This window comes from Marinobacter santoriniensis NKSG1 (assembly GCF_000347775.1).
Lineage (GTDB): Bacteria > Pseudomonadota > Gammaproteobacteria > Pseudomonadales > Oleiphilaceae > Marinobacter > Marinobacter santoriniensis.
Map to the genome: position 1 here is coordinate 1 of NZ_APAT01000016.1, position 56873 is coordinate 56873.

At 59.0% G+C, this 56873-nt stretch carries 57 protein-coding genes and 1 tRNA gene (1 of these 58 running past the window's edge); 41 read left to right on the forward strand and 17 right to left on the reverse strand.

Annotated elements, in window-relative coordinates:
- Positions 1-54: 54 nt before the first annotated feature.
- Positions 55-654: an NAD(P)H:quinone oxidoreductase gene (gene wrbA / locus MSNKSG1_RS11100; RefSeq protein WP_008939365.1), complete on the reverse strand. Its 600-nt coding sequence runs from the start codon at positions 652-654 to the stop codon at positions 55-57.
- A 187-nt stretch (positions 655-841) separates the two neighbouring features.
- On the opposite strand from wrbA, the gene trhA reads away from it, so the two are divergent.
- Positions 842-1507: a PAQR family membrane homeostasis protein TrhA gene (gene trhA, locus MSNKSG1_RS11105; RefSeq protein ID WP_008939366.1), complete on the forward strand. Its 666-nt coding sequence runs from the start codon at positions 842-844 to the stop codon at positions 1505-1507.
- Here the strand turns inward: trhA and MSNKSG1_RS11110 are convergent, their stop codons facing one another.
- Positions 1508-2071 (reverse strand): Yip1 family protein, encoded by a 564-nt coding sequence (locus tag MSNKSG1_RS11110; RefSeq protein WP_040886861.1) that lies wholly within the window; start codon positions 2069-2071, stop codon positions 1508-1510.
- A gap of 74 nt (positions 2072-2145) precedes the next feature.
- Between MSNKSG1_RS11110 and MSNKSG1_RS11115 the strand changes: the two genes are divergently transcribed.
- The 4 genes from MSNKSG1_RS11115 (at position 2146) to MSNKSG1_RS11130 (ending at position 6306) form a co-directional block, all read left to right on the forward strand.
- Positions 2146-2586: a MarR family winged helix-turn-helix transcriptional regulator gene (locus tag MSNKSG1_RS11115; protein WP_008939368.1), complete on the forward strand. Its 441-nt coding sequence runs from the start codon at positions 2146-2148 to the stop codon at positions 2584-2586.
- Between the two features lie 6 nt (positions 2587-2592).
- Positions 2593-3738, forward strand: a complete 1146-nt coding sequence (locus MSNKSG1_RS11120; RefSeq protein ID WP_008939369.1) for an NnrS family protein — start codon at positions 2593-2595, stop codon at positions 3736-3738.
- Positions 3739-3993: 255 nt separating this feature from the next.
- Positions 3994-5625, forward strand: a complete 1632-nt coding sequence (locus MSNKSG1_RS11125; RefSeq protein ID WP_008939370.1) for an MFS transporter — start codon at positions 3994-3996, stop codon at positions 5623-5625.
- Between the two features lie 90 nt (positions 5626-5715).
- The gene (locus MSNKSG1_RS11130) at positions 5716-6306 is read left to right on the forward strand and encodes an SGNH/GDSL hydrolase family protein (protein WP_008939371.1); all 591 of its coding nucleotides are present in this window, start codon (positions 5716-5718) and stop codon (positions 6304-6306) included.
- 77 nt (positions 6307-6383) lie between these two features.
- Here MSNKSG1_RS11130 and MSNKSG1_RS11135 read toward each other — a convergent pair whose 3' ends face one another.
- On the reverse strand, positions 6384-7889 hold the full coding sequence (locus MSNKSG1_RS11135) for an MFS transporter (protein WP_008939372.1): 1506 nt from the start codon (positions 7887-7889) through the stop codon (positions 6384-6386).
- Between the two features lie 41 nt (positions 7890-7930).
- Complete coding sequence (locus MSNKSG1_RS11140) at positions 7931-8392, reverse strand: universal stress protein (protein WP_008939373.1); 462 nt, start codon at positions 8390-8392, stop codon at positions 7931-7933.
- 280 nt (positions 8393-8672) lie between these two features.
- On the opposite strand from MSNKSG1_RS11140, the gene MSNKSG1_RS11145 reads away from it, so the two are divergent.
- The gene (locus MSNKSG1_RS11145) at positions 8673-10055 is read left to right on the forward strand and encodes an MFS transporter (protein ID WP_008939374.1); all 1383 of its coding nucleotides are present in this window, start codon (positions 8673-8675) and stop codon (positions 10053-10055) included.
- Here MSNKSG1_RS11145 and MSNKSG1_RS11150 read toward each other — a convergent pair.
- Positions 10002-10379, reverse strand: coding sequence for a SirB2 family protein (locus MSNKSG1_RS11150; RefSeq protein ID WP_008939375.1), 378 nt, complete (start codon positions 10377-10379; stop codon positions 10002-10004). The genes MSNKSG1_RS11145 and MSNKSG1_RS11150 overlap by 54 nt on opposite strands.
- Positions 10380-10504: 125 nt before the next feature.
- Here MSNKSG1_RS11150 and MSNKSG1_RS11155 point away from each other — a divergent pair, with 125 nt between their 5' ends.
- A complete protein-coding gene (locus tag MSNKSG1_RS11155; protein ID WP_008939376.1) occupies positions 10505-11689 on the forward strand; it encodes an NnrS family protein in 1185 nt (394 codons plus the stop codon).
- A gap of 18 nt (positions 11690-11707) precedes the next feature.
- On the opposite strand, the gene MSNKSG1_RS11160 is transcribed toward MSNKSG1_RS11155, so the two are convergent.
- Entirely contained in the window at positions 11708-12232 is a 525-nt protein-coding gene (locus tag MSNKSG1_RS11160; protein ID WP_008939377.1) for an SRPBCC family protein, read from the reverse strand.
- 251 nt (positions 12233-12483) lie between these two features.
- Between MSNKSG1_RS11160 and fabA the strand changes: the two genes are divergently transcribed.
- Together fabA and fabB are read left to right on the forward strand one after the other, a co-directional pair.
- Positions 12484-12993, forward strand: coding sequence for a bifunctional 3-hydroxydecanoyl-ACP dehydratase/trans-2-decenoyl-ACP isomerase (gene fabA / locus MSNKSG1_RS11165; RefSeq protein WP_008939378.1), 510 nt, complete (start codon positions 12484-12486; stop codon positions 12991-12993).
- Positions 12994-13004: 11 nt separating this feature from the next.
- Positions 13005-14216 (forward strand): beta-ketoacyl-ACP synthase I, encoded by a 1212-nt coding sequence (gene fabB, locus MSNKSG1_RS11170; RefSeq protein ID WP_008939379.1) that lies wholly within the window; start codon positions 13005-13007, stop codon positions 14214-14216.
- Here fabB and MSNKSG1_RS11175 read toward each other — a convergent pair.
- A complete protein-coding gene (locus tag MSNKSG1_RS11175) occupies positions 14203-14559 on the reverse strand; it encodes a helix-turn-helix transcriptional regulator (RefSeq protein ID WP_008939380.1) in 357 nt (118 codons plus the stop codon). The two genes, fabB and MSNKSG1_RS11175, sit on opposite strands and share 14 nt — an antisense overlap.
- Positions 14560-14743: 184 nt before the next feature.
- Between MSNKSG1_RS11175 and trhP the strand changes: the two genes are divergently transcribed.
- From trhP to MSNKSG1_RS11220, 9 genes are all read left to right on the forward strand, one after another.
- Positions 14744-16051 carry a prephenate-dependent tRNA uridine(34) hydroxylase TrhP gene (gene trhP / locus MSNKSG1_RS11180; protein ID WP_008939381.1) on the forward strand — a complete coding sequence of 436 codons (1308 nt, stop codon included), beginning with the start codon at positions 14744-14746 and terminating at the stop codon, positions 16049-16051.
- A 101-nt stretch (positions 16052-16152) separates the two neighbouring features.
- Positions 16153-16608, forward strand: a complete 456-nt coding sequence (locus MSNKSG1_RS11185; RefSeq protein WP_008939382.1) for a hypothetical protein — start codon at positions 16153-16155, stop codon at positions 16606-16608.
- A gap of 318 nt (positions 16609-16926) precedes the next feature.
- Positions 16927-18375 carry a Fe-S cluster assembly protein SufB gene (sufB, locus tag MSNKSG1_RS11190; RefSeq protein WP_008939383.1) on the forward strand — a complete coding sequence of 483 codons (1449 nt, stop codon included), beginning with the start codon at positions 16927-16929 and terminating at the stop codon, positions 18373-18375.
- A gap of 120 nt (positions 18376-18495) precedes the next feature.
- On the forward strand, positions 18496-19269 hold the full coding sequence (gene sufC / locus MSNKSG1_RS11195) for a Fe-S cluster assembly ATPase SufC (RefSeq protein WP_008939384.1): 774 nt from the start codon (positions 18496-18498) through the stop codon (positions 19267-19269).
- A gap of 12 nt (positions 19270-19281) precedes the next feature.
- Positions 19282-20580 carry a Fe-S cluster assembly protein SufD gene (gene sufD / locus MSNKSG1_RS11200; protein ID WP_008939385.1) on the forward strand — a complete coding sequence of 433 codons (1299 nt, stop codon included), beginning with the start codon at positions 19282-19284 and terminating at the stop codon, positions 20578-20580.
- A gap of 6 nt (positions 20581-20586) precedes the next feature.
- On the forward strand, positions 20587-21840 hold the full coding sequence (locus MSNKSG1_RS11205; protein ID WP_008939386.1) for an aminotransferase class V-fold PLP-dependent enzyme: 1254 nt from the start codon (positions 20587-20589) through the stop codon (positions 21838-21840).
- A gap of 13 nt (positions 21841-21853) precedes the next feature.
- A complete protein-coding gene (locus MSNKSG1_RS11210; RefSeq protein ID WP_008939387.1) occupies positions 21854-22213 on the forward strand; it encodes a HesB/IscA family protein in 360 nt (119 codons plus the stop codon).
- A gap of 31 nt (positions 22214-22244) precedes the next feature.
- Entirely contained in the window at positions 22245-22787 is a 543-nt protein-coding gene (sufT, locus tag MSNKSG1_RS11215) for a putative Fe-S cluster assembly protein SufT (RefSeq protein WP_008939388.1), read from the forward strand.
- Complete coding sequence (locus tag MSNKSG1_RS11220; protein WP_008939389.1) at positions 22787-23245, forward strand: SufE family protein; 459 nt, start codon at positions 22787-22789, stop codon at positions 23243-23245. Before sufT ends, MSNKSG1_RS11220 begins: the two co-directional genes overlap by 1 nt.
- Before the next feature lie 3 nt (positions 23246-23248).
- On the opposite strand, the gene MSNKSG1_RS11225 is transcribed toward MSNKSG1_RS11220, so the two are convergent.
- Positions 23249-24499 (reverse strand): flagellar assembly protein T N-terminal domain-containing protein, encoded by a 1251-nt coding sequence (locus tag MSNKSG1_RS11225; protein ID WP_008939390.1) that lies wholly within the window; start codon positions 24497-24499, stop codon positions 23249-23251.
- Positions 24500-24501: 2 nt separating this feature from the next.
- Positions 24502-25047, reverse strand: coding sequence for an LPP20 family lipoprotein (locus MSNKSG1_RS11230; RefSeq protein ID WP_008939391.1), 546 nt, complete (start codon positions 25045-25047; stop codon positions 24502-24504).
- Positions 25048-25301: 254 nt separating this feature from the next.
- On the opposite strand from MSNKSG1_RS11230, the gene traF reads away from it, so the two are divergent.
- The 5 genes from traF to trmL all read left to right on the forward strand — a co-directional run bounded on the left by traF (position 25302) and on the right by trmL (position 30367).
- Entirely contained in the window at positions 25302-26606 is a 1305-nt protein-coding gene (gene traF / locus MSNKSG1_RS11235) for a conjugal transfer protein TraF (RefSeq protein ID WP_008939392.1), read from the forward strand.
- Between the two features lie 124 nt (positions 26607-26730).
- Entirely contained in the window at positions 26731-27855 is a 1125-nt protein-coding gene (locus MSNKSG1_RS11240; protein ID WP_008939393.1) for a polynucleotide adenylyltransferase/metal dependent phosphohydrolase, read from the forward strand.
- Positions 27856-27863: 8 nt separating this feature from the next.
- Positions 27864-28610, forward strand: coding sequence for a pteridine reductase (locus MSNKSG1_RS11245; RefSeq protein WP_008939394.1), 747 nt, complete (start codon positions 27864-27866; stop codon positions 28608-28610).
- A gap of 109 nt (positions 28611-28719) precedes the next feature.
- Positions 28720-29898 carry an acetyl-CoA C-acetyltransferase gene (locus tag MSNKSG1_RS11250; RefSeq protein WP_008939395.1) on the forward strand — a complete coding sequence of 393 codons (1179 nt, stop codon included), beginning with the start codon at positions 28720-28722 and terminating at the stop codon, positions 29896-29898.
- A 4-nt stretch (positions 29899-29902) separates the two neighbouring features.
- Positions 29903-30367 carry a tRNA (uridine(34)/cytosine(34)/5-carboxymethylaminomethyluridine(34)-2'-O)-methyltransferase TrmL gene (gene trmL / locus MSNKSG1_RS11255; RefSeq protein ID WP_008939396.1) on the forward strand — a complete coding sequence of 155 codons (465 nt, stop codon included), beginning with the start codon at positions 29903-29905 and terminating at the stop codon, positions 30365-30367.
- 63 nt (positions 30368-30430) lie between these two features.
- Here the strand turns inward: trmL and secB are convergent, their stop codons facing one another.
- Positions 30431-30931 (reverse strand): protein-export chaperone SecB, encoded by a 501-nt coding sequence (gene secB / locus MSNKSG1_RS11260; RefSeq protein ID WP_008939397.1) that lies wholly within the window; start codon positions 30929-30931, stop codon positions 30431-30433.
- 138 nt (positions 30932-31069) lie between these two features.
- Positions 31070-31486 (reverse strand): rhodanese-like domain-containing protein, encoded by a 417-nt coding sequence (locus MSNKSG1_RS11265; protein WP_008939398.1) that lies wholly within the window; start codon positions 31484-31486, stop codon positions 31070-31072.
- 148 nt (positions 31487-31634) lie between these two features.
- Between MSNKSG1_RS11265 and gpmI the strand changes: the two genes are divergently transcribed.
- The 4 genes from gpmI (at position 31635) to MSNKSG1_RS11285 (ending at position 36662) form a co-directional block, all read left to right on the forward strand.
- A complete protein-coding gene (gene gpmI / locus MSNKSG1_RS11270; protein WP_008939399.1) occupies positions 31635-33182 on the forward strand; it encodes a 2,3-bisphosphoglycerate-independent phosphoglycerate mutase in 1548 nt (515 codons plus the stop codon).
- A 16-nt stretch (positions 33183-33198) separates the two neighbouring features.
- Positions 33199-34338, forward strand: a complete 1140-nt coding sequence (locus MSNKSG1_RS11275; RefSeq protein WP_008939400.1) for a murein hydrolase activator EnvC family protein — start codon at positions 33199-33201, stop codon at positions 34336-34338.
- 102 nt (positions 34339-34440) lie between these two features.
- Complete coding sequence (locus tag MSNKSG1_RS11280) at positions 34441-35850, forward strand: S41 family peptidase (protein WP_040886862.1); 1410 nt, start codon at positions 34441-34443, stop codon at positions 35848-35850.
- Positions 35847-36662 (forward strand): divergent polysaccharide deacetylase family protein, encoded by an 816-nt coding sequence (locus MSNKSG1_RS11285; RefSeq protein WP_008939402.1) that lies wholly within the window; start codon positions 35847-35849, stop codon positions 36660-36662. Before MSNKSG1_RS11280 ends, MSNKSG1_RS11285 begins: the two co-directional genes overlap by 4 nt.
- A 52-nt stretch (positions 36663-36714) precedes the next feature.
- Here MSNKSG1_RS11285 and hisF read toward each other — a convergent pair whose 3' ends face one another.
- The 5 genes from hisF to MSNKSG1_RS11310 all read right to left on the reverse strand — a co-directional run bounded on the left by hisF (position 36715) and on the right by MSNKSG1_RS11310 (position 40105).
- Positions 36715-37488, reverse strand: coding sequence for an imidazole glycerol phosphate synthase subunit HisF (gene hisF, locus MSNKSG1_RS11290; RefSeq protein ID WP_008939403.1), 774 nt, complete (start codon positions 37486-37488; stop codon positions 36715-36717).
- Between the two features lie 10 nt (positions 37489-37498).
- On the reverse strand, positions 37499-38236 hold the full coding sequence (hisA, locus tag MSNKSG1_RS11295; RefSeq protein WP_008939404.1) for a 1-(5-phosphoribosyl)-5-[(5-phosphoribosylamino)methylideneamino]imidazole-4-carboxamide isomerase: 738 nt from the start codon (positions 38234-38236) through the stop codon (positions 37499-37501).
- Between the two features lie 37 nt (positions 38237-38273).
- Positions 38274-38912, reverse strand: coding sequence for an imidazole glycerol phosphate synthase subunit HisH (hisH, locus tag MSNKSG1_RS11300; RefSeq protein WP_008939405.1), 639 nt, complete (start codon positions 38910-38912; stop codon positions 38274-38276).
- A gap of 30 nt (positions 38913-38942) precedes the next feature.
- Positions 38943-39536 carry an imidazoleglycerol-phosphate dehydratase HisB gene (gene hisB / locus MSNKSG1_RS11305; RefSeq protein ID WP_008939406.1) on the reverse strand — a complete coding sequence of 198 codons (594 nt, stop codon included), beginning with the start codon at positions 39534-39536 and terminating at the stop codon, positions 38943-38945.
- 107 nt (positions 39537-39643) lie between these two features.
- Entirely contained in the window at positions 39644-40105 is a 462-nt protein-coding gene (locus MSNKSG1_RS11310) for an SRPBCC family protein (RefSeq protein ID WP_008939407.1), read from the reverse strand.
- Positions 40106-40312: 207 nt separating this feature from the next.
- On the opposite strand from MSNKSG1_RS11310, the gene MSNKSG1_RS11315 reads away from it, so the two are divergent.
- The 9 genes from MSNKSG1_RS11315 to MSNKSG1_RS11355 all read left to right on the forward strand — a co-directional run bounded on the left by MSNKSG1_RS11315 (position 40313) and on the right by MSNKSG1_RS11355 (position 51269).
- Positions 40313-42496 (forward strand): AsmA family protein, encoded by a 2184-nt coding sequence (locus MSNKSG1_RS11315; RefSeq protein WP_008939408.1) that lies wholly within the window; start codon positions 40313-40315, stop codon positions 42494-42496.
- A complete protein-coding gene (mutY, locus tag MSNKSG1_RS11320; protein WP_008939409.1) occupies positions 42496-43560 on the forward strand; it encodes an A/G-specific adenine glycosylase in 1065 nt (354 codons plus the stop codon). The genes MSNKSG1_RS11315 and mutY overlap by 1 nt, the downstream gene beginning before the upstream one ends.
- Before the next feature lie 65 nt (positions 43561-43625).
- Positions 43626-43898, forward strand: a complete 273-nt coding sequence (locus MSNKSG1_RS11325) for an oxidative damage protection protein (protein WP_008939410.1) — start codon at positions 43626-43628, stop codon at positions 43896-43898.
- A gap of 119 nt (positions 43899-44017) precedes the next feature.
- Positions 44018-44093 (forward strand) — tRNA-Phe (locus MSNKSG1_RS11330).
- A gap of 208 nt (positions 44094-44301) precedes the next feature.
- Positions 44302-46734 carry an EcoAI/FtnUII family type I restriction enzme subunit R gene (hsdR, locus tag MSNKSG1_RS11335; RefSeq protein ID WP_008939411.1) on the forward strand — a complete coding sequence of 811 codons (2433 nt, stop codon included), beginning with the start codon at positions 44302-44304 and terminating at the stop codon, positions 46732-46734.
- Between the two features lie 50 nt (positions 46735-46784).
- Positions 46785-48281 (forward strand): type I restriction-modification system subunit M, encoded by a 1497-nt coding sequence (locus MSNKSG1_RS11340; protein WP_008939412.1) that lies wholly within the window; start codon positions 46785-46787, stop codon positions 48279-48281.
- Positions 48278-50044 carry a restriction endonuclease subunit S gene (locus MSNKSG1_RS11345; RefSeq protein ID WP_008939413.1) on the forward strand — a complete coding sequence of 589 codons (1767 nt, stop codon included), beginning with the start codon at positions 48278-48280 and terminating at the stop codon, positions 50042-50044. The genes MSNKSG1_RS11340 and MSNKSG1_RS11345 overlap by 4 nt, the downstream gene beginning before the upstream one ends.
- Positions 50041-50742 carry a DUF3800 domain-containing protein gene (locus tag MSNKSG1_RS11350; RefSeq protein WP_008939414.1) on the forward strand — a complete coding sequence of 234 codons (702 nt, stop codon included), beginning with the start codon at positions 50041-50043 and terminating at the stop codon, positions 50740-50742. The genes MSNKSG1_RS11345 and MSNKSG1_RS11350 overlap by 4 nt, the downstream gene beginning before the upstream one ends.
- Complete coding sequence (locus tag MSNKSG1_RS11355) at positions 50742-51269, forward strand: hypothetical protein (RefSeq protein WP_008939415.1); 528 nt, start codon at positions 50742-50744, stop codon at positions 51267-51269. The genes MSNKSG1_RS11350 and MSNKSG1_RS11355 overlap by 1 nt, the downstream gene beginning before the upstream one ends.
- A gap of 296 nt (positions 51270-51565) precedes the next feature.
- Here MSNKSG1_RS11355 and MSNKSG1_RS11360 read toward each other — a convergent pair whose 3' ends face one another.
- Positions 51566-52258: an SDR family oxidoreductase gene (locus MSNKSG1_RS11360; protein ID WP_008939416.1), complete on the reverse strand. Its 693-nt coding sequence runs from the start codon at positions 52256-52258 to the stop codon at positions 51566-51568.
- A 175-nt stretch (positions 52259-52433) separates the two neighbouring features.
- Here MSNKSG1_RS11360 and MSNKSG1_RS11365 point away from each other — a divergent pair, with 175 nt between their 5' ends.
- The 5 genes from MSNKSG1_RS11365 to MSNKSG1_RS11385 form a co-directional block, all read left to right on the forward strand.
- Positions 52434-53174, forward strand: a complete 741-nt coding sequence (locus MSNKSG1_RS11365; RefSeq protein ID WP_008939417.1) for an NYN domain-containing protein — start codon at positions 52434-52436, stop codon at positions 53172-53174.
- Positions 53175-53295: 121 nt separating this feature from the next.
- Entirely contained in the window at positions 53296-54306 is a 1011-nt protein-coding gene (locus MSNKSG1_RS11370; RefSeq protein WP_008939418.1) for a DctP family TRAP transporter solute-binding subunit, read from the forward strand.
- Positions 54307-54385: 79 nt separating this feature from the next.
- A complete protein-coding gene (locus MSNKSG1_RS11375) occupies positions 54386-54883 on the forward strand; it encodes a TRAP transporter small permease (protein WP_008939419.1) in 498 nt (165 codons plus the stop codon).
- Entirely contained in the window at positions 54873-56177 is a 1305-nt protein-coding gene (locus MSNKSG1_RS11380; protein WP_008939420.1) for a TRAP transporter large permease, read from the forward strand. Before MSNKSG1_RS11375 ends, MSNKSG1_RS11380 begins: the two co-directional genes overlap by 11 nt.
- Positions 56178-56259: 82 nt before the next feature.
- Positions 56260-56873 carry the 5' portion of a methyl-accepting chemotaxis protein gene (locus tag MSNKSG1_RS11385; RefSeq protein ID WP_008939421.1) on the forward strand. It continues 1054 nt past the right edge of the window, so 614 of the gene's 1668 nt are visible here — the first part of the coding sequence; the start codon lies at positions 56260-56262; its stop codon lies beyond the right edge, outside the window.

Below are 56873 nucleotides of genomic sequence, written 5' to 3' on the forward strand. Positions count from 1 at the left end.
GGGGGAGCCATAGACAGCCCCCCCAAAAAATGCTCAACGCTTTCCTGACATCCTTCAGTTGTGCAATTTCGAGGCGATGCTTGCAACGTGTTTGCCCTGGAAGCGCGCTATCGTCAACTCTTTCCCGTTGGGCTGACGCGAGCCGTCGCCGCCAGCAATGGTTGAGGCACCGTACGGCGTGCCCCCGCTGACTTCGGAAATGTCGAAAAACTCCGGAATACCATAGCCGAGCGGAACCAGGACCATGCCGTGGTGTGCCAGCGTGGTCCAGAACGAGCTAATGGTATGTTCCTGGCCACCACCGGTACCGGTGGACGTAAAGACGCTCGCCACCTTGCCGTGCAGCTTTCCTTCGCCCCAGAGTCCGCCGGTCTGATCCAGAAAATTACGCATCTGACCGGACATGTTGCCAAAGCGGGTCGGCGTACCGAAGATGATCGCGTCATAGTCGGCCAGTTCCTGAGGCGACGCTACCGGAGCGGCCTGATCTGTCTTGCCTCCGGCATTGCGGAACGCCTCGTCGGACATGGTTTCGGGCACACGCTTGATCACGACCTCGGTCCCATCGACGCTGGATGCGCCCTCCGCGACCGTTTTTGCCATGGTTTCAATGTGACCGTACATGGAGTGATACAAAACGAGCACTTTCGCCATTGCGACAACCTCCTGTGTTCACGATTTACCAGAAGGGTAACGATCGCCGACGAGCCATGAAACCGGAAGATTTCCGCCGGGTTCATCAGATTTTCTGATCGTCATCACAAGATGTTCATCCTGCGCCATTGCGTACACGTGTACGCTGAAGTACCTTAGACCTATGGATAATATGGAAACCGCTTCAATGACCCGAACCACCCCCACCGTCGAATCGATCCATTACCGCGTCGAGGAATGGCTCAATAGCGCTACCCATGGCATCGGCGCCCTGCTCAGTGTGATCGGTACGGTGGCATTGATTGTCGCAGCCAGCCATTCCGGGGATGTCTGGAAGATTGTCAGTTTCAGCATTTTCGGTGCCTCACTGATTTTGCTTTACCTGGCATCCGCGCTCTACCACGGGGCTCGCCGACCGGAACTCAAGCGCGTTTTCAAGACCCTGGATCACTGCGCCATCTTCCTGCTGATTGCAGGCACCTACACGCCGTTCCTTCTGGTCAACATGCGGGGAACGGTAGGCTGGACCCTGTTCGCCATCATCTGGTCGCTGGCCCTGACCGGGGTGGTTCTGAAAGTGATCTTCAAAAACCGCTACAAGTTGGCCCGGGTAGGCATCTATATCGCCATGGGCTGGCTGATCACCTTTGCCTCCTCCGACCTGGTGGCCAACCTCAGCGAAACCGCCCTCACCCTGACGATTGCCGGAGGCATCGTGTATACCGCCGGCGTCGCCTTTTACCTCGCCGACCGCATTCCTTACATGCACGCGATCTGGCACCTGTTCGTGATCGGAGGAAGTGCCTGCCACTTCAGCGCCATCTACTACGGCGTACTGCCGCACGTGACCTGATCAGAACGCCCAGACCATTGCCATCAGGATGCCCCACGCCAGCAGGGAAGCGGCCATAACCGTGTAAGTCGCCGACATGGCCTCGACATCATGGGCCGATCGCCGGCCCAGAGAGCGAACCCCCTGGTACACCAACGCACACGAAAGAAACATCCCGGCAAAAACCGCGACCACACTGACCGCCAGAACCGGCACCAGCAGGGCCAGGGACGCCAGCCACAGCGGCAACGGAGCAATTGCGGCAAGCGTATAGGCGTCCCGGTATTCCACGGACATCTTGTGTGCTTCGAGGACGGCGTGGATCAACCAGCCCATGACAAAGAACGTCAACAATTCCGCAAGGAACAGAATCGTGGTGATGAAGCGCCATTCCTTGTCGCCAAAGCCCGTCAGGAAGCTGTCGCCGTAGTGCGTCCCCGCGTAATAGAGCAGGACCGGCGGGAGAAAGGACATGGGCACAACCACCACCCAGGCCAGAAAGGGGATGGACAGGTCCATTCGCTGCAATTCGGCCCAGGCACCGTCCCCGGAAAAGGGCAACCGAAGCATCTGCATGATTGTCATAGCTCACCTTTTATATCACGTTATGATATTTTATATTATGTAGCCTCTTAACCACTCACGGTCAAGCTCACGACATGGCACCAGACACACACGACCATCAGGACACCGACCTGACCAAGGCAGACTTCGAACGCCTCTCCCACTTTCGCCACCGGCTTCGCGTTTTTCTGCGCCACAGTGAAAACATCTGCCGAAAACACGGGCTGACGGCACTCCAGTATCAGTTGCTGCTTCATTTAAAGGGATTCGAGCAGCGAGAGTGGGCAACAGTCAGCGAGCTGTCGGACAAGCTACAGGCCAAACACCATGGGACCGTGGCGCTGATCGACCGGTGCGTCGAGGCAGAGCTTGTTGAGCGCCGCCCCTCTGCTACGGACGGCCGGCGCATCGAAGTGCACCTTCTGCCCCGGGGCGCGGAATTGACCGAAACGATTGCCCGTGAACATCAGCCGGAACTGGCCTACCTTCAGGATGAGTTCCGATTGCCCGGATGGCCGACCGGCGAGGATAGCTAGACAGCCATGACAGGATCATCCGCGCGTCGGCCCATCTTTGCCTTCTGGTTTTTCTTCCCCGCTGCCGCGACCTGGGCGGCATTGGCGGTCCCGCTGGCCTTGCTCGGACCTTTAGCCGGACAGGGATGGGCACCTGGCCTGATCGGCGCGGGCCACGGTCACGAAATGATTTTCGGATTCGCGCTCGCGGTGATTGCCGGGTACACCCTCGGCCCACAACCCGCTTCCGTCCTCCTGTTTCTTGGCGGTGTATGGCTGCTTGCCCGATCAGCCTGGCTGATTGCACCGGCAAGTCCTGTTGCCCAGATTCTGAGCCCCGCTTTCGCGCTGTTTCTTGCGCGCTACGCCGTCCCTCGCTTCAGCGCGGCCAAGAAATGGCGCAATCGGATAGCCGGCCCATTGATCCTGTTGCTGTGCCTGCTACCCATCGGTTTCTGGCTCACAGGCAGCAATACCGTGGTCAATCACCGGGGGCCCGATACCCACCAGTTGATGCAGGCCGGTGTCCTGGGGCTGCTCCTGCTGATGACCTTCATGGGAGGCAGGATTATCGCGCCCGCCGTTGCCGGAACCCTGGAGAAAAAAGGGATTGCGTTGACGGCCCGAGTCCAACCACGGATCGAAGGTTCGCTCCTGGTGCTCCTGTCCGTAGCCGTCCTGCTCAGTCTGGGCGATGTTCTTCCAGAACTGGTGGCAGCCTGCCTGATGGCCTCCGCGGCACTGATTATCATTCGGCTGGCCCGATGGCGCTTGTGGCGGTGCCCGGAGCGACCAGACCTGCTGATGCTCGGCCTCGGCTATAGCTGGCTGGCGGTCGGAAGCGGCTGTCTGGGGGCGGCATTGGCGATGGGCAAGGCACCTGTCCCGGCCTTGCACCTGATTACCATTGGCGGCCTGGGCACCCTGTCGACGGGGGTCATGCTTCGCCTGACCTGGCAGAGGGCCCATCGAAGACCGCCCCCACCCTGGCAGGTGCTGGGGATTGCCGGCCTGATCGGTGGTGCGGCGGTTTGCCGTTTTCTCGCTGGTTCCCAGCCGTTCAATGCCCCACCCCTGCTCTGGTCGTCAGCGATGCTCTGGTCGGTCGCCTTCGCAGGTGTTGCCATCCAGACCGTTTGCCTCATCCGACCGGCCCATTTGCGCCGGAAATGAGTGGCTACCTCCACTGCGCCAGCAGCCTCACGGCCTACCACCTTGGAAATATCCCACCTGCATCCTGCTGTTTTAAAAGAACTTTAAAGGCCATTTTTAGTCCTTCTCCGGCGCTGGTCATGGGGGATAAATGCCCGACCTGAATTCCTTGATTTTTCTCAAGTGGGGCCGGCCCCTCCGGTTTGCACAATGTCTGCAACGACCAAAAGCCACGAGCACCGTGGCAGCGGATTCGCAAACCAAGGAGCAGACATCATGGCCAGAACCGCCGCAGACGCCGGTCCCCTGGGCGTCAAAGACAAGACCAACGCAGACATCGAACACTGGGATGTCGAGAACGAGGACTTCTGGGAACGGGAGGGCAAACGGGTTGCCACCCGAAACCTCTGGATTTCCATTCCCAGCCTGCTGATCGGCTTTGCCGTTTGGCTGATGTGGGGAATGATCACCACCCAGATGAAAAACCTGGGCTTTCCCTTCTCGGTGGACCAACTCTTTACCCTGAGTGCCATCGCCGGGCTTTCCGGCGCGACACTCCGGATTCCCGCGTCGTTCATGATCAAGATTGCCGGTGGACGGAATACTGTGTTCCTCACCACGGCGCTGTTGATGATTCCCGCCCTTGGAACCGGCATAGCGCTGATGAATCCGGGAACACCCTTTATTGTTTTCCAGGCACTGGCGCTGCTCTCCGGCATCGGTGGCGGTAACTTCGCCTGCTCCATGAGCAACATCAGTGCCTTCTACCCCAAGAGCAAACAGGGCTATGGGCTGGGCATGAATGCGGGCCTCGGCAATTTCGGCGTCACCACCATGCAGGTGCTGATTCCGCTGGTGATGACCGTCGGCCTGTTCGGTGCACTCGCCGGGGATCCCATGCAATTGCAAAGCCCCAGCGGTACCTTGATCGGCAGGATTGAAGCGGGCACTGACACCTGGATCCAGAATGCTGGCTTCATCTGGCTGGTCTTTCTGATCCCACTGGCCTTCGCCGGCTGGTACGGAATGAACAACCTGAAAGTCGTGACCCCCAATCCCGGCAGCCCGCTTTCCGCGTTCGGCAAGATTCTGGGCCTCTATGGTGTGGGCATGCTTACGTCTGTCGTGGGTGTCTGGGCACTGGGCCTGCTGAACATGTGGGTGGCGCTACCGCTGACCATCGTTCTGACCGTTGTCCTTCTTCGACTCATCCCGGGCGATATCAAACCCAACATCCGGAACCAGTTTGCGATTTTCAACAACAAGCACACCTGGTCCATGACCATCCTCTACATCCTGACATTCGGATCCTTCATCGGTTTCTCGGCAGCGCTGCCGCTGTCCATCAGCGTTATTTTCGGCAACATGATGCAGGCAGGCGCAGACGGGACTCTGGTCCGCGTTGTTAATCCGGATGCGCCCAGCGCCCTCACCTGGGCCTGGATGGGTCCCTTTGTAGGCGCACTGATACGCCCCGTCGGCGGCTGGATTTCTGACCGAATGGGCGGCTCCATCGTGACCCAGATCATCTCCGTGATCATGGTGGTCGCCTCAGTGGCAACCGGCTATGTGATGATGTTGGCCTACAACTCTACCGATCCGAACACCTACTTCCCGCTGTTTCTGATCCTGTTCATTGTGATGTTCGCCGCCAGCGGTATCGGCAACGGCTCCACCTTCCGCAGCATCGGCTTCATCTTCAATCAGCAGCAGAAAGGTCCGGTGCTGGGGTGGACCTCCGCCGTGGCCGCCTATGGTGCCTTTATCGCACCAAGGGTGATGGGCGAGCAGATCCAGGCAGGAACACCGGAACTGGCCATGTACGGTTTTGCCGTCTTCTACGCGGCCTGCCTGTTCGTGAACTGGTGGTTCTACCTGCGCAAGAACGCCTACATCAAAAACCCCTGATTCCTGCTCTTTTTCCTGCAACCGGTTTCGGCAACGAAACCGGTTTTTTTGTGCCCTTAGAATATCCCGCCGGCACCATTCCTTGCGTTTGTGCCCACCGCCACAGAAATACCCGTCGACCTGTTCGATGCCCAGAAGATCCTGGCCACCTCCGTACCAGAGGACTCGGGAAAAGCGCGCCAGGACATCCGCAAAGCGGCCGAACAACGGGTGACCGATGCCGTGCTGTCTGTCGAGTTGCAGTTGACCAAGCTGGTACTGGCGGGCGCCCGCCATATCGTGGTTGGTAACGCCCCGGATATTGCACTGGCACCGGCAACAGATCAGCTGACCGGTTACCTGAGCGCTTCAGCGGATGACCATCAGGAAGCCAAACGGGCCAGCAAGTTCTACAAGTATTCTTCTCGCCTTGCGGCGCAATTCAACGAGGAGCTGGCTGCGGCGATTGCCCGGGTTGAAACGGCTGCGGACCTCGACATTGCCGAGTGGGATCTGGCTGACTTCCTGTCGAACCAGATTGAGGATGCCGACGTCCTTGGGTATACCAATACCGAGGATGCCTGCACCGACAGTGGCGCATTGCCGGATTGCGAAGGCTTTGTCTTCTTTGACGGTGTGCATCCGACAACCGTGGTTCACCAGCGTGCTGGCCAGAATATCCTGCAACTGCTCGCTCAATAATTCACGAGCACGATCATCTCCGTACAAAAAAGCCCGCAGGCGTTTCCACCTGCGGGCTTTTTCTTCGGCGTCAATGCTCAGCTGGACGCCGCTGCGGCCTGCCGTCGGCGCTCTTCCTCCTCGATCTGAAGATCCACTGAGGACACCTGGTACTCATCCGCAAATCCGGACTCCGGCTCTTTCAGCCACATCATGCAGAGGACCCAGCTGATGAAGGCACCGGCCGCTATGATCTGGAAGAATTGCGTGGGGGTCACGAAGGTGAGGATGGTCAGGTACACCACCGCGCCGACATTGCCGTAGGCCCCCGCCATACCGGAAATCTGTCCGGTGAGCCGGCGCTTGATAGAGGGAATGATGCCGAACGTGGCCCCTTCTGCCCCCTGCACGAAGAAGGAGGTGAAGACGGTAATGCCGACGGCGACGATCAGCGGCCAGTTGGAATCGAGCAGGCCCATCAGGCCGAACCCGACGGCGATTCCGAACATGTAGCTGAGCATCACGAAGCGCCGGTTACCCATGCGATCGGAAACCAGTCCGCCCATGGGCCGGGCAATCAGGTTCACAAAGGCGAAGGACGCCGCAATCAGCCCGGCTGCAGTGGCACTCAGGCTCCAGGTCTCCTCGAAGAACATCGGCAACATGGACACCACTGCCAGCTCCGCGCCGAAATTGGCAAAGTAGGTGCTGTTCAGCGCGGCAACACTGTTGAACGGGTATTTGTCGTCCTCCGGCACGCCCTGCTTCAGGATGGGCACGTTAACCCGAAGAATCTGGATGATCTGGTAGCACACCACGAGGAAGATGGCCCCGTAGGCGACCAGAGCGCCGGTGAAGCCCAGGTATCCCATGTTCTGTATGCGCCAGACGAGAATGGCGAGCACACCTACCAGCGGGATGGTCCAGAGGATCAGTTTGATCATGTCTGCCCAGGAGCTGACTTCCAGTGCAACCGCCTTGCGGGGCTTGCGGTGAACGGTGCCGGCAGGGCCATCGGTGATCGCAAACCAGTAGTAGATACCATAGGCGGCCATGACGATCGCGCTCTGGGCAATTGCCCAGCGCCATCCGTCCTCGCCTCCGTAGAGCTGCAGTGCGATGGTCGGCAGGGTAATGGCGGCAGCGGCAGAGCCGAAGTTGCCCCAGCCGGCGTAAAAGCCCTCGGCAAAGCCGATGTCCCTTGGCCGGAACCAGAGTGCAGTCATATGGATTCCAACCACGAAGCTGGCACCAATGGAGCTGAGCACCAGCCGGCTTACGAGCAGCTGAGTCATGGTGTTGCCGAAGGCAAACACCAGTGCCGGAATCGACATCAGAATCATCAACAGGGAAAACACACGGCGCGGTCCGAAACGATCCAGGGCCATGCCGACGACAATCCGTGCGGGTATCGTCAACGCCACGTTACAGATAGCGAACAACTTGAGATCGTCCGCGGTCAGCCAGTCCACGCTTTTGAGCATGCTGGACGCCAGCGGTGCCATGTTGAACCAGACATAGAAGGTAATAAAGAACGCGATCCAGGTCAGGTGCAGGGCCTTGATCTCGGCATTCTTGAAGTGGAAAACATCTGCGACTTTCATGTCAGCCTCCTTGGGCCAGGCAAGCAAAATCCGGGTGCCGTTTATCGGCTAGGGAGAATCAGGAGCGGGCACTGGATCCGGCGGGCGAGAAAGGAACTCACGCTGCCAAAGGTCATGTAATCCAGTTCATCCACGAAATGGGTCAGGGAGCGGGCGATAAAACCGCCATCCGGTTCGTGACTGTGGCGTGCGATAACCAGCATGTCCGGACGGATTTTTTTCTCTGCGGCAAAGAGCAGCATTTTTCGGGCATCGCCCTCCAGCAACAGGGGCTCGGCAGATATGTCTTCCTGCTGGCACACCTCCACCGCTTCGGCAAGAGAGCCGTTGAGTTCGGAGACTTCCTGCTGAAAGAGGTCTTCATTGCCCGCGGTAATGTCCCGGGGGTTTTCGGCAACGGCAACAAGGGTGATTCGGGGTCGAAGGTCCCGGAACATGGTCAGCGTCTGCGCCAGGGCCAGCCTGGCGTTCCGCGAACCGTCATAGGCGATCATGATTTTCATGGGTTTCTCCAAAAACAGAGTCCGCCCCGGAAAACCGGGGCTGCTATTGATATCTGTCAGCCATTAGCCCACACCCCTGTGACCCCGATAATTGACAAACATCAACGCCGGGGCCGCCTACCCCACCAGAGAAAGAGACCACCTATCCCTCGGGCAGTGAATCGCCAGAAACGGGCTACCACCCCCTTCCCAGCTGGAGGTACCTCCAATGCCCCCAAGGGAAAACCACCGCTTTTTGATAGTGTGAAAACAGGAAAAAAAGCAGAACAGGAGCTCTGCAATGACCCGCGCACTTTCAAAATCCCAGCAGTACCGTGCCCTCGGTCTGTCGACGTTCGCGTTCACCCTGTGCTTCGCGGTCTGGACCATTTTCTCCATCATCGGCATCCGTATCGCCGAAGACCTGTCACTCTCCGATACCCAGCTCGGGCTGTTGATGGCAACACCGATCCTCACCGGGTCGATCAGTCGGCTTTTCCTGGGGATCTGGACAGACCGATATGGCGGTCGCTGGGTGTTCGGGATTCTGATGCTGACAACGGCGGGATGCGTATACCTGCTCACCTTCGCGAGCACCTACGCGATGCTTCTGATCGGTGCCCTGGGTGTCGGGCTCGCCGGAGGCTCGTTCATTGTCGGGGTGGCCTACACCGCAGCGTGGTTCGAGCCAAAGCGCCAGGGTACGGCGCTCGGCATTTTCGGGGCGGGCAACGTCGGGTCGGCGGTCACCAATTTCGGTGCACCGTTCCTGCTGGTGGCGTTTGGCTGGGAATCGACTGCGCAGATCTACGCCACGGTTCTGGCGATCATGGGGGTCGTATTCATCGCCCTGGCCAGGCCGGATCCCCTGTCCGAAGAACGTAAAAGCGAACGCAGCAAATCGTTCATGGAGCAGATGGAGCCGCTGAAAGAACTTCGTGTCTGGCGTTTTGCCCTGTACTACTTTTTCGTGTTCGGGGCTTTCGTGGCACTGGCGCTCTGGTTGCCGCATTTCCTCATCGGGGTCTACGGACTCGACATCAAAACGGCCGGCATGATCGCCGCCCTGTACACGATTCCCGCATCGCTGTTCCGGATTCTCGGAGGCTGGCTATCCGACCGGTACGGCGCCCGCAAGGTCATGTACGGAACGTTTCTGGCCGCCGTGGCCTGCACGTTCCTGCTGAGCTACCCGCCAACCGACTACCGGGTGCATGGCATCGATGGTGACATCCAGTTCACCCTGGCCATGAACCTGCCCATGTTTGTGGTATTGATCTTCACGCTGGGATTCTTCATGTCACTGGGCAAGGCTGCGGTCTACAAGCACATACCGGTTTACTACCCTCTGCACGTGGGCGCCGTTGGCGGTGTCGTCGGTATGATTGGCGGGCTCGGGGGCTTTATTCTTCCGCTGGCGTTTGGCGTCCTGAACGACCTGACCGGGGTCTGGCAAAGCTGCTTCATGCTGATGTTCGTGATCGTCACCGCGGCGCTGATCTGGATGCATTACGCCATTCGAACCGCCGAGCGGGTGGAGTGGGCCGCCAACGAGGAGCGGACCGATCTCCCGGAACTGGCCACCCCACACCTGTTCTATCCGTTAAAACACCGCAGCCCGCCAGCGGTCTCAGCCGAACACCGGTTTGGTCATGGCCAGATGAAAGATGGCGCCAACCTGTAGGAATGCCAGAACGGCGGCAATGGCTCGCACGCGGAACGGCGCGGAGGTCTTGAGGGCAAAAACACCCGCGCCGATGTAACCGAGCAACAGAAAGATCTTGGCGGTCAGCCACCCGTGCACAAAAGGCATCCAGGGAGTGACGATCACCAGTCCGATGGCGGCCGTCAGTAGCACCGTATCGTTGACGTGGGGAATCCAGCGCATGGGTGTCTGCCGCCAGCCGGGCCGACCGACCGCGTCGAGCAGCAGGCGCAAGGTGAACAGGACGACCGTGATGTAGGCCGCGCTGACGTGAATGGCCTTGAGAATCGGATAGGCACTCATGGCATTTCCTCAATAAATCAATCAGTTGATCGGATTGTACGCACTATTACCCGGTAATGGGTATGTTCCGGCGTAACAAAACGGTTTAACATATATATTATATTCATCTTTATTCGGGAGTCAGCATGCAGGCCATTCCATCAACCCGGACTGCCGAGCCTGCACGGATTCGGCAGATTTTCAGTTACCCCTTCCGCGTATTTTTTCTGTCCATGGCGGTTCTGTCGGTCACGGTGATCCCCCTCTGGGTGCTGACGGTCACCGGCACGATCACTCTGCCCCTCGCCTTGCCGGGCTTGATCTGGCATCAGCATGAGATGCTGTTCGGGTTCCTTTCCGCAGCAATTGCCGGTTTTCTGTTGACCGCCGTGTGCGTCTGGACCCAGACCACCCGAATGCACGGTCTCCGACTGGCGGGCCTTTGGGGCGTCTGGCTTGCCGGCCGCCTGCTTCTGGCTTTCGGGGCAGGTCTGCCCGACTGGCTCGTGCTGGGTGTTAACCTGGCGTTCCTGCCCCTGGTGGGCCTGGATGCTGGCTGGCGCATCTGGAAAGCCCGCCAACGCCGGCAACTGATGATTCTGGTGGTCCTCGGACTGCTGTGGCTTATGCAGATCGGGTTCCTGCTGCGCCTAGACATGGTCTACAGCCACGGCGCGCTGATCATGGCCATGGCACTGATCGGCATCATTGGCGGTCGCATCACCCCGGCCTTTTCCGGCGCCTGGTTGCGCCAGCGCGGACATGATGCCTCCGGCATCCGGGTGGTCCCCGCTCTGGACATGGCGAGCGTCATCACCATGATCCTGCTGTTGGCTGCCATGGTAAGCGGCTGGTCCCGGGTAACCGGGGTGCTGGCCTTGACCGCCGCCGTCCTGATGGCCGTCCGCCTGATCGGCTGGAAGGGCTGGCTGGTGCGCCGCGAACCCTTGCTCTGGAGCCTGCACCTGTCCATTCTCTGGGTCCCGGTATCCTTGTTGTTGCTGGCAGGCAGCTCGCTGGCCGGCTGGCCCGCCACCGCGTGGAGCCACGCGGCCGGAGCCGGCGCGGTGGGATGCCTGGTACTCGCGGTCATCGCGCGTGTTTCACTCGGCCACACAGGGCGACCGCTGTCGCTTCCCCGGGGCCTGGTCACCGCCTTCGTGGCCAGTCAGGTTGCAGCAGTGCTTCGTGTCCTGACGGCCTTTTCGGCCATTCCCTGGCAACACGGGATCGCAGTCAGTGCCCTGTTGTGGATTCTCGCCTACGGGATCTTCCTGGTTCGTTACGCAGGTATCCTCTCGGCTCCCCGCCCGGATGGCCGCGAGGGGTGAATCGGAAGGGGCGGTCACTCAGGCCGCCCGCTCCCTCTCGTAAAGGCCGGCAAAGACCTTGCGGGCCGTGCGGAAGCGATCAGCCGGAAAATGGATACTGATCCCCTCCAGCGCGGCCAGCAGCATTTCAAGATGCGCATCCCAACCGGCGCAGGAAATCGAGACCAGATCATCATCCGGCAGCGACAACGTCAGGCGGAGCCGGGTCTGGTTGGCGTCTTGCCCGCAGGGTTCAAGCTCCCAGGTCAACGGGCGTTCCGGGTGATCTCCGGAACTCCAGGAATAAGACAGCAACCGTTCCGGCTCAAAGGTCCGGATGCGACAGTCGATTGGCATGCCACTGTTGCCGAAATCGAGCTGTACCCTGCCCCCCTCGCGGGGATCGACAACCCCGGGCGCCAGCCACTGCGACAGACACACCGAATCGGTCAGCATTTTCCAGACTCGCCGGGCATCGTGCTCGATCAGCCGCTCCATCCGAACCTCCACACGGCCGCTTGCCATCCTCAGTTGGCCGCAAATTGACGTGTGATCCGTTTCCATAATGACCTCCGCTATCGTTGGCCGGGCCCGGCATTGGCCATCAATACCGGGCCCGGACTTCAGCCTGTCCATGACGATAACAGTCCGCCCGGGGGCGATCCTTGATGACGATTAATTGCACAACGGAAAGCCGGTAGACGTACTTCGGGCAAAGAGGCCCGGGCGGCAATCATCCACTAAAGGTCAATAGCGACTTCAGGATTTAGCGCTAAAGTATCAGTAAACCATTTTGTAACAGAGATACTGGCACTATGAACCCTGATCATTTTGACAAAGAAGACTTGATCAAGTGCGGCCATGGCAAGCTGTTTCCCGGCAACATGCGCCTGCCTATTGACCAGATGCTGATGTTCGACCGCGTCACCCACATCGCCGACGACGATGGCCTGTATGGCAAGGGCAGCATCGTGGCCGAACTGGACATCAACCCGGACCTCTGGTTCTTCAAGGTCCACTTTGTTGATGATCCCGTCATGCCCGGCTGTCTGGGGCTCGATGCCATGTGGCAACTGGTCGGTTTCTTCCTGGCCTGGGGTGGCGGTGAAGGCAAGGGGCGTGCGCTCGGTTCCGGCGAGGTGAAATTTACCGGCCAGGTACTGCCCACTGCCAAGAAGGTAACCTACCGCCTGGATCTCAAGCGCGTGATCCGGCGCAAGCTGACCATGGCGATTGCCGATGGAAGCATGGAGGTGGATGGCCGGGAGATCTATACCGCCAAAGACCTCCGGGTTGGTATGTTCAACTCTACCGATGACTTTTAGGAGTTAGCTGCATGCGTCGCGTTGTGATTACCGGAATGGGGATTGTCTCCAGCCTGGGGACCAACCAGAAGGAAGTAACCCGGTCGCTGAAAGAGTCCATATCGGGTATCGGGTTCAGCCAGGAGGCGAAGGACAATGGCCTGCGCAGCCACGTCTGCGGCCAGATCGACCTGAACCTTCCGGAGCTCATTGACCGCAAGATCTGGCGTTTCATGTGCCCGGCCTCCGGCTACACCTACCTGGCCATGAAAGAGGCAATCGAACAGTCCGGCCTGACCGACGACGATATCCGCGCGGACACCACCGGCCTGATCTTCGGCCAGGGTGGCGCATCAACCGTCGAGCTGCTGGATTCGATCGATACCCACCGGGATAAAGGAATCCGGCGGGTCGGCCCCTATCGGGTTCCCCGGACCATGGGCAGTGCTATCAACGCCTCGCTGGCGACCGCGTTCGGTATTCGCGGGGTGAATTACGGCATCACATCAGCCTGCGCTACCAGTGCTCATGCGATCGGCCACGCCGCGGATCTGATCGCCCTGGGGCGCCAGGACATCATGTTCGCCGGCGGCGGTGAGGACATCCACTGGAGTCTGAGCCTGCTGTTCGACGCCATGGGTGCGTTGTCCACCAAGTACAACGACACACCGGAAGTGGCTTCGCGGACCTATGACGCCAATCGGGATGGTTTTGTGATTTCCGGGGGTGGCGGCGTCCTGACCCTGGAAGCACTGGAGCACGCCGAAGCCCGTGGTGCCAATATCCTCGCGGAGATTGTCGGGTTCGGCGCCACCTCGGACGGAGCCGACATGGTTGCGCCCAGTGGCGAGGGCGCGGTGCGTTGCATGAAGCAGGCCATGAAGCAGGTCGATGGCGAGATCAGTTACGTCAACAGCCACGGCACCAGTACGCCGGCCGGTGATATCACGGAACTGAAAGCGCTCAGGGACACCTTCGGCGACCGCATCCCACCGGTTAGCTCCACCAAGCCCCTGTGCGGCCACGCCCTGGGTGCCGCTGGTGTGCATGAGGCCATTTACAGCCTGATTATGCAGCGGGAAGGGTTCATCGCTCCGTCTGCGAACATCGAGAACCTGGACGAAGGAGCCGAAGGTTACCCGATCGTCCGCGAGCGGATGGACAACCAGAACCTGGACCTGGTCATGAGCAACAGCTTCGGATTTGGCGGCACCAACGCCACCCTGATTTTCAGGAAAGTCTGACGGAGCGGTATTCAGCCGGGGAGGTGCCCATCCAGCGCTTGAACGCCCGGCTGAAAGCACTCAATTCCGAAAAACCAAGCTGCTCGGCGATTTCCACCAGCGGCTTGGTTTTGTCCTGCATATAGGTCAGCGCCTGCTTACGGCGTACGTCTTCCAGCAGGCTCGCGAAGGTCAGCCCTTCACGCTTCAGTTTCTTGTGAAGCGTGTATCGGCTCATGTGCAGCTGCGACGCCACCGCCTCGACACCTACCCTGCCTCGCGCCAGCTGGGACACAATCAGTGAACTGACCCGGCTACTGAGAGACACTCGAATAACCTCCGGCCTCAGGGGATCAGATGGCATGGGGTTCCTCCTTAGTTTGAGTCCGACCGTGTGTGCCAGAAAAATCAGCGTACATATGTTAGCCGAAAATAATCAATAAGACCTTTGAGCGAGATCAACGCCAGATCGTCCTCATCCGTCCACACTACCAGCCTTTTCGAACACCATCCCGAACCATCCTGCGAGATTTATCCCGGAGCATTCAATGACCACCCCGGAACTGCTTGCCCCGGCGGGTACACCAGATCATCTGGAAACCGCCTTTGCCTATGGTGCTGACGCGGTCTACGCGGGCCAACCCCGCTATTCGCTGAGAGTACGAAACAACAGTTTCAAGGATGTTGCAGCGCTGGGTGCCGGTATCGAGCGGGCCCACGAGCTCGGCAAGCAGTTTTACCTCGTGTCCAACATTGCGCCGCACAACAGCAAGGTCCGGACCTATCTCCGGGATCTGGAGCCGATCATTGAGCTGGGCCCTGATGCGCTTATCATGTCCGACCCCGGTCTGATCATGCAGGTTCGGGAGCGTTGGCCGGATCAGCCTGTGCACCTTTCGGTCCAGGCGAACGCCGTTAACTGGGCCACCGTGGAGTTCTGGCGCCGCCAGGGCCTGAGCCGGGTCATCCTGTCCCGGGAACTGGCCCTGGATGAAATCCGGGAAATCCGGGAGCGGGTGCCGCAGATGGAACTGGAAGTCTTCGTTCACGGAGCCCTGTGCATGGCCTACTCCGGGCGCTGCCTGCTGTCCGGCTACATGAACCACCGGGACGCCAACCAGGGCGCCTGCACCAACGCCTGCCGCTGGAACTACAAGGAAGTGCAGCACGGCCACGACCAGACGGGCGACCTGATCGCTACTTCTGCCGATGCGGTGCAGGAGGTTGAACCCAGGGAAATCCTCCTGGAAGAACCCAATCGCCCCGGTGGTTTTATCCCTGCCTACGAGGACGAACACGGCACCTACATCATGAACTCGAAAGACCTCCGTGCCGTTCAACACGTGGCGGAACTGGTCAAAATGGGCGTGCATTCGCTGAAAATCGAAGGCCGCACCAAGAGCACCTACTACGTGGCCCGCACCACCCAGATTTATCGGCGTGCCATCGACGATGCCATGCGTGGACTGGCCTTCGACATGAGCCTGATGGATCAGCTGGAAGCGCTCTCCAATCGCGGTTACACCGAGGGTTTTCTTCGTCGTCATCTGCCACAGGAATATCAGAGCTACGAGCAGGGCTCTTCTTACCTGGGCTCCCAGCAGGTGGTTGGCACGATTGCAGACAGTGACGACCGGTGGCTCACCGTGGACGTAAAGAACCGGTTTGCGCCCGGTGACACCCTGGAACTGATTACACCGGCCGGTAATCTCCGGTTTTCTGCAGACCGGATGGAGAACCGCCACGGAACCACCATGACCCACGCCCCGGGCAGCGGCCATGTAGTTCGCATACCCCGGCCGGAAAACCTTCCTGCGTCGCTGGCGAACAGTTACCTGACGCGGGTACTGGAATAATGCCTTGTCGGTTTGGCGAGTATCGGTAATGAGAGTTACCGCAACGATTGGACCAGGCCGTGTCGCTACGCTGCCCGGGTGACCCAATCTGGAGCCGACTCGTGGGACGTTACACCACCATCCTCGCAGGACTGACAGCCTCACTGCTAAGCCTCACGGTATGTGCCGACAGTCTTCCGGACCGAATGGCGATCAGCGAGAAGACCCAGGCCTTCATGTCGGCCGCCAGATCGGGTGACATTGCGGGAGCCTACGAGCGCCTCAAACCGGTACTCGGCGTTGAGGCTTCCCCCTACGAAGAGTCCGCCCGGAATGCCGTCGCCTACTTCAAGCGGGTGACTGACAAGGTTGGCGAGCCCATTGCCGTATCACGGGTACGTACGGACGTGATCGCCGAAGACTTCACCCGGGAAATCTGGCTCGAAAAGTTCGAAGCCGCCGCCATCGCCTGGACCTTCACCTTCTATCAGCCGCACCGGAATGGCTGGAAGCTGGTCGGCATCAGCTACTCCACCGAACTGGACGATCTCTACCAGCCTCTCACCGCCCCGGACTGAGCCCGCATGAAGGTCGTAATAACCGCAGCCTTAGTGCCGTGCAGGCTGATTAAGGTATAATCTCCGTACGCTCGATTTAATACCTGACTATTTTACTCTGGTATTGTATAATCGCTCGCCAGAAGTAACGGAATCCGGCCCGCTTACCATCAGGTGTCCGGCCTCCGTCATCCAAAAATCGATTGCGGGGCGTACTCATCGTTTGAACGACCACCGCAACACCCTGTGAACTGATGATCAGACCACCGGCCCGGCACTGGGCCGATGGTGACACCAAGGGCCAAAAGCCCGAGATGAGAGAATTACGGAGCGACGATCATGGCGACCACCGACCAAGAGGTGAACGAGCTGATCAAACGGGAATACGAGCACGGATTCGTTACCAACATTGAATCCGATACGTTCGAGCCCGGCCTTAATGAAGACGTTATCGCCCGCCTGTCCGGGATCAAGAAAGAACCGGAGTGGATGCTGGAGTGGCGCCTGAAAGCCTACCGTCGCTGGCTCGAGATGGATGAGCCGGACTGGGCTCACGTGGGCTACCCGAAAATCGACTACAACTCGATTTCCTACTATTCCGCACCCAAGCGGAAGGAAGACATGCCCCAGAGCCTGGACGAAGTGGATCCGGAACTGCTGAAAACCTATGAAAAGCTGGGCATCCCCCTGCACGAACGGGAAAAGCTCGCCGGCGTCGCCGTCGATGCCGTCTTCGACTCGGTGTCAGTAGCCACCACCTTCAAGGAACCACTGGCAAAAGCCGGCGTGATCTTCTGCTCCATTTCGGAAGCCATCCGGGATTACCCGGAACTGGTGCAGAAATACCTGGGTTCCGTGGTCCCCCACGGCGACAACTTCTTCGCCGGGCTGAACTCCGCCGTTTTCTCCGATGGCACCTTCGTCTACGTACCCAAAGGCGTACGTTGCCCGATGGAGCTGTCCACCTATTTCCGGATCAACGCCGCCAATACCGGCCAGTTCGAGCGCACGCTGATCATTGCCGATGAAGGCAGTTACGTCAGCTACCTGGAGGGCTGCACCGCGCCCATGCGTGATGAGAACCAGCTTCACGCAGCGGTGGTTGAACTGGTGGCACTGGACGATGCCCAGATCAAATACTCCACGGTCCAGAACTGGTATCCGGGTGACGAAGAGGGTAAAGGCGGCATCTACAACTTCGTGACCAAGCGTGGCGCCTGCATCGGCAAGAACTCCAAGATTTCCTGGACCCAGGTGGAAACCGGTTCCGCGGTTACCTGGAAGTACCCAAGCTGCATTCTTCGGGGCGACAACAGTGTGGGCGAGTTCTATTCAGTAGCACTCACCCATAACTACCAGCAAGCCGACACCGGCACCAAGATGATTCACCTTGGCAAGAACACCCGGAGCACCATCATCTCCAAGGGTATTTCTGCGGGTAAAAGCTCCAACGCCTATCGGGGTCTGGTGAAATTTGGCCCCGGAGCGGAAGGAGCGCGCAACTTCACCCAGTGCGACTCGTTGCTGATCGGCGACCGCTGTGGCGCCCACACCTTCCCGTACATCGAGAGCAAGAACAAATCCGCCATTGTCGAACACGAGGCAACCACCTCGAAGGTCAGCGACGAGCAGATGTTCCTCTGCCGCCAGCGCGGCATCGACCCGGAGCAGGCCGTATCCATGATCGTGAACGGCTTCTGCAAAGAGGTGTTCAAGGAGCTGCCCATGGAGTTTGCCGTAGAAGCCGGCAAGCTGCTCGAAGTGAGCCTCGAAGGGTCCGTCGGCTAACAGGACGGCAAGCACAAAAGTATTGCGGAAGCCGTCGGGCAGGGCCTGCCCGATGGCTGACTACCCCGAGTGAGGGGCGGGCAACAGAATTCAGACGGTTAAATGAGAGAGACGCTACAAATGCTGAGCATCAAGAACCTGCACGCATCCGTTGAGGGCAAAGAAATCCTCAAGGGCATCAACCTGGAGATCAAAGCCGGGGAAGTTCACGCCATCATGGGGCCGAACGGGTCCGGCAAGAGCACCCTGTCGCAGGTGCTGGCAGGCAATGAGGCATTTGAGGTCACGGACGGCGAAGTCGTCATGAATGGCGAAAACCTCCTGGAACTGGAAACCGAGGAACGCGCCCGTGAAGGCATTTTCCTGGCGTTCCAGTACCCGGTCGAGATTCCCGGCGTCAGCAACCTACAGTTCCTGCGGACTGCCGTAAATTCCATGCGCAAGCATCACGGCGAGGAAGAAATGAACGCCGCCGAGTTCATGAAGCTGGCGAAGGATGTCTCCAGACAGGTTGACCTGGATCCCGCCTTCCTCAAGCGCGGCGTGAATGAAGGCTTTTCCGGCGGCGAGAAGAAGCGCAACGAAATCATGCAGGCGCTGCTGCTGCAGCCCAAGCTCGCGATCCTCGACGAAACCGACTCCGGTCTCGATATCGACGCACTGAAAGTCGTCGCGGACGGCGTCAATGCGCTGCGTTCCCAGGACCGTGCGATCCTGATGGTGACCCACTACCAGCGGCTGCTCAATCACATCGTGCCGGATTATGTTCATGTTCTGGCCGGTGGCAGGATCATCAAGTCCGGAGGTCGTGAACTGGCCCTGGAACTGGAAGAGAAAGGGTACGGCTGGCTCGGCATCAAGGATGAAGAAACTGCCGACAACGCTGCCAACTAAGGAGGTCGCGGAATGAAACCAGCACCAACCCTTTCCATGGCGTTCCTCCACCCCGCCGGACAGTTGCTACCGGAGCCACTCGCGGCCCTGCGCAAACAGCGCGGAACCGCGCTGGTCGACATGCCGCTGCCGACGCGGAAAACGGAAAACTGGAAGTATTCCAGCAAGCACCTGAAGCTGACTGACGACATGGCTATTTCGTTGCCGGCCGAGGGCAAAACCGGCAGCAGCCTCGCGGTACCCGGCTACAAGGTGGCATTCCTGAACGGCGTGATGATGCCGGAAGCCAGCGAGTACCCGGACCTGAGCGGGATTCGCATCCAAAGCTTTGGCGACCTGGATGACAACGAAGCCTCCGAGCTGGCCCAGAAGCTGGACGACACCCTCGGCGGGTCCGAGGAAAACGGGGCCGTGCAGATGGCGCGCCTGAATTCCGCCCGGTTTGAAGACGGCCTTCTGATTCGCCTCAAGCCTGGCGCGGTTCTGGACCAGCCCCTGTTCATCATTCACGAGACCAGTGCCGATGCCAGTGGCTCGGCCTACCCCCGGATTTTTGTGGACGCCGGGGCCAACAGCCAGATCACCCTGATCGAAGAATATATTTCCAGTGGCAGTGAGCCCGCCATGGTGAATACCGTCACCGAGGTTATGGTCGGAGAAGGCGCCAATGTCACCAGCATTCGCCTCAACATGGAAGGCGACAATGTCCAGCATATCGGTGCAACCGGCGTCCTTCAGCAGCGCAGCTCACGATTCGAGAGCCATAGCGTCGGTTTCGGCGGACCACTGCGCCGCCACGACCTGCGGGTGCGCCTGGAAGGCGAAGGGGCGGAATGCAAGCTCAATGGTGTCGTCGTCACCCGTGACAAGCAGCACTACGACAACCACACAAGCATTGAGCATGTGGCGCCCCACTGCAACAGCGAGGAAACCTACCGGAACATCGCTGCGGATCAGTCCCACGCGATATTCAGCGGGCGAATTCATATCCATCAGGATGCCCAGAAATCCAGCGCGGATATGAACAACAAGAACCTGCTGTTGTCCAACGGAGCAGAAATCGATACCAAGCCCGTCCTGGAGATTTACGCGGACGACGTGAAATGCGCCCACGGCGCCACCATCGGCCAGCTGGATGAAATTTCCCTGTTCTACCTGGTGTCACGGGGTATCGGACGGCGCGAGGCCAATGTTCTGCTTACCATGGCCTTTATTAACGAGCTGGTTGAGCAGATCCCGGTTGAAGCGGTCCGGGAAACGGTCCAGGGTCGCCTGAACCACTTTTTTGAACAGACATTCCTGGAGGCGTAACCGGTTATGACCGATCTGTCTGTGGCAAGCACCGCCAGACGCCCCACCTTTGATGTGGAAGCCATTCGCCGGGATTTCCCGATCCTGTCACAGCAGGTGAACGGGAAGCCACTGGTGTATCTGGACAATGGCGCCTCGGCGCAAAAGCCGGAGGCGGTGCTGAACGCCATGGACCGCTACTACCGGGAAATGCATTCCAATGTGCATCGAGGGGCCCATACCCTGGGCGACCGCGCAACCGCGGCGTTTGAAGGAGCGCGGGAGACAGTACGCCGGTTTCTGAATGCCGAGAGTACCCGCGAGATCATCTGGACCCGCGGAACCACGGAAGCCATCAACCTGGTGGCCAACGGGCTGGCGACGCGGCTGAAACCGGGCGACGAGATCCTTGTCAGCCACATGGAGCATCACGCCAATATCGTTCCCTGGCAGATGATCGCGGAACGGACCGGCGCCAGGGTACTCCCGATCCAGGTGACTCCGGACGGCGAGCTGGATCTCGACTCCTTCCACAGCCTGCTGAACGGTCGGACCCGGGTACTGGCGCTGACCCACGTATCCAATGTACTCGGAACGGTGAACCCCGTTGCACCTCTGATTGAAGAGGCCAAGAAGCGGGGCATACTGACGCTGATCGATGGCGCGCAGGCCGTCCCCCACTTCCAGCCGGACGTTCGGGCACTGGACTGTGACTTCTATGTGTTTTCGTCCCACAAGGTCTTTGGCCCCACCGGCATCGGGGTTCTCTATGGCAGGGCCCAGCTGCTCGAGGAAATGCCCCCTTACCAGGGTGGCGGCGAGATGATCGAACGGGTCTCCTTCGAGCGGACCACGTGGAATGTTCTGCCGTACAAATTCGAGGCCGGTACGCCCGCTATCGCAGAGGCGGTGGGACTCGGCGCAGCACTGGATTACCTCAATGGCCTGGATCGCGTGGCGGTAGAAGCCGCCGAAAGTGCGCTGCTGGCGCGCGCCAATGACCTGGTCGACTCGGTTCCCGGCATGAAAATCATCGGCACCGCACGGGAGAAGGTCCCGGTCATGTCCTTTAAAATCGAAGGGCTGCACCCCAGTGATATAGGCACGCTGCTGGATCAGCAGGGCATTGCGATCCGGACCGGCCATCACTGTGCCATGCCGCTGATGGATTTTTACGGGGTGCCTGGCACCGCCCGGGCATCGTTCGCGTTTTACAATACGCTGGAGGAAGTGGACCGCCTGTTTACCGGTCTACAGAAAATCCAGCGCCTGTTTGCCTGATGGAGGTGGAATCATGACAGCTGAAGTCTTCACCCCGACCAACGAAGTGTCCGTGACCATGACACCAACGGCCGTGCGACACGTCAAAAAGCAACTGGAGCGCAAGCCGGAAGCCAGGGGTATTCGGCTGGCCATCAAGAAAAGCGGCTGTTCCGGCTTCAAATACGAAACCCAATGGGTGGAATCCGTTGAGGAAGACGACCGCGTCTTTCACATCGACGGGGTGGATGTCTTCGTCAAGGAAGCCCACCTGCCCATGGTCAACGGCATCGAAATCGATTTTGTGACCGAGGGCGTGAACTCCCTGTTCCGCTTCCGGAACCCGAATGCGACCGCGGAATGCGGATGCGGTGAGAGCTTCACCGTCGCCTGATACACCAGAACACAGCGAGGCCAGAGTCGGCATGCAAGAACGGGAAGTGGTCCTGACCAAGCGAGAGGTGGAAGCCCGCCTCGTCCCCTCCGGAACCGAGATCATGATTCCGTCGGACACCTTCGTGACCATCACCCAGGCACTGGGCGGTACCTTTACCGTGGCGGTGAACGGCAACCTGGCCCGGATCGAGGGTCACGACGCCGACGCGCTGGGCAAGAAGCCGCTGGAAAGCAGCTTTGAGACCCCGGCCGATGGTACGGTCAATGAGAATCAGGTGTGGGAGGCGCTGAGAAACTGCTACGATCCCGAAATCCCGGTCAATGTCGTGGACCTCGGACTGATCTATGAGTGCCGGATCGAAAACGGCACCGATGAAGGCAACCAGATCCACGTCCTGATGACCCTCACGGCGGCAGGCTGTGGAATGGGACCGGTCATCACCGACGACGTTAAGCGGAAACTCGAACACGTCCCCAACGTTGACAAGGTGACCGTTGAACTGACCTTCGATCCGCCCTGGAGCAACGACATGCTCACCGACGAAGCGAAGCTGGAACTGGGAATGCTGTAATGACCGCAAGCGAACAGGACTTTCTGAACAACCCGCTCGGAACCAAGACCACTCTCGAGGATGTCATGGACGCGTTCGAGTTCCTGGACGACTGGGAAGAACGCTACGCGTACATCATCGACCTCGGTAAGCAGTTACCTTCGTTTCCGGATGACGCCCGAATCGAAGAGAACTATGTCCACGGCTGCCAGAGCCAGGTTTGGCTGATCCACCATTACGATGAGGCCAGTGGCAAGCTGTACCTGCTCATCGATTCGGATGCGATGATCGTTCGCGGACTGGCGGCTATTATTCTGGTTGCCCTGAACGGGAAAAGCCCCCGTGACCTGCTGACGACCGACATCGACGAGTTGTTCGAGCGCCTCGACCTGTTCCGGCACATCTCTCCGACACGCGGCAACGGCCTGCGTGCCATGGTCGGTAAAATCCGGGACATTGCGGCCGCCGAGGCGGCCTGACCATTACCAGACGATCGCCAGATCGTCCCTCTGGATATTCACCTCGCGACCGTCCTGTTGCATCCGGCCAGAACTGAAGTCCGGATGCACATTGTTCAACGTGACGGTCAGCCCCGCGTCGGTCAGCTCTGGCGTACCATCCAGCGTGGTCCAGTGACGGGCACTGCGGTAGAGGTGCAATTCATCACCGGGCCGAAGCCCTGCCGTAGCGCCGGAATCCAGCGTCACAGTGCGACCGTCCACCCGGGCAATACGGGTCATGAACGGCTGGCAGGCCAGTGCCTCATCGACAGCGCTCGCCATTCGGTCGACGGCCCCTGAAACCGCCTGGCCATAGGCTGTTTTCTGGAAGCCGGCCGAACCGAACCCGACGGAACTGCCCGGCTCGGCGTCCCAGTCGCCCGTTGCGGAAAACCGCTCCTGATAGACCGGTGAGCCGCTGAACCCGTCGAAGACCATCAGATCCACGGCAAAGCGGCGACTGCGGTCCGTTGCGCCGATGCCGCGTTTGAAACCGGCCCACAAGGACGTATTCCAGGCCGCCGGATCGGCAATGCCGAGATCGCGGATGACACCGGTGACCACGAACTGGGCCCCCATTTCGCGGGCCAGGCGAAGCACGTTGGTTAGCTGGTTGTTGTTCAGCTGAACCGTCGGCGCATTGACGGCATCGCCAAACAGGCTCGAAGTTGCCGCAGACAGGATCTGCAGATTACCCCGTGAGCGCAACCGGGCCTGAATCTGTTGCGGCAGGTTTTCGCCGGCATCACCGATCTGCCCTACCCGCGCCTGGTCCGGCCTGAGGATGGGGAAGCCGGCAATCGCAACCCGCTTTCTCAGATGAAGCGCATCGCTGGCCTGGCAACTGGACTGCTGTGCTGACACATCCGCGCGAACCGTTACCCGCAAAAGATTGCCGGAACGCTGTTCGTCGACAATCCGAACCTGCCTGGCCTGCGCACTGGCGGCCAACTCCATCCGCGAATGGGTAATGACACCGTTCTCCATGGTGTCCTGGGTACTGACACTGGCCTCGTATTGCAAAGCCAGATCCCGGAGCGCCGCTTCCCTGGCCTTTTCCCGGGCGGCATCCACATCACCATTGATGATCGAGGCATGACCAACGCCCTCGAGGACAACCGCCCCTGCGGGCCTGGCGCCCAACGTCGCCACCAGCACAAAGACCAGCATCGCCAGTACGGCCAGTCCCGAGTGCCCGGCCGAAGCCAACCGGCGAAAATTAGCCACGCTCATAGTCACTCCAGATAGTACAGCGAATCCACATTCCGGGATTCAACGTCGCCCACGGAATCGTTGGTCATCGGCATGGGGATCGGGCACCGTTCGCGCACCTGGTCGTCTGCCACGGCGGCAACACAGGCCCGGAACCGGGGCTCGAGCTTCAGTTCCATGACGGTTTCGACAACACCATCACTGTGCTCGTTGACGGCAACCATCTTGGCACCCCGGATATAGCTGTCGACGTAGGTACGGAACCGGTCGTTATGCAGCACGAAGTCGTTCACCGTGGAACTCCCGTAAATCACCGTGCCATATACGCGCTCAGCCAGATTGCGGTAGGCATCCAGTTGCGATGCACGGCGGGCCAGCAGTCGCTTTCGGGTGTCCAGCCGATCCTTTCCGGCATCCTCGTAGGTTCCGAATCCGCTCACGCGAACCACAATGGGTTTCAGGTTCTCGTCGAGACGCGCGTCGCGATTACTCTCCTGATAGCTGCCCACCGGGGCGCAGGCCGCTACAACCAACGCAAACAGCAGAACGGGAATCCGGCGCAAGGTCATATCCAATCTCCGAAAAATCAATCTTTCGCCTGACCATGAAAAAATCACGCCAACTCGGACAACCACTTGAAATGCCGACGTTCCTGGCATTTCAGGCCTGATTCAGGAAGCCAAAGCGGCAAAATACTGCCTCCAATTACATACCGAAAACAAATCGTTACCGCTTGCGGCATGAGTTTCGATCAGCTTCTGCTCTAACCTGTCTTCCACGTCATGTTTATTTTAACCATTACAGAAAAGAGCCTGTTTCAAATATGAACCACCTTCGTCTGACCAAGCTGTCCGCGGTCATTGGCCTGACCATTTTCTCCAGCACTGCCTTTGCCGGCCCCCAGAACTTTTCGTCCGCCCGCTCCTTTGCCATGGGTGGCACCGGCGTGGCGACGGCTCATCCCGCCGAGGCCGCCGCGGCCAACCCGGCCATGATGGCCGCCAACCAGAATGACTGGTCCGACGACTTCGGCCTCATTCTGCCGTCGGTCAATGCCAGAGTGGCGGACGAACAGAAGGTGGTCGATCAGGTCGACGACATCCAGAGCGTCATTGACCGGTTCGATCAACAGGTCGCCGCGTTCAATCCGGCCACCGACAATCCGGATAATATCAAGAGCACGGCAGCAGACCTTCGGGACCGGCTGGTGGCTTTTGACCAGGACAAGATGCGCGCCAACCTGGGCCTGGGCCTGGCCCTGAGCGCGCCGAGCCAGGCCCTGGCCGTGGGGGCCTTTACCAATGCCACCCTGGTAACGACCATCGAGGGCGAGCTCTCCGGTCAGGATCGTACCCTGCTGGATGATATCGCCAACGCTTCCAGCGCCGCGGATGCGCAGACGGCGATCGACGCCGCAACCGACTCCAACGGCAATCTGAACCTCACCTCAAAGGGCAAGGTACTGGCCGCCGCCAAGGCTGAAGTTGGCCTGTCGTTCGCGCGGCAATTCGAACTTCAGAACGGAGCCAACCTGCAGGTGGGTGTCTCCCCCAAATACGTTCAGCTGAAGACCTTCCAGTACACCGAGACCGTGTCAGGGTTTGAAGACAACAACTTCGACAGTGACAACAACACCACCGACAAAAGCGGCTTCAACCTGGATCTGGGCACCGCCTACACCTTTGGTGAAAGCCAGCAGTGGAACCTCGGCGTCGTTGCCAGGAACCTGATCCCCATGGAACTGGACTCCGCCGCCAGCCGCCCCGACCTTGGCGAGAAGGTGCGCACTCTCGAATTGAACCCAACCGTCACGGCGGGGATCGCCCATACCGGCGACTTCCATGTGCTCACCGCCGAGCTGGATCTGACCAAGAACAAGGCTTTCGGCTTTGAAGACGATACCCAGTGGCTCGCTCTCGGCGCCGAACTGGATGCCTGGCGCTATGCCCAGCTGCGTTTTGGTGTACGCCAGAACCTGGCCAGCAACGACAACAACGATGGCATTGAAGAAAAGACCCAGTTCACGGCCGGTTTCGGTCTGAACCTGATGGGGGTACGCCTGGATCTCGCCGGCCTCTATAGCAAAGCCGACGTTGGCGCCGCCCTGGAACTGGGAACATCCTTCTAAGCACCACCGCCTGAGCGAAAGCCCGCCCGGAAACCGGCGGGTTTTTTTTATGCCCGGGTTTGCGAACTCTGGCCCCGCGCCGGATAATCCTTATGTATTCAACACCTACCGGCGGAGACCTTTCATGCAAACCTACCTGGTCGGCGGCGCTGTCCGCGACGAACTGCTTGGCCTGGAGGTCAAGGATCGGGACTGGGTCGTTGTGGGCGCCACGCCCGAGGAGATGCTGGCAAAGGGATTCAAACAGGTCGGGGCAGATTTCCCGGTGTTCCTGCATCCGGAAACCCGCGAGGAATATGCTCTCGCCCGAACCGAGCGCAAGCAGGGGCGCGGCTATCACGGATTTTCGGTCTACAGCGCTCCGGATGTCACCCTGGTAGAGGATCTCAAACGGAGGGACCTCACCATCAATGCCATGGCCCGATCCGAGGACGGCGAGCTGGTTGACCCGTTCGATGGTTACCGGGACCTGCTCAGCCACACCCTCCGGCACGTTTCCCCCGCCTTTTCCGAGGACCCTCTGCGCATCCTCCGGACAGCCCGCTTTGCCGCACGGCTCAGCCCCCGCGGTTTCAGGGTATGCGACGACACCATGACCCTGATGAGGCAAATGGTGGCTGACGGCGAGGTGGACCACCTGGTGCCGGAACGGGTCTGGCAGGAAATCCAGCGGGCGCTCCATGAACGCGAACCCGGCACTTTTTTCGAGGTTCTCCAGGCGTGCGATGCACTGGCCGTGCTGATTCCGGAACTCTCAGCTCCGGAGGTGCTTGAGAAGGCCCTTGAAGCCTTACGCTGCGTCAATCGCTCGACCTCCAACACGGACCAACGCGTCGCAGCGCTGTTCTCGGTACTGGACGAAAAGACGGCCCGCCAGCGGGCGTCTGCTCTGAAGGCACCCAACGACTGCCGGTCTCTCGCCGGGCTCACTGCCCATTTCAAAGCCGTGGTGACTGACTTATGCTCAATGGACCGGTTACCGGCCAACCGCCTCCTTGAGCTGCTCGATACGGCTGATTTCTGGCGGCGACCGGAGCGATTCCAGGCGCTGATGGAGGTGCTTGGCTGCGCACTGCCCGAACCGGAACGGGCATTCCTCAAGGTTCTTGAAAAGGCCGCCGAAGGTGCGACCGGCGTAAACCCGAAAGCACTGATGGCAAGAGGGTTCAGCGGTAAGGCGCTGGGGCGTGCAATCCGGGAGGAACGATTGACTCGTATACAACAGGCATTGTCTGACACCAACGACTGAGGATACCCATGACTGCCAACGCACCTGTTGCACTGGTTACCGGTTCGGCCCACCGATTGGGCGCCCGTACCGCCGAAATGCTGCATGACCGCGGTTGGAACCTGATTATTCACTACCGGTCCCGGCAGACCCAGGCGCAGGCGCTCACGGAAAAGCTCAACGAAGACCGGCCGGGGTCCGCCATCTGCCTTCAGGGCGACCTGACCCGCCTGGACGACGTGCATCGCCTCGGCAAAGAGGCACTCGCCCACTGGGGTCGTCTGGACGGGCTGGTGAACAATGCCTCGGTGTTCTATCCGACGCCAAACGGTGAGGCCATGCACGAGGACTGGGACCGGATCATGAACACCAACCTCAGGGCGCCTTTCTTCCTGCTGCAGACCTGCCTGACCGCCCTGCGTAAAAGCCATGGCAGCGTGGTGAACCTGATCGATATCTACAGCGAAAAGCCCCTGAGCAACCACCCGCTCTATTGCGCCAGCAAAGCCGGCCTCGCAGCCATGACCCGCTCCTGGGCCAAGGACCTCGCGCCGGACGTGCGGGTTAACGGTGTCTCCCCCGGCGCCATCCTCTGGCCTGAAAACGATGGCGCCATTGATCGCAGCTACCAGAAAGCGATCGTGGAGAAGACGCCCCTGGCGACCACCGGCAATCCGGACGATATCGCCGGTACCATCGTGTTCCTGATGTGTGACGCACCGTTCGTAACGGGTCAGATCATCTCCGTGGATGGCGGGCGCAGCCTGAACATGTGACCGGCCCCGTTTGGGTCGGTCACGGCTTTCCGGATACAATGCCCGGCAGTTTTCCATTCCCCAAGGTGCGATGCCGAGGGCTCGTGCCACCAGATACCGGAGAATCGTCATGCGTGATGTCGTCATTGTTGCCGCCAAGCGGACTGCCATCGGAACCTTCGGCGGAGCGCTATCCAGCCTGCCCGCGGACCAGCTTGGCAGCGCCGTCATCAAGGCGCTGCTGGAAGAGACCGGTGTCGCGGCCGATCAGATCAACGAAGTGGTTCTGGGCCAGGTGTTGACGGCTGGCTGCGGGCAGAACCCGGCGCGCCAGGCGGCCATCCACGCCGGCATCCCGGCCTCGGTACCGGCCATGACCATCAACAAGGTTTGCGGCTCCGGTCTGAAGGCTGTGCACATGGCTGTGCAGGCGATCCAGTGCGGTGATGCGGAGCTCATGGTGGCCGGTGGCCAGGAGAGCATGAGCCAGGCGCCGCACGTACTCCCCAACAGCCGCAACGGCCAGCGCATGGGCAACTGGACCATGATCGATACCATGATCAAGGACGGCCTGTGGGACGCGTTCAACGACTACCACATGGGCATTACCGCCGAAAACATCGTGGACAAATACGGTATCAGCCGTGAAGAGCAGGATGCTTTTGCCGCGTCCTCACAGCAGAAAGCGGTGGCCGCCCAGCAGGCCGGTTACTTTGATGGCCAGATCGTTCCGGTCAGCATTCCCCAGCGCAAGGGCGACCCGCTGATCGTCAACAAAGACGAAGGGCCCCGGGATGGTGTCACCGGCGACGGCCTGGCCAAACTCCGCCCCGCCTTCAAGAAGGATGGAACGGTCACCGCCGGCAATGCCTCCTCCCTGAACGATGGCGCTGCGGCGGTTCTGGTGTGCAGCGCCGAAAAGGCCAGAGAACTGGGGCTGACACCGCTGGCTACCATCAAGGCCCACGCCAACGCCGGGGTGGATCCGACCATCATGGGGACCGGACCAATTCCCGCCAGCCAGCGCTGCCTGGCGCGAGCAGGCTGGACAGTCGATGACCTGGACCTGATCGAGGCCAATGAAGCGTTCGCGGCGCAGGCCATCTCTGTCAACCGTGACCTGAAATGGGATACCGACAAGGTCAACGTCAACGGTGGCGCCATTGCCCTGGGCCACCCCATCGGCGCATCCGGGTGCCGCATTCTGGTGACCCTGCTTCATGAAATGATTCGTCGGGATGCGCACAAGGGCCTGGCCACACTGTGCATTGGCGGCGGCATGGGCGTCGCCCTCGCCGTAGAACGCTGACACCGTGCTGCATGTGGTGCTCTATGAGCCGGAGATACCGCCGAACACCGGCAATATCATCCGGCTCTGTGCCAATACGGGTTGTCAGCTGCACCTGATTGAGCCCCTGGGTTTCACCCTGGAAGACAAGCAGATGCGCCGGGCCGGCCTGGATTACAGCGAATACGCCACCGTCAAGGTCCACAAGGACTATGCCGGATTTCTTGCGAGCGAACAGCCGGCACGGCTCTTTGGCCTGACCACCAAGGGAAGCGGCCACTACCACCAGGCCAGCTTCGAGGATGGGGACTATCTGATGTTCGGGCCGGAAACCCGTGGCCTCCCGCAAGAAGTCCGTGAGAGTTTACCGGCCGGTCACCGGCTGAGAGTTCCCATGCGACCGGAGAGCCGCAGCCTGAACCTCTCCAACACGGTAGCTCTGGTGGTGTATGAAGCCTGGCGCCAGCTGGGCTTTGACGGGGCTGTGTAACCCTGGTTGCAGACATAAAAAAAACCGGCCTTGGCCGGTTTTTTTATGTCCTTCGAGGCGTGATCAGTGCGTCTTCGACTCTTCTTCGGCACCGCCTTCGGCTTCCTGCTGTTTACGCTGGAGCGCCTGGGCGTAGATCGCATCGAAATTGACCGGCGCCAGCATGAGAGCCGGGAAGCTGCCCTTGTTGACGACGTTATCGATGGACTCGCGGGCGTAGGGGAACAGGATGGTCGGGCAGTAGGCACCCAGCATCTGGCCAAGCTGAGGACCTTCAATACCATGAACCAGGAACACACCGGCCTGCTGGATCTCGACGATGTACGCCACCTTGTCGCCAATCTTGGTGGTGACCGTCAGGGACAGCACGACTTCGTACTGGTTGTCGCTGACCTTCTCGTGGGACGTGTTCAGATCCAGGTTGACCTGCGGCTGCCACTGCTCCTGAAACACCAGCGGAGAGTTCGGCGATTCGAAAGACAGGTCCTTCACGTAGATGCGCTGAAGGGCAAACTGGGGTTGGTTCTGGTTGTCATTGCCTGCGGCTTGCTGATTCTCAGCCATGTTCGGTCCTTTAGGTTTCATTCCTGGGCTCGGAGCCCGTTGTTATCGGGTAGCTGCCGGAACAGTCTACTGCGTGCCTACGCCGGCTAATGTGAAACAGTGCGGCAGAACCGCCCGGAGATCAAGACCGAGCCGGCCTCACTTCTTGACCAGCGGCAAGTTGGCGTCTTTCCACTCGCTGATGCCACCGCTGAGCCGCACCACGTTGCTGAATCCTTCGGCATTCAGCTGCTTGACCGCCATGGACGAATGCTGGCCCATCTTGTCCGCGATGATGATCTGCTTCTCCTTGAAACGGTTCAGTTCGCTGGCCCGGCTCTTGAGGCTGTTCAGCGGGATATTGACGGAGCCGGTAATACGACCGGTCCCGAAATCCTTGCGATCCCGGATATCCACCACCACCGCCTCGTCCCTGTTGATCAGGTTTACCGCTGCCTGGGCCGAAACCTTCGAGCCGCCACGACGCGTCTCAAGCGCAAAGATTGCCAGGAGAAAAGCGACGAACAGCGATGCCAGGATGTAGTGGTTAACAACGAATTCAAACAAGCGGTCCATGAAATTACCCTGAAAATTGGTTTGGCCGGATTATACACACCCCGCCTGTCCGACAGAAGGTGACGAAAGTGGCGAGAAAATGCGAAAATAGAGACACTCTCATTTCGTTTTTCGCAAATTGACTGACATTTTCCTTCCGGACACAAACATGACTGCAAACCGCAAGCCGACGGCACTGATTATCCTCGACGGCTGGGGCTACCGAGACCCGGCAGATGACAACGCCATCAGCAAGGCCAACACACCTTTCTGGGACCAGCTCTGGGCCAACCAGCCGAGAACGCTGATCAACACATCCGGCATGTTTGTAGGGCTCCCGCAGGGACAAATGGGCAACTCCGAGGTCGGCCACATGAACCTGGGTGCGGGCCGGGTGGTTTATCAGAGCCTGACCCGAATCGACAAGGATCTCGAGGACGGCCACTTCCAGGAGAACCCGGTACTCTGTAGTGCCATTGACAAGGCGGTTGCAAGCGGCCGGGCCGTGCATCTGATGGGCCTGCTGTCCCCGGGTGGCGTGCACAGTCACGAGGACCACATTCTGGCTGCAGCAGAGATGGCAGCAAACCGGGGCGCAAAGGAAGTCTACGTCCATGCCTTCCTGGACGGGCGTGACATGCCGCCGCGGAGCGCCAAACCCTCCCTGGAAAAAGCCGCCGCCAGGCTGAAAGGCCTGGGGGTAGGACGGGTCGCCACCATCGTCGGCCGGTATTTTGCGATGGACCGGGATAATCGCTGGGACCGGATCGAGTCTGCCTACAACGCCATGACACTCGGCGATACCGAGTTCACCGCCGAAGATCCGATCAGCGCGCTGGAACAGGCCTACGAACGGGGCGAAAACGACGAGTTCGTAAAGGCCACCCATATCCAGGCGCCGGGCGAAGCCGACGGCCTGATCCGGGACGGGGACACGGTACTGTTCATGAATTTCCGTGCCGACCGGGCACGGGAAATGACCCGCACCTTCGTGGAAAAAACTTTTGACGGCTTTGAACGCCGCCGGCATCCGGAACTGGCGGAATTCGTCATGCTTACCGAGTATGCCGCGGACATCAAAACCGCCTGCGCCTACCCGCCGGAGCAACTGTCCAACGGACTGGGCGAATACGTCTCCAAACTGGGCAAAACCCAGCTCAGGATTGCCGAAACCGAAAAGTACGCCCACGTCACCTTCTTTTTCAATGGCGGCCTGGAAACACCGTTTGAGGGAGAGGAGCGCATACTGGTTCCCTCACCCAGGGTGGCAACCTACGATCTGCAACCAGAAATGAGCGCACCGGAAGTAACCGACAAACTCGTCGAAGCGATCAAGAGCGGCAAGTACGACCTTGTGGTGTGCAACTACGCCAACGGCGACATGGTAGGCCACACCGGAAAACTGGACGCGGCCATCAAGGCGGCAGAGTGCCTGGATACCTGTGTAAAACGGGTGGTCGAGGCCCTGGACGAGGTTGGCGGCGAAGCCCTGATCACCGCCGACCACGGCAACTGCGAACAGATGACCGATCCCGGTTCCGGGCAGGTGCACACCTCCCACACCATCGGCCCGGTTCCTCTGGTCTACACCGGCCATCGCCCGGTTCATCTTCGGGACGACGGCAGCCTGAGCGACGTAGCTCCCTCGTTGCTGACCCTGATGGGCCTGGAGCAACCCAGCGAGATGACCGGGCACAGCCTGGTAGAACTCGACTGAACAAAGTTCCCGGGTTTTGAAACGACTCCACCTCCTGGCGCTGTGCCTCACCCTCGTGGTGTGGGCAGCGCCCGTGACCGCCCAACCGGACGTCACCCCGGCCCAGGTCGAGGCCTTGAAAGATCGCATCAAGGACATCGACGACTGGCTGGCCGACGCCGAGGACGACCGCTCCGACCTCGAACAACAGCTGGCAGCAACGGAACGCCGCATCAGCACACTGACCCGCGAACGCCGGGATCTGCGCCAGAAGCTTGAGCAACAGCAGCAACGACTCAAACAGCTTTCGGAAGAAGAGGCCGAACTGACACGCACGCTGGACCGGCAGCGGGAAAGCCTGAAACGTCAGATCCGCGCCGCCTGGATGGAAGGCGATGCACCGGCGGTCAAGGTACTGCTGAACGAAATCGACCCCGACCGGATTGCCCGGACGATGACCTATTACGAGTATCTCAGCCGGGATACCGTCGCCCAGCTCGAAACCTTCCACGACAACCTGCAGGCCCTGAAGCGTACGGAAGACCAGGCCCGTGCCACGCAGGATCAGCTGAAGCAGACCGAGCAGCAACTCGCCGAGAGGCAGAAACAGCTAGCCGGCTCCCGCAAGGAACGGGAGCAGACCCTGGCGGCACTGAAAGCAGACATCCGGACCAAGCGCAGTGAACGGGAAGACCTCGAAGCCGATCGTAAACGCCTGGAGCGCCTGCTCAATGAGGTGCAGCAGGCCATCGCCAGCATCCCTTCCCCGAACGAGTCCCAACCGTTCAAGTCACTTCGCCGCAAACTCCCATGGCCGGCAAACGGCAAGGTCATCAGTGGCTTTGGCGATCATTACGCCGACGGCAAACTCCGGCGAAATGGCCTGTTGATCGGAACCAAGGCGGAAGCACCGATCAAGGCGGTCCACTACGGACGAGTGGTGTTTGCCAACTGGCTGCGGGGCTTCGGACTGCTCACCATCATCGACCATGGCGACGGATACATGACGCTCTATGGGCACAGCAGCAGCCTCTTCACCAGCCCCGGGGACTGGGTGGCGGCCGGAGAAACCATTGCCCTGGCGGGTCGCACCGGGGGTGCCGACACACCGGAACTCTATTTCGAGATCCGCCACAACGGAAAACCCGACAACCCCCGGCGCTGGCTGGCAAAATAACGAACAGTCATCCGGAGGGCTGACAAACGGGCCCACTGACGCCATACTGTCGTGAATCCGGAAAAATCCGTCCAACTAGTGGAAACAAAACGGGATCTATTAATGAAACGGGACAGAAGTATTCTTTCATCACGACCATTGAGAGCCATCCTCCTTGTCACCTGTTTCATCACCGTTCCCGGACTGGCTCTTGGTCAGGATCAGAACAGCGAGACCGAGAAATTACTCAAGGGCCTTCAGAATAACGGCCAGGTGGAAATCACCCTGCCGGATCCGGAGAAACAGCTCCCCCTGGATGACCTGCGGAAATTTACCGAGGTATTCGCCCGAATCAAGGACGCCTACGTCGAGGAAGTCTCCGATCAGAAACTGCTGGAGAGCGCCATCAAGGGCATGCTCTCGGACCTCGACCCCCACTCCACCTACCTCGCCCCGAAAGATTACGAAGAACTCGAGGAAAGCACCTCCGGCGAGTTCGGCGGCCTTGGCATCGAGGTCGGCATGGAGAACGGCTTTGTAAAAGTGATCTCACCGATTGACGATACTCCCGCCCAGAAAGCGGGCGTGCAGGCGGGTGACCTGATCATCAAACTGGACGAGAAACCGGTCAAGGGCATGTCCCTGGAAGAAGCCGTCAAACTGATGCGCGGAAAACCGGGCACCGTTCTTACCCTGACCATCATGCGTGAAGGCGAAAGCGCGCCGATCGAGATTGACGTCAAGCGAGACGTGATCAAGGTCACCAGCGTGAAGAAGCGCATCCTGGAGAACGGATATGGCTATGTCCGGATCACCCAGTTCCAGGCCGACACCGGCACCCAGTTCTCTGACGCACTGAAGGCGCTGAAGAAGGAGCATGGCGGCGATCTCGACGGCCTGGTCATCGACCTCCGGAACAATCCCGGCGGTGTGCTGCAGGCGGCCGTCGCCACCGCCGACGCGCTGCTTGATGATGGCCTGATCGTTTACACCGAGGGCCGGATCCAGAGCTCGCGGCTGCGCTTCAGCGCATCGCCGGGCGATGAGATCGAAGGCACGCCGGTGGTGGTATTGATCAACGGCGGTTCCGCCTCGGCGTCGGAAATCCTGGCCGGCGCCCTGCAGGACCAGGAGCGGGCCGTGATCATGGGTACCCAGTCCTTTGGCAAAGGCAGCGTGCAGACCGTGATTCCCCTTGATGAAAACCACGCCATCAAGATGACCACCGCCCGCTATTACACACCGAGCGGCCGGTCCATCCAGGCAACCGGCATTACGCCGGACATTGTGGTTCGTCCAGCCGAGCTGAAAGAGCTGGACAGCAAGCCCTTCTTTACCGAAGCAGACCTGAGCGGGCATCTCAAAGGCCAGAACGAAGGCGACGGCAATAACAACGCTACCGATCAGGGCGAAGACAGCGCCGGCAATCTGGCGGCAAGGGATTATCAGCTCCGCTCCGCCCTGAACCTGCTCAAGGGGCTCCATATCCTGGGCAAGAAAAGCACCCGCGAGATGACCGGAGCCGGCGAGTGAGGCGTCTGCGACCCATTCTGGTTGCGTTCGCCTGCCTGATCGCAGCGAACGCCTTTGCTGCCGGCCCCCGCTCAGGCTTCCCGCCCACCATCGCGATCATCATCGATGACATGGGCCACGACCTTGAACAGGGTGAACGGCTGGCGAACATGGATCAGCCTCTCACGCTGTCCTTCCTGCCCTACCGCCCCTATACGGTCCGGCTGGCGACGCTGGCGCACCAGCATCAGAAAGAAATCATGCTGCATTCACCCATGGCCAATACCCATCACTATGGTCTTGGCCAGGGTGGCCTCACCCCCGATATGGACGAGCAGGCCATCGCCCATACGCTGAGACGATCCTTACAAGCCATCCCGTTCGTATCCGGCGTCAACAATCACATGGGCAGCCTGCTGACCCAGGAGTTGAAGCCGATGGATTGGGTGATGAAGGAGCTTGAGAAATACCCGGTCTATTTCGTGGACAGCCGAACCATTGCCTCAACCGTCGCCGGCAAGGTTGCCGAGGCTTACCGCATCCCCACGCTATCCCGGGACGTGTTCCTGGATCACCAGCAGACCGAGGCGTACGTGGACAAGCAGTTCAAGCTTCTGATCAAACGGGCGCGGGAGAACGGCAGTGCTGTAGCTATCGGCCATCCACACAAGGTAACCGTTGATTACCTTGCGAAGCACCTTCCGGAGCTGGACAAGCAGGGAATAGCAATTGCGACGGTGAGTGGCCTCTGGGCCATGCGCAATGGCAATCGCCCGATGTTCGCGAAAGGCGAGAAACAGGCGATCCGGCCCACCTACGCCAAGCGCCCCTGAATAAAGCAGGTTAGATCTGGGTCAGATGAAAGTTTCATCTGACCCTTTTTTGTCAGTCCCGGACTTCGATTCCCTGAGCCTTCATGAAGGCCTTGGCTTCCGGGATCGTATGCTGGCCGAAGTGAAAAATCGAAGCCGCCAGCATCGCATCGGCGCCACCTTTGGTCACACCGTCCGCCAGGTGTTGCAGCTCACCAACGCCGCCCGAAGCGATCACCGGCACCGCAACCGCATCGCTGATCGCCCGGGTCAGCCCCAGATCGAAACCGACCTTGGTTCCGTCCCGGTCCATACTGGTCAGCAGCAGTTCACCGGCGCCCATCTTTACCATCTTGCGGGCCCACTCAACGGCGTCCAGCCCCGTCGGCTTGCGACCGCCATGGGTAAAGATTTCCCACCGGGGTTCTTCACCCTCCGCGCTCACCTTCTTGGCATCAATGGCCACAACGATACACTGGCTTCCGAAGCGATCGGCAGCTTCTTTCACAAATTCCGGATTGAACACCGCCGCCGTATTGATGGATACCTTGTCGGCACCGGCATTCAGCAGTTTCCGGATATCCTCGACAGTGCGGACACCGCCGCCGACGGTAAGCGGGATGAAGACCTCAGCCGCCATACGCTCTACGGTTTCGTAGGTGGTATCGCGACTCTCGTGGCTGGCCGTGATGTCCAGAAAGGTGATTTCGTCGGCGCCCTGCTCGTTGTAGCGGCGAGCCACCTCCACCGGATCACCGGCATCCCGGATATCCACGAAATTCACGCCTTTGACGACGCGACCCTTGTCCACATCCAGGCAGGGAATAATGCGTTTTGCCAGTGCCATACCAACTACCTCAACCGTTCAGGCTGTCACAGAAGGCCTGGGCCTCGGCCACATCGAGCGTGCCTTCGTATATCGCGCGGCCGGTAATCGCTCCCAGGATACCCTTGTCTGCCACCTCGGCCAGACGCGTGAGATCGTCCATGTTGGTCACGCCACCGGAGGCAATCACCGGTATACCGCCCTCTTCTGCCAGTTTTGCCGTGGCCTCCACATTCACGCCCTGCATCATGCCGTCGCGGCTGATGTCGGTGTAGACGATGGCCTCCACGCCGTCGTTGGCAAATCGCTTCGCCAGGTCGACGGCCATGACCTCGGACACTTCCGCCCAGCCGTCAGTGGCGACACGACCATCCTTCGCATCCAGGCCAACGATGATATGTCCGGGGAAACGTTTGCACATCTCCGTGACAAACTCCGGCTCCTTGACAGCCTTGGTACCGATGATAACCCACTGAACGCCAGCCTTGAGGTAGGCTTCGATGGTTTCTGCGGACCGGATACCACCGCCAATCTGGATCGGCAGATCCGGGTATTTTCTGGCGATTGCCTGGACGATCTCTCCGTTGACCGGCTCGCCGGCAAAAGCGCCGTTCAGATCCACCAGATGCAGACGACGGGCCCCCGCATCCACCCAGCGGGTCGCCATATCGACCGGGTCGTCACCAAAGACGGTGGAGTCGTCCATCCGGCCCTGGCGCAGGCGTACACATTTGCCGTCTTTGAGGTCAATGGCAGGGATAATCAGCATAGAGCAATGTCCGTGTAATTGAGTCTGATGGCCGGCGTTACTTGCCGGACCAGTCAACAAAGTTTTTCAGGAGCTGCAGACCCGCCCGGGCACTCTTTTCCGGGTGGAACTGCACAGCGAAGATGTTATCGCGGGCTACGGCCGCCGCCACGTCCACACCATAATGAGTGCGACCGGCCATCTCAGCGTTACCCTCGGCCTCGGCGTAGTAGCTGTGAACGAAGTAGAAGCGATCACCGTCCGGGATGTTGTGCCAGAGCGGGTGCTCCACGGTCTGGAACACCTCATTCCAGCCCATGTGCGGAACCTTCAGACGTTCACCATTTTCCTGGAGGTTGTCGCCAAAATAGCGCACTTCGGACGGGAAAAGGTCGATGCAATCCACGCCGCCGTTTTCCTCGCTGCGGGACATCAACGCCTGCATGCCCACGCAGATACCGAGAAACGGGCGATCCCGGGAGACTTCGCGCACGAGAGAATCCACGCCCAGCCGGCGGATTTCCGCCATGCAGTCGCGGATCGCGCCAACGCCGGGCAGGATCACATGATCCGCCTCGCGAATCTGGCTGGCGTTATCGGTCACCAGTACGGTGACCTCCGGAGCCACGTGCTCCACGGCCTTGCGTGCGGAATGAAGGTTACCCATACCGTAGTCGATAATGGCGAAGGTTTTCATGGTGTTGTCTGATTCCTGATCGGTAGCCGGTTACAACGAGCCCTTGGTGGACGGGGTGATACCTGCCATCCGCTCGTCCATCTCGATGGCCATGCGCAGGGCACGGCCAAAGGCCTTGAACACGGTTTCAATCTGGTGGTGCGTGTTCTTGCCTTTCAGGTTATCGATGTGCAGCGTCACCATGGAGTGATTCACAAACCCGTGAAAGAACTCTTCGAACAGGTCCACATCGAAACCACCAACCGCGCCGCGGGTATAGGGCACGTCCATCGACAGGCCCGGCCGGCCGGACAGGTCGATCACCACCCGCGAGAGCGCTTCGTCGAGCGGCACGTAGGCGTGGCCGTAACGGCGAATGCCTTTCTTGTCGCCGACCGCCTGTTTGAAGGCCTGGCCCAGGGTAATGCCGATGTCCTCAACCGTGTGGTGATCATCGATGTGCAGATCACCCTTCGCCACGATGTTCAGATCCACCAGACCATGGCGGGCGATCTGGTCCATCATGTGCTCGAGGAAGGGAACGCCCGTGTCAAAACGGGACTGACCGGTGCCGTCGAGATCGATCTCGACGGTAATCTGTGTTTCGAGGGTGTTGCGTTCTACGCGAGCCTTACGTTCGGCCATGGAGACTCCGTCGTCATAAACCGGCACAAATGCCAAAAACATGTATCCGCGGATTATACCTTTTATGACGTCCGGAGTCCCGCAACCGAGTCAATGGCTGCGATCGTTCAGAACGCCTTTTTCAGGTTGTTCATGTAGGTATCCACGAGGCTGTTGAACTCGTGCTTGATGACCGGGCTTATCGCCAGTTTGAGCAGGCTCGGCAGCGGCACCGTCAGCTCTGCACTGGTCTGGAACTTCACCGCAGTGGCATTGTCGCCACGGGCCTTCAATGTCCAGGAACCGCTGACCACTCCGTTGCCTTCACCACGGACCGGCTCCCAGGTAATCTTGCCAGCGTCTTTGTCCGCGTAGTACTTGCACGCGTAGACCGACTGGATGGCGTGCTTGTCAACGCCGACTTTTTCCATTTCCCAGCGGTAACTGTTGTCACCCAGATCCGTGAGCTGGTGTACCTTCGGGAAATGACTGGCAGATCGGGGAACGTCCGCCAGCAGCTCGAAAACCTCGTCGTAACCCGCCGGAAGCTCAAGTTCCCGGTTCAATTCGATCGACACGGTGATTGCCACAGCCTACTCCTTGTTATCTTTATAAAGCGCGTTCAAGAGGCACAGGGCCTCAAGCTGAGATGTTTCGGGAGGTGTATTTTGGCCTATCAGTACCACATTGTCATATAGCTGCGCTGTTAATTTGTTAACCCTGCGTTATCCTTGGTTTTATCCGCACCGGGACTTCGCCGAAGCACCCAACGCTCATCGGAAAAGGAAGCCTTGCACATGAAAGCGCTGCGTTATCTCCTCATTGCGATCGTCGCCCTCATCGTACTCGCGGTGGCCGCTGTTGCCATTGCCATGGCCGTGATCAATCCCAATGACTTCAAACCCCAGATCGAACAGGCCGTCGAACAGCAGACCAACCTCGACCTTCAGCTGAACGGCGATATCGGCTGGTCATTCATCCCGTTGGGCCTGGAACTGAACGATGTCGAAGCACAGCTGGATGGCAAACGACTGGTTGCGCTTGATCAGCTCATCGCCCAGGTGGACTTCTGGTCGCTCATCGGCATGTCGCCCCGGGTCAATACCTTCGTGCTCAATGGCCTGGATGCCAACCTGGTTGTCGACAAAAAGGGCAGCGGTAACTGGACCCGAATCATGCCTGAGCCGGCGGCCGCGGAATCTACCCAGCAGGAACAGCCGGCACAACCCGCCGACCAGCCCAAGGAGATGGCGGGCGGAGGCACCCCGCTCAACTTCAACGTGGAGAGCGTGGAAGTCAGCAACGCCCGCGTTCACTACAGTGACGAGCAAACCGGCCAGAGTGTGACCCTGGGCAATTTCACCCTCAACGCCAGCAATATCACCCTGGGCTCCGCGTTCCCGCTCGATATCGGCTTCCAGGTCGAGACTGCCAAACCGAAGCTGACTGTCGACGGCAAGATCAGCGCACGCATTGCCGCCAACCAGGCCCTCAACGATTTTGCCCTGTCCGGCCTTGATGCCGTCTTTGACATGAGCGGCGAGCCGCTCGGCGGCAAATCGGTCACGGCCAAACTGTCGGGTTCCGCAACCGCCAACCTGGAGAAAGAAACCGCATCGCTGTCGGACTTCTCGGCCAGCCTGGCCAACCTGACACTGGACACCAACCTGCAGGTTCAGGGATTCGGCGACAAACCGGCATTGAAAGGCAGCGTCGCCATCAAGGAGTTTTCACTCAAGAAGCTGCTGGACAACCTCGGCCAGCCGGCCATCGAGACCAGCGACCCGGATGTGCTCAAGGCCATCGCATTCTCCACGGACATTGGCGGGTCGCCCGGCCAGGTTGCCCTGAACAACCTGTCACTCAAACTGGACGATACATCGTTCACAGGCTCGGGCAGCTACACCCTGGCCAACACCGGCATCGTCTTCAATCTCGATGGTGACAAGCTGAACGCTGATCGCTACCTGCCGCCGAAAAGCGAGGAAGGGCAAGCTGCTGCCAGTGAACAGAGTGGTGGCCAGAGCGGTTCCCAGACAGCCTCTGCGGCCCCGGAATCCGACTTGCTGCCACTGGACACCATGCGTTCGCTTCACCTGGACGTGAATTTCGGGCTCGGCCAACTGATCGTCAGCAACCTGACCATCAACCAGATCAAGGCGTCCACCACCGCCAGAAACGGCCTGGTCAAGGTCGACGAGTTCAGCGGCAAGCTCTATGACGGCAGCTTCAATGCCAATGCCACGATTGACGCCCGCAAAGACAATCCGGCCTGGGCCTTCAATTCCGACGTATCGAACGTACAGACACTGCCTCTGCTGACGGACCTGGCCGAGGTCGACATGCTTTCCGGAGGCGCCAACATCAAGATCAACGCGACGTCCCGTGGCAATCGCGTGTCTGCGCTCAGGGAAAATGCCGACGGCCAGATCACCTTCAACCTGGCCAAGGGCGAATTCCGCAAGATGAACCTCACCCACATGGCCTGCGAGGGCATCGCGCTGGTCAACCAGGAGAAACTGACCACCACCGACTGGGGCAGCACCACCCCGTTCAATGACATGAGCGGTACCCTGAAGATCAACGGCAACACGCTCAACAACACCAGCCTGGTCGCGGCCCTTGCCGGCATGAAGCTGGAGGGCAACGGCACGGTGGATCTGAAACAGACCAAGCTCGATTACGAGGCCGGCCTGCGCATTGTGGGCGAGGTTCACCGTGATCCGGCCTGCCGCGTAACCACGTATGTTGAAAACGTGGTCATCCCCGTGGAGTGTCGTGGCAACTTCTCCGAAAATCCCGGCGGCCTGTGCTCATTCGATGGCTCACGCTTCCGGGATACGCTGAAAACGATTGCGGAGAACGCCGCCAAAGCGAAGGTGAAGAAAGAAGTGGATAAAGCCAAGACCAAGGCCGAGGAAAAAGTGAAAGAGAAAATCCAGGACGAGCTGGGGGACAAACTGAAGGGCCTCTTCAAATAATGAACGACGCCTTCGCCGACCGACTCCTGGCCTGGTACGACCAGCACGGCAGGCATGACCTGCCGTGGCACCACGATCGCAACGCCTACCGGGTCTGGGTCTCGGAGATCATGCTCCAGCAGACCCAGGTGACCACCGTGATCCCCTACTTCGAGGCGTTCATGCAGCGCTTTCCGACGGTGCGGGATCTCGCCGAAGCACCGGAAGACGATGTGCTCAGCCACTGGTCGGGCCTGGGTTACTACGCCCGCGCCCGCAACCTCCACAAGGCTGCCAGACAGGTTGTTCAGGAACACGGCGGCGAGTTCCCGGATGACCAGGAGATCCTGGAAACCCTGACCGGCATCGGTCGTTCGACGGCGGCTGCCATCATTGCGCAGGCGTTCAATAAGCGGGCGGCCATTCTCGATGGCAACGTCAAGCGAGTGCTGGCCCGGTATCACGCCGTTCCCGGCTGGCCCGGCAAGACCTCCGTCCTGCAAGAGCTCTGGCAGCATGCAGAGGCGCACACGCCAACCGGGCGGGTGCGGGACTACACCCAGGCCATCATGGATCTCGGGGCGATGGTCTGCACCCGCACCAGGCCGGCCTGTGGGGACTGCCCGCTGCAGACTGACTGCCTGGCACGGCAACGCGATGAACTAACGCTCTACCCGGGATCCAAGCCCAGGAAAGCCAAACCGGAAAAAACCACCTGGATGCTGATACTGGAGGACACCGAGGGCCGTATCCTCCTGGAAAGGAGACCGCCCTCGGGTATCTGGGGCGGACTCTGGAGCCTGCCGGAAATCGACCCGGCCCACGGGATCGACGAACTCCAGGAGGCCTGTGACCGGACTCTGGGTCTGTCCTGCGCCGAGCCGGAACTGATCAGCGGATTTCGCCATACCTTCAGCCACTACCATCTGCACATCCGCCCGGCCCGACTGACCGTCACCGGCGATGCCACCGTTGCGGATTCGGGCCGATTACGCTGGTTCTTCCGCGACAAAGCGCTGACACTCGGACTTCCCGCACCCATACGGTCCCTGATCACAGAACCGGAGCAAACCGCCCTGCTCTGAGCCCACGGACGCCCCATCCGATCTGTTATCATGACGCCAGATTCGATATCGACACAGGAGCCGACATGAGCCGCACCGTATTCTGTCGCAAATACCAGAAAGAAATGGAAGGCCTGGACTTCCCCCCAATGCCCGGCGCAAAAGGCCAGGACATCTTCGAGAATGTGTCACGCCAGGCCTGGGAAGAGTGGCAGAATCAGCAAACCATGCTGATCAACGAAAAGCACCTGAGCCTGATGGACCCGAACAACCGGAAATACCTGCAGGCGCAGATGGAACGTTTCTTCAACAACGAGCCATTCGACAAGGCCGAAGGCTACGTTCCGCCCGAAAAATGAAAGGGTTGGTCAAGGTCTGATCAACACCGAAAAGTTTCCGAATTTTTTGCCAGCCAGCCTTGACTCAAAACATCGAAACCGGTTTAATAGCGCCCCGTTGCAGCGCAGTACCGCAACACGCCCGGATAGCTCAGTTGGTAGAGCAGGGGATTGAAAATCCCCGTGTCGGTGGTTCGATTCCGCCTCCGGGCACCATCAAGAATTCTGACAAAGCCCGCCCTTGTGCGGGCTTTGTTGTTTCTGACTTCCCTCAACGAATGCCCTCCCCCTGCGACAGCATCCGTCGCACTATCAAGACTCAATGTGACCAGACCTTCTTAAACCTGTCCGTATGGGCTAACCTGAAGCCACAAAATCACGCAAAACCAGATAGTTGCATAACGGAAGTAACGGCGGCGAGCGCATGGACAAGAAACATCTCACAGAGCGGGACATCTGCACCAAGTTCATCAACCCGGCCCTGCAGAACGCAAGGTGGGACATGCACAGCCAGGTGCGGGAAGAAGTCTCGTTCACCGCTGGGCGCATCATTGTGCGTGGCAGGCTGCACACCCGTGGCAAACGTCGCCGGGCGGACTACGTTCTCAGCTACAAGAAGAACATGCCCATTGCCATTATCGAGGCCAAGGACAACAACCACAGCCTGGGCGATGGCATGCAGCAGGCATTGGCTTATAGCGATGCCCTGGACGCCCCTTTCGTGTTCAGCAGTAACGGCGACGGCTTTCTGTTCCACGACCGCACCGGGCTCTTCGGCCAGACAGAAACTACCCTGAGCCTGGACGAATTCCCTACCCCAGAAACACTCTGGGAGCTCTACTGCCAGCACAAAGGCATCCACCAGAACGCCCGGCAAACGGTCGAACAGCCCTACTACGATGACGGCAGTGGCCGAACACCCCGCTATTACCAGACCGTCGCTATCAACCGCACCGTAGAGGCTGTGGCACGCGGGCAGAACCGTATCTTGTTGGTCATGGCCACTGGCACCGGCAAAACCTTTACCGCTTTCCAGATAATCTGGCGCCTTTGGAAGTCGAAGCAGAAGAAACGCATCCTTTTCCTGGCCGACCGCAACATTCTGGTAGACCAGACCAAAAACAACGATTTCAAACCCTTCGGTCAGGCCATGACCAAGGTCACCAACCGAACGGTAGACCCGTCCTACGAGATTTACCTTTCGCTGTACCAGGCCGTCACCGGCAGCGAGGACGAGCAGAACATCTACAGACAGTTCTCTCCAGACTTCTTCGACCTGGTGGTTATCGATGAGTGCCACCGCGGTAGCGCCTCTGTAGACTCCGCCTGGCGCCAGATTCTGGAATACTTCTCAGCGGCCACCCACATCGGCCTGACCGCTACTCCGAAGGAAACCAAGGAAGTCTCCAACATCGACTACTTCGGAGAGCCGGTTTACACCTATTCCCTGAAGCAAGGCATAGAAGACGGCTTCCTGGCCCCCTACAAAGTCGTGCGCATCGACCTCGACCGTGACCTGCAGGGCTGGCGCCCCAGCAAGGGCCAGACTGACAAGCACGGCGAGCTCATCGATGACCGCATATACAACCAGAAGGACTTCGACCGCACCCTGATTCTGGAAAAGCGAACAGAAGTCGTGGCGCAAAAGATCACTGAGTTTCTTTCACAAACCGACCCGCACCAGAAAACCATCGTGTTCTGCGAAGACATCGACCACGCCGAGCGCATGCGCCAGGCGCTGGTAAACCTGAACCCGACGCGGGTGAAAGAGAATCGCAAGTATGTGATGCGCATTACCGGTGACGAACAGGAAGGCAAGGCTGAGCTGGACAACTTTATCAATCCGGAAGAGCGATATCCCGTTATCGCCACCACCAGCAAACTCATGACCACCGGGGTAGACGCTCAGACCTGCAAGCTCATTGTGCTGGACCAGCGCATCCAGTCCATGACCGAGTTCAAGCAGATTATTGGACGTGGCACCCGCATCAACGACGACTACAACAAGCACTGGTTCACCATTCTGGACTTCAAAAAGGCTACAGAGCTATTTGCAGACCCAGCGTTCGATGGCGACCCAGTAAAAGTCTATGAACCCGGAGCCGGAGACCCCGTTAACCCTGACGACGAAGATGCACCGGAGACTCCCGAGCCGGAGCACGGATGCGGTGAAGAGCCTGGGGGCTATGAAGCAGATCCCGAAGCGGGCTGGGATACCGACGACCCGAAAGGCGGAGACGCTGGTGGCCCAGGTGAAGCCGGCGGAACCGGCGGCGGCCGAACCCGTTACGTTGTAGACAATGTTGAAGTGACCGTAATCGCCGAACGAGTCCAGTACCTAGGCCCGGACGGAAAACTCATCACCGAGAGCCTGAAGGACTTCACTCGCAAGAAGGTGAAAGAGCAGTACGCCACCCTCTCAGACTTCCTCAAGCACTGGAACCAGGCCGACCGCAAACAAGCCATCATCGAAGAGCTGACCGAGCAAGGCGTGATCTGGGACGACCTCATCAAGGATGTCAGCAAAAAGCTGGGCGCGGAACCAGATCCCTTTGACGTAATATGCCACATCGTCTTTGACCAACCACCTCTCAGCCGGAAAGAGCGGGCTGAACGGGTGCGCAAGAATAACTACTTCAGTAAATACGAAGGCGCCAGCAGAGAGGTCCTGAGTGCTTTACTGGATAAATACACTGATTCAGGCATAGAGCCCGTCGAAGACGTAAAAGTGCTTACCCTGGCCCCTTTCAGTGAGATTGGGGCACCCATGGAATTGCTCAATGCATTCGGCGGAAAGCCAGGCTACACAGAAGCCGTCAAAGAGCTCGAAGAAGCGCTCTACAAGCGGGTTCCTTAAGATTTCTAACCCCCTAAATACTTCTGTCAAAATTACGGACTTTCACACCCATGTCGATAAGCACCACAATCAAATCCATCCAAGACATCATGCGCAAAGACGTTGGCGTAGACGGCGATGCCCAGCGCATCGGCCAGTTGGTCTGGATGCTGTTCATGAAAATCTTCGACGACCGTGAGCAGGAATGGGAGCTGTTCTACGACGACTACAAATCGCCGATTCCAGAAAACCTGCGGTGGCGTAACTGGGCGGTCGACCCGGAAGGCATGACAGGCGACGAGCTCAAAAACTTCATCGACAACACCCTGTTCCCCGGCCTGCAGAACCTGGAGCCGGCCGGTGACGACTACCGGGGTGTGGTCATCCGCAACGTATTCGAGGATGCCTACAACTACATGAAGTCCGGCCAGCTCATGCGCCAGGTCATCAACAAACTGCAGGACGGCATCGACTTCAACAAATCCGGCGAGCGCCACGAGCTGGGCGATATGTATGAGCAAATCCTCAAGGACCTGCAGAGCGCCGGAAACGCCGGTGAGTTCTACACCCCTCGGGCGGTGACCCAATTCATGGTCAACCGGGTAGATCCGAAGCTGGACGAAAAAGTGATGGACCCGGCCTGCGGCACCGGCGGTTTCCTCACCTGCACCATCGAGCACAAGCGCAAGCACTACGTCAGCACTCCACAAGACGAACAAACCCTGCAGAAGACCATTCACGGCGTTGAGAAAAAGCCCCTGCCGCACCTGCTGGCCACCACCAACATGATTCTGCATGGCATCGAGGTGCCCGACCAGATTAAGCACGACAACACTCTGGCCCGCCCGCTCATCAGCTGGGGCCCGAAAGAACGGGTAGACGTTATCGTGGCCAACCCGCCGTTCGGCGGCATGGAAGAAGACGGCATTGAAACCAACTTCCCCAGCGCCTTCCGCACCCGGGAAACCGCCGACCTGTTCATGACCCTGTTCATCCACCTGCTTCGAGACGATGGCCGCGCTGCCGTGGTGCTGCCGGACGGCTTCCTGTTCGGCGAGGGCATGAAAACCCGCTTGAAGGAAAAGCTGCTGGAAGAGTGCAACCTACACACCATCGTGCGCCTGCCCAACGGCGTGTTTAACCCCTACACCGGCATCAAGACCAACCTGCTGTTCTTCACCAAGGGCAAGCCCACCGAAACCGTGTGGTACTACGAACACCGCTACCCGGAAGGCTACAAAAGCTACAGCAAAACCAAACCCATGAAGTTCTCCGAGTTCCAGACCGAAATCGACTGGTGGGGCACCGAGGCGGACGGCTTCTCCAGCCGCGAAGAAACCGAGCAGGCCTGGAAAGTGTCCATCGACGACATCAAGGCCCGCAACTACAACCTGGACATCAAGAACCCCCACGAAGGCGAACAAGTCAGCCACGACCCGGACGAGCTTCTGGCGAAGTACGAACAGCAACAGGCCGAAATCCAGGAAATCCGCCACCAGCTGCGGGATATCCTGGCCGATGCGCTCTCCCACAACAGCGATGATAGTACCGACGGAGGTGCGGCGTGAGCGCGCGGGAGCTGATTACCGAGCATCTGGATTTGTGGACCGGGGCGGTCACGAAAAAGCCAAGCAGTGGGCGGGGAAGTAATGGCAAAACTGAGCTGACTGGGGTTAAGAAGCTTCGGGAGTTGATTCTCGAGTTGGCAGTGCGGGGAAAGCTTCTTGAACAGAACCCAACAGACGAGCCTGCAAGCAAACTCCTTGAACGCGTCAGAGCTGAAAAACTTCACTTGATAAAGCAGGGCAAGATTAAAAAGCGAAGGAAGCTCCCCGAACTAACAGAAATGACCAAACCCTTTAATTTGCCTTCTAGCTGGGAATGGAGTCAGCTGGAGGATGTTGGACGGGACTGGGGGCAGAAAACGCCAAAAGACGACTTTAGCTACATTGATGTCGCCTCTGTCGATAGCCTTCGAGGTGAAATCACTCAGCCCAGCATTCTCTCGGCTGAAGAAGCCCCATCTCGAGCAAGAAAAATCGTGAGTGAAGGGACACTTATATACTCAACCGTTCGCCCCTACCTCCAGAATATCGCTGTAATCGAGAGCAAAATCGAGCCTGAGCCAATCGCCAGTACAGCATTCGCTATCCTCCACCCGCTCGCTGGAATGCCTGCACGTTTTTACCTTCACTATCTTCGAAGCCCGGCGTTCGTGAGATACGTTGAATCTGTGCAGACTGGCATCGCTTACCCAGCTATTAACGACAAACAGTTTTTCTCGGGCCTAGTGCCGGTTCCTCCGCTGGAAGAGCAACACCGCATCGTCCAAAAAGTCGATGAACTCATGGACCTCTGCGACCGGCTGGAACAGCAAACCAGCGACCAGCTCGAAGCCCACGAAACCCTCGTGGACACCCTGCTCGGCACCCTCACCCAATCCGAAAACGCCACCGAACTGGCCGACAGCTGGGCCCGCCTCGCCGCCCACTTCGACACCCTGTTCACCACCGAACAGAGCATCGGCAAGCTCAAGCAGACGATTCTGCAGTTGGCGGTGATGGGGCGGTTGGTGGAGCAGAATGTGGGGGATGAGCCAACCGAGAGCTTGCTGACCAACATCGATCAGGAAATCGCATCGCTGGTAAAACAAGGGCTTATCAAAAAGCCAAAGCCCACTCCTGAAATTTCGGACAGTGATAAATTCTTCGGAATACCAGATTCTTGGCAATGGGTCAGGCTGGGAAGTCTCGCGCTTCATTCCGAGGCAGGCTGGAGCCCGAAATGTCACGATGTCCCACGAGAGAATCAGGGCTGGGCAGTCTTAAAGGTCAGCGCGGTTACTTGGGGAGAATTCCGCCCAAGCGAGAACAAAGAGCTGCCATCCAACCTTACACCCAGGCGAGAGTACGAGGTGCACCCCTCTGACTTTCTGATTTCACGGGCCAATACATCAGAGCTGGTTGCGCGTTCGGTCGTCGTGCCCAAAGGGGCCCCCGCAAAGTTGATGATGAGTGACAAGATAATCCGCTTCGTTTTCAGCGATCAGATTGAGCCTTTGTATATAAACCTTTTCAACAATAGCCCTTTTGCACGGAGCTACTATCTTTCGGTCGCGGGAGGGACAAGCAGCTCCATGAAGAATGTCTCCCGTGCGCAAATTCAGGCGCTTGCTGTCCCACTCCCGCCGCTAGGCGAACAACACCGCATCGTCCAAAAAGTCGATGAACTCATGGTCCTCTGCGACCAACTCAAGGAACGCCTGAATCAGGCCGGTGAAACCCGCTGCCAGCTGGCCGAGGCCGTCGTGGAAGGAGCTCTGAAGGAATGACCGTTTTCAACATCTATTGTGATGAAAGCCGCCACACCTCTGACAGAGGCGACCGCTACGCTGTTATAGGTGCCCTGCAGTGCCCAAGGGACGAAAAAAGGGCACTGGTGCATCGGATACACAGCCTGCAAGCCCTGCATAACGCCCACGGAGAGCTTGGCTGGAAGCGCCTTTCGCCAAATCGTGCCCGGTTCTACGATGAGCTTCTGGATATTTTCCTGGATACGCCATTTCTGAACTTCCGTTGCATTGTGGTTGACCGCCACAATCTCGACCATGAGCGCTACAACGACGGTAGTCCGGAGCTGGGCTTCTACAAACTCTACTACCAGATGTTGGTGCATTGGCTCGAACCATTCCACGAGTACCGCCTGTACCTCGACTGGCAGCAAAACGCTGCAAGCAATCGATTCCAAGACCTGAAAACCGTTCTTACCCGAAAGCTTTCCGGTCGCGCCCATGTTCTGAGTCTCGAACCGGTATGGTCTGATAATCAGCCCATGGTGCAACTGGCTGACTTGCTGATTGGTGCCGTGGGCTACGTATGGAATGAGCGGGACAAAGCGGAAGGTGCCAGCGAAGCCAAAATTGCTTTCCTGCGCAGGCTTGAGGCCGGGCTTGGCCGAGCTTCACTGGCCAGAGGTACAACTAAGGGCGAGAAGAAATTCAATGTCTTTGACTGGCAGGGCCGTGTCTGATGTGCGAGTCACTGTGGCCACAGCTTCGCCTGAAAGCAAATACCGAAAAAGAACTCATAGCCAAGTATCGGCGGGTATATCTCGAAACCTACGTTTGGGACGAAAACGGAGAACGTAGGGTATTCACAGACTGGGCAGGCTGTTGTTATCAATTCTCGGAAAGAGCGTTCAACCATGCCTTCTCGGAATCGAAAAACTATCGCACAAGTTCTGGCATCCACGACAACGGCTGGTCTCGTAAACGTCTGAGGCGAATCCTGTGGATTAAAGAGGTCTTGAATCTCAGTGCCGGTACTATCCAGCGGTATGCTCAAACGAGGAATACTGACCGGGGGCGGCAGGCCAAAAGGCGAACGCTTGTGGTAGTGGAAGAGCGGTATGTGGTTGTATTCGATGACCCCAAAGAAAAGGGCAAACCGCACCAATTTGTGACGGCGTTCCCTGCAGACCAGAGCTACATGGAACAAATCAAGCGGACGAGCTTTCTGGTGGAGACGAAAGTCGGGGCGAAAAAACAGGGGGATTAGAAAAAGAAAAGCCCCAGTCTTATCGGCGACTGAGGCGCTGCCACGATCCAAAACCTTGGGTAAAGGATCAACCGGCCGTTTCCGACCTGAAAAGGATATTAGCCATCCTCGGCTTCTCAAGCAATAGAAGCTCTATACCGATTCGTAATAACGTGCGATGGCACAAACAAAAAGAACCCCCGCGTAAGCGCCTGACGGAGCCAAGAGGCAGGGGGCGTGTTAGCCGAAACATTATAATCTGAGCCGAGAGTCATCAAGAGGCGGCCCGAATCAGCTTCTCCTTCAAGCAGCCATACCTACTCAACAGCCGGTGTCGGCCTCACCAGAATCTCGTTCACATCCACATGAGCTGGCTGCACCACGGCATACATCACCGCATTGGCAATATCTTCCGGCTTCAGGGCATGGGCGGGCGGTTTGTCGAAGAACGGGGTGTCGACCATGCCGGGCTCAATCAGCGTTACGCGGATGCCCGATCCACGAAGCTCTTCCCGAACACCGTAGCCAATGGCGGATACGGCCCACTTGGTGGCACTGTACATGGAACCGGGAATGGTGGTTCGACCGGCGGCCGAGCCGGTCAGCAAGAGGTGCCCCCTGCTCTCCCGCAGTGCCGGCAGACAGTGCTGAATGGTCAGTCCAACCCCCAGAATGTTGGTTAGGATCATGTCTTTCCAGACGTCCGGATCGGCTCCGCTGAATCCGCCGGGTTCACCACCACGACCGGCATTGGCAAAGACGGCATCAATCCGGCCGAAGGTCTCCAGCGCCTGGCTGACCATCCGCTTCTGGTCCTCGCCATTCTGAACATCACACTGGACGGTCAACACACTCTCCGGGCCACCCAGCTCTTTCTGGAGCCCTGTCAGCTTGTCCTCTGAGCGGGCGGCCAGCACCAGTCGGTAGCCCTGCTTTGCAGCAGCGCGTGCGGTTTCTGCGCCAATACCCGAGGACGCACCGGTAATCAGCATAACGGGTGTATCTGCCATAAGGCTTGTCTCCTTCTATCAGCGAGTCGGTAACCGGGTTACGAATTCAGTATGTTCCCGGACCTGTCCGTCATCAAATCGAGACTGCTTCTGGTTGTCATAGAACATGCAGGTTAGAGTGAAAGACCGGTTATCCTCCATAAAACCAATCCAACAACAGGAACATTCAAGGACGATGAACACCAACTATAAGATCGCACTCCTGATCGACTGCGACAACGTCAGCCACCAATCCATCGAAGGCGTGCTGCAGGAACTGGCCAAATACGGCGCGGTGAATGTTCGGCATGCCCACGGCAACTGGAACGGGCCGCAACTGGGCGGCTGGATCGAAAAGCTCCATGCCAATGCCATTCGCCCGGTTCAACAGTTCGCCTACACCACTGGCAAGAATGCCACCGACGCGTCCATGATCATTGATGCCATGGATCTCCTGTACAGCGGCAACGTCGATGCCTTTGCGCTGATGACCAGCGACAGCGATTTCACACCGCTCGTCATGCGGATACTGGAAGCAGGCCTTCCCGTCTTCGGTTTTGGCGAGCGCAAGACCCCATTGCCCTTCGTGAATGCGTGCTCCCAGTTCATCTACACCGAGAACCTGCGGGAAGATGCCGAAGAAGAGTCCAGCCCAAGCAATGGTGGCGGCCCAAAACCAACCCCGAAATCCAGATGGGATCGAAATCAGCTTCGGGGAGACTCCGTACTCGTTCGGACTCTTCGAACGGCCGTCGAACAAACCGCGGATGACGACGGCTGGGCCCACCTGGGCCGGGTTGGTCAGTATATTTCCAACAACAGTTCGTTTTCGCCAGTGAACTACGGCTACAAGAAGTTGAGCGATCTGATCCGCGCCAGCGAACTGTTCGAAATCAGCACCCGTGACAAAAGCGTTCTCTACATCAAGAGCCCCTGACGCTCCGGATCGTTAATTTCCTCATGTTTTGCATAGCTCCGACCGCGTTTCTATAATCGATCAACGGGCTTTTCCGCCGGCTTAGCGTCACTCTGACCACGTCAATAAAAAGGAAAACAACATGTTAAAACGTTGCTCTGTGCTGGCTGCTGTCGCAGCTACGGTTCTGTTCAGCACCGCCTCCCAGGCTCAGTACAAGGATGAATATACGGTCTCCACAGTGCTGCCTTCGGCGTTTCCCTGGGGACAGGCGGCGGACAAATGGGTCGAACTCGTGAAGGAGCGATCCGACGGTCGCATCAACATGAAGATCTACAGCAACTCCCAGCTGGTGGCCGGCGACCAGACCAAGGAGTTTTCGGCCATGCGTTCAGGCCTGATCGATATGGCGGTAGGTTCCACGATTAACTGGTCGCCCCAGGTGCCGGAGCTAAACCTGTTTTCCCTGCCCTTCCTCATGCCGGACTACGCTGCCCTGGACGCCATCACCCAGGGTGAGGCCGGTAAAGCCGTTTTCGCCGCCATTGAAAAGCGTGGCGTAACGCCACTGGCCTGGGGCGAAAACGGTTTCCGGGAGCTCTCCAACTCCAAGCGCACCATTCAGGAACCTTCAGATCTTGACGGGCTGAAGATCCGCGTGGTCGGCTCGCCACTGTTTCAGGACACCTTTACCACCCTGGGCGCCAACCCCACACAGATGAGCTGGGCAGACGCCAAGCCAGCACTGACAACCGGTGCGGTGGACGGTCAGGAGAACCCACTTTCGGTGTTTGACGTGGCGCGGATCGACCAGGTTGGCCAAACCCACCTGACACTCTGGCACTACATGGCGGACCCGCTGGTGTTTGCAGTGAGCAATCAGGTCTGGAACCAGTTCAGCCCGGAAGACCAAGCACTGCTGAAGCAGGCAGCGATTGATGCCGGCCAGTGGGAGATCAAGAAGTCCCGGGCAGAACTGGACGATACTCTCGCAGCCATCGAAGAGCGCGGCGTAGAAGTGACCGAACTGACTCAGTCCCAGCACGATGCCTTCGTCAAAGCGACCCAGTCCGTTTACGAGAAATGGACGCCCCGCATCGGCGAGGACCTGGTCAAGCAGGCCCAGGAAGCAGTCAGCAATCGCGACCAGTAATAGCTCAGCCGGGGCTAGCGAACCCGGCCCTTCCAGCGCCCGCCAGCCGGCGGGCGCTCCCTGATACAACGGAGTTGTGATGCCGTCGCGCCGCCCCCGTAAGTTCCAGCCGGAATCCTGGCTGGCCACCCTAGCCCTTGCGGCCATCTGCGTGATCAGCCTTGGCAATGTCATTGTCCGCTACGCCACGGACGCCTCGTTTGCGTTCACCGAGGAATTCTCCGTATTTTGCCTGGTTCTTCTCACCTTTGGCGGGGCCGCTGCGGCCGCACGACATAATCAGCACATCCGGATTGAGCTGATCGAACATCGACTCCCACCGACTCTGTGCAAGTTGATCTATGTTCTGCAATGGGCAGCAGGAGTTACCGTGCTGGGGGTCATGGTCTGGTACGGAAGCACCTTTGCCTGGCAGGAATACCAGTGGGAGTCGCTGTCACCAGGCCTGGGGTTGCCCAACTGGATCTATGTTATCTGGCTACCGCTGCTGTCGCTGGCCATTCTCATTCGCCTCACACAGAATCTTGTTGATCGTCTGCGCGGCAAGTCCGGCCCGGAGGTCATCCATGAGTCCTGACTGGCTGATGATCGGCACGTTTCTTTTTGCACTGCTGATCGGCGTACCCGTAGCCATGGCCCTGGGCTTTGGAGGCCTGGTTGGCATTGTCGCAGGCTTGCCGCCCGCCATGCTCGGCACGTTTGGCACCAACACCTACAACAGCGTGGCGAAGTATCCGTTGATTGCCATTCCGCTGTTTATCCTCACAGGCCTGATCTTTGAGCGAGCGGGGGTGGCGGCCAGCCTGGTCCGGTTTGCCCAGGCCATTATCGGCCCGCGCCATGGTGGTCTCACGGTGGTCGCGGTGCTGGTGTGTCTGATTATGGGCGGCATGAGTGGCTCCGGACCAGCGGATGCGGCCGCGGTGGCGATGGTGATGCTGCCAAGCATGCAACGAGCCGGCTATCCCAAGCCGTTCTCCGCTTCCCTGATTGCGGCGTCTTCGTCAACCGCCATCCTGATCCCACCGTCTATCGCCCTTATCCTGTACTCCATTGTGGTTCCTGGCGTGGATCTTCGGGCGCTGTTCGCCGCCGGTCTGTTCCCGGGCATTCTGGCGGGTTTGTCTCTGCTGATTCCGGCCCTGTTTTTTGCCCGTAAATACCGCTGGGAAGATCCGGCAGTCGTCGACCGGCCATCCTTCTGGCCAAGCTTCCGGGCGGCAATTCCGGCACTTTTTGCGCCTGTGATCATACTGGGCGGCCTGCGCTCCGGCCTTTTCACCCCCACCGAGGCGGCCGTCGTCGCCGTCGCGTATGGTTTGGTGGTGGGCTGCCTCGTATACAGGAACCTGAGCCTGCGAGATCTCTGGCAACTGATGAACGAAGCCGCCCTCACCTCCGGCGTGGTGATGTTCATTATCGCTCTGGCGGGCATTTTCGCCTGGGCCGGCACCACACTGGGCACCTTCGGGCACCTGGCCGATGCCCTGTTGTCGTTGTCTGATAACGGCTGGGTGCTGCTCGGACTGGTAATGATCCTGGTATTGATTGCCGGCATGCTCCTGGATGCCATTTCGATCTATCTGATATTGATCCCCATTGTGCTTCCGATGATGAACCACTTTGGCTGGAACCCGATCTGGTTCGGGATTCTGCTGGCAATGAACATCGCCATCGGACAATTCACTCCACCGGTGGCCGTGAACCTGATGGTAACGACCCGGGTTGCAAACATCCGCCTGGAACACACCATCGGCTGGTCACTGGTGTTCATTGCCGCCATGCTGGTCAGCCTGCTTCTGGTCATGCTGTTTCCCGGAATAGCGCTGTGGCTTCCGGAGTCCCTGGGGTATGTGGTGGGCGCCCGCTGAATACGTCAGGAAGAGATACGTTCAAGGGAACCCGGTTTCCGCCGATAAACCTGAGATCAGATACCGGAAACTGAGGAAACCAATGCCCATATCCATCCGCAACCGATTGTTCATCCTGGCGCTGCTACCCGTCATCCTGCTTGCCGTCGCCATTTTCTTCACCGTCAGGTTCCAGACTCAGGAACTGGTCGATAGCGAAATGGCCACCGTGAAGACCAGCGTCACCGATATCAAGCGTGCCGAGCTCAAAGACCTGATGGATATGGCCTATTCCTCCATCAAGCACATCTACGAGAATGGGGGTACGCTGGAGGAGGCCCTGCCGATTCTGCGAAACCTGAAGTTCGGCGACAGCGGGTACATCTTTGGCTACACCGATTCCGGAAAGCGGGTGTTGCTGGGCCAGTCGGATAAAGGCATGGGCGAGAACTTCTGGGATCTTCAGGACAAGCGCGGCAACTACCTGGTTCGCGGCCTGATTGACGCGGCGAAGAACGGCGATGGTTACTACACCTACTGGTTCCCGAAGCCAGGGGCTTCCGAGCCATCCCCGAAGGAGTCGTATTCTATTTACCTGGACCGCTGGGGCGTGATGCTGGGCACCGGGTTCTATCTGGATGATGTCGCCGGTGTACTGGGTGATCTGTCGACGGCAGGCCAGGAAACCCTGGAGAGCAGCCAGACCACATTCACCCT

Bases quoted from the DNA above. Each gene is read 5' to 3' on its own strand.
- wrbA (WP_008939365.1), bottom strand. From the start codon at position 654: ATGGCGAAAGTGCTCGTTTTGTATCACTCCATGTACGGTCACATTGAA.
- trhA (WP_008939366.1), top strand. From the start codon at position 842: ATGACCCGAACCACCCCCACCGTCGAATCGATCCATTACCGCGTCGAG.
- MSNKSG1_RS11110 (WP_040886861.1), bottom strand. From the start codon at position 2,071: ATGACAATCATGCAGATGCTTCGGTTGCCCTTTTCCGGGGACGGTGCC.
- MSNKSG1_RS11115 (WP_008939368.1), top strand. From the start codon at position 2,146: ATGGCACCAGACACACACGACCATCAGGACACCGACCTGACCAAGGCA.
- MSNKSG1_RS11120 (WP_008939369.1), top strand. From the start codon at position 2,593: ATGACAGGATCATCCGCGCGTCGGCCCATCTTTGCCTTCTGGTTTTTC.
- MSNKSG1_RS11125 (WP_008939370.1), top strand. From the start codon at position 3,994: ATGGCCAGAACCGCCGCAGACGCCGGTCCCCTGGGCGTCAAAGACAAG.
- MSNKSG1_RS11135 (WP_008939372.1), bottom strand. From the start codon at position 7,889: ATGAAAGTCGCAGATGTTTTCCACTTCAAGAATGCCGAGATCAAGGCC.
- MSNKSG1_RS11140 (WP_008939373.1), bottom strand. From the start codon at position 8,392: ATGAAAATCATGATCGCCTATGACGGTTCGCGGAACGCCAGGCTGGCC.
- MSNKSG1_RS11145 (WP_008939374.1), top strand. From the start codon at position 8,673: ATGACCCGCGCACTTTCAAAATCCCAGCAGTACCGTGCCCTCGGTCTG.
- MSNKSG1_RS11150 (WP_008939375.1), bottom strand. From the start codon at position 10,379: ATGAGTGCCTATCCGATTCTCAAGGCCATTCACGTCAGCGCGGCCTAC.
- MSNKSG1_RS11155 (WP_008939376.1), top strand. From the start codon at position 10,505: ATGCAGGCCATTCCATCAACCCGGACTGCCGAGCCTGCACGGATTCGG.
- MSNKSG1_RS11160 (WP_008939377.1), bottom strand. From the start codon at position 12,232: ATGGAAACGGATCACACGTCAATTTGCGGCCAACTGAGGATGGCAAGC.
- fabA (WP_008939378.1), top strand. From the start codon at position 12,484: ATGAACCCTGATCATTTTGACAAAGAAGACTTGATCAAGTGCGGCCAT.
- fabB (WP_008939379.1), top strand. From the start codon at position 13,005: ATGCGTCGCGTTGTGATTACCGGAATGGGGATTGTCTCCAGCCTGGGG.
- MSNKSG1_RS11175 (WP_008939380.1), bottom strand. From the start codon at position 14,559: ATGCCATCTGATCCCCTGAGGCCGGAGGTTATTCGAGTGTCTCTCAGT.
- trhP (WP_008939381.1), top strand. From the start codon at position 14,744: ATGACCACCCCGGAACTGCTTGCCCCGGCGGGTACACCAGATCATCTG.
- sufB (WP_008939383.1), top strand. From the start codon at position 16,927: ATGGCGACCACCGACCAAGAGGTGAACGAGCTGATCAAACGGGAATAC.
- sufC (WP_008939384.1), top strand. From the start codon at position 18,496: ATGCTGAGCATCAAGAACCTGCACGCATCCGTTGAGGGCAAAGAAATC.
- sufD (WP_008939385.1), top strand. From the start codon at position 19,282: ATGAAACCAGCACCAACCCTTTCCATGGCGTTCCTCCACCCCGCCGGA.
- MSNKSG1_RS11205 (WP_008939386.1), top strand. From the start codon at position 20,587: ATGACCGATCTGTCTGTGGCAAGCACCGCCAGACGCCCCACCTTTGAT.
- MSNKSG1_RS11210 (WP_008939387.1), top strand. From the start codon at position 21,854: ATGACAGCTGAAGTCTTCACCCCGACCAACGAAGTGTCCGTGACCATG.
- sufT (WP_008939388.1), top strand. From the start codon at position 22,245: ATGCAAGAACGGGAAGTGGTCCTGACCAAGCGAGAGGTGGAAGCCCGC.
- MSNKSG1_RS11220 (WP_008939389.1), top strand. From the start codon at position 22,787: ATGACCGCAAGCGAACAGGACTTTCTGAACAACCCGCTCGGAACCAAG.
- MSNKSG1_RS11225 (WP_008939390.1), bottom strand. From the start codon at position 24,499: ATGAGCGTGGCTAATTTTCGCCGGTTGGCTTCGGCCGGGCACTCGGGA.
- MSNKSG1_RS11230 (WP_008939391.1), bottom strand. From the start codon at position 25,047: ATGACCTTGCGCCGGATTCCCGTTCTGCTGTTTGCGTTGGTTGTAGCG.
- traF (WP_008939392.1), top strand. From the start codon at position 25,302: ATGAACCACCTTCGTCTGACCAAGCTGTCCGCGGTCATTGGCCTGACC.
- MSNKSG1_RS11240 (WP_008939393.1), top strand. From the start codon at position 26,731: ATGCAAACCTACCTGGTCGGCGGCGCTGTCCGCGACGAACTGCTTGGC.
- MSNKSG1_RS11245 (WP_008939394.1), top strand. From the start codon at position 27,864: ATGACTGCCAACGCACCTGTTGCACTGGTTACCGGTTCGGCCCACCGA.
- MSNKSG1_RS11250 (WP_008939395.1), top strand. From the start codon at position 28,720: ATGCGTGATGTCGTCATTGTTGCCGCCAAGCGGACTGCCATCGGAACC.
- secB (WP_008939397.1), bottom strand. From the start codon at position 30,931: ATGGCTGAGAATCAGCAAGCCGCAGGCAATGACAACCAGAACCAACCC.
- MSNKSG1_RS11265 (WP_008939398.1), bottom strand. From the start codon at position 31,486: ATGGACCGCTTGTTTGAATTCGTTGTTAACCACTACATCCTGGCATCG.
- gpmI (WP_008939399.1), top strand. From the start codon at position 31,635: ATGACTGCAAACCGCAAGCCGACGGCACTGATTATCCTCGACGGCTGG.
- MSNKSG1_RS11280 (WP_040886862.1), top strand. From the start codon at position 34,441: ATGAAACGGGACAGAAGTATTCTTTCATCACGACCATTGAGAGCCATC.
- hisF (WP_008939403.1), bottom strand. From the start codon at position 37,488: ATGGCACTGGCAAAACGCATTATTCCCTGCCTGGATGTGGACAAGGGT.
- hisA (WP_008939404.1), bottom strand. From the start codon at position 38,236: ATGCTGATTATCCCTGCCATTGACCTCAAAGACGGCAAATGTGTACGC.
- hisH (WP_008939405.1), bottom strand. From the start codon at position 38,912: ATGAAAACCTTCGCCATTATCGACTACGGTATGGGTAACCTTCATTCC.
- hisB (WP_008939406.1), bottom strand. From the start codon at position 39,536: ATGGCCGAACGTAAGGCTCGCGTAGAACGCAACACCCTCGAAACACAG.
- MSNKSG1_RS11315 (WP_008939408.1), top strand. From the start codon at position 40,313: ATGAAAGCGCTGCGTTATCTCCTCATTGCGATCGTCGCCCTCATCGTA.
- mutY (WP_008939409.1), top strand. From the start codon at position 42,496: ATGAACGACGCCTTCGCCGACCGACTCCTGGCCTGGTACGACCAGCAC.
- MSNKSG1_RS11325 (WP_008939410.1), top strand. From the start codon at position 43,626: ATGAGCCGCACCGTATTCTGTCGCAAATACCAGAAAGAAATGGAAGGC.
- hsdR (WP_008939411.1), top strand. From the start codon at position 44,302: ATGGACAAGAAACATCTCACAGAGCGGGACATCTGCACCAAGTTCATC.
- MSNKSG1_RS11340 (WP_008939412.1), top strand. From the start codon at position 46,785: ATGTCGATAAGCACCACAATCAAATCCATCCAAGACATCATGCGCAAA.
- MSNKSG1_RS11350 (WP_008939414.1), top strand. From the start codon at position 50,041: ATGACCGTTTTCAACATCTATTGTGATGAAAGCCGCCACACCTCTGAC.
- MSNKSG1_RS11355 (WP_008939415.1), top strand. From the start codon at position 50,742: ATGTGCGAGTCACTGTGGCCACAGCTTCGCCTGAAAGCAAATACCGAA.
- MSNKSG1_RS11360 (WP_008939416.1), bottom strand. From the start codon at position 52,258: ATGGCAGATACACCCGTTATGCTGATTACCGGTGCGTCCTCGGGTATT.
- MSNKSG1_RS11365 (WP_008939417.1), top strand. From the start codon at position 52,434: ATGAACACCAACTATAAGATCGCACTCCTGATCGACTGCGACAACGTC.
- MSNKSG1_RS11370 (WP_008939418.1), top strand. From the start codon at position 53,296: ATGTTAAAACGTTGCTCTGTGCTGGCTGCTGTCGCAGCTACGGTTCTG.
- MSNKSG1_RS11375 (WP_008939419.1), top strand. From the start codon at position 54,386: ATGCCGTCGCGCCGCCCCCGTAAGTTCCAGCCGGAATCCTGGCTGGCC.
- MSNKSG1_RS11380 (WP_008939420.1), top strand. From the start codon at position 54,873: ATGAGTCCTGACTGGCTGATGATCGGCACGTTTCTTTTTGCACTGCTG.